54 protein-coding genes (2 of these 54 cut by a window edge) are annotated in these 57,305 nt (G+C 48.4%); 33 read left to right on the forward strand and 21 right to left on the reverse strand.

Going from position 1 to position 57,305, the window contains the following annotated elements:
* Positions 1–333 carry the end of an ester cyclase gene (locus ACO0KW_RS12950; protein ID WP_423053549.1) on the forward strand. The gene continues 636 nt to the left of window position 1, outside the view, so only the last 333 of its 969 coding nucleotides appear in the window; the start codon falls outside the window, past its left edge; it ends in the stop codon at positions 331–333.
* A 38-nt stretch (positions 334–371) separates the two neighbouring features.
* On the opposite strand, the gene ACO0KW_RS12955 is transcribed toward ACO0KW_RS12950, so the two are convergent.
* Positions 372–1,139, reverse strand: coding sequence for an HpcH/HpaI aldolase family protein (locus ACO0KW_RS12955; RefSeq protein WP_423053551.1), 768 nt, complete (start codon positions 1,137–1,139; stop codon positions 372–374).
* Positions 1,136–2,221 (reverse strand): LacI family DNA-binding transcriptional regulator, encoded by a 1,086-nt coding sequence (locus ACO0KW_RS12960; protein WP_423053553.1) that lies wholly within the window; start codon positions 2,219–2,221, stop codon positions 1,136–1,138. Before ACO0KW_RS12960 ends, ACO0KW_RS12955 begins: the two co-directional genes overlap by 4 nt.
* 319 nt (positions 2,222–2,540) lie before the next feature.
* Between ACO0KW_RS12960 and ACO0KW_RS12965 the strand changes: the two genes are divergently transcribed.
* The 4 genes from ACO0KW_RS12965 to ACO0KW_RS12980 all read left to right on the forward strand — a co-directional run bounded on the left by ACO0KW_RS12965 (position 2,541) and on the right by ACO0KW_RS12980 (position 8,940).
* Positions 2,541–5,231: a TonB-dependent receptor gene (locus ACO0KW_RS12965; RefSeq protein WP_423053555.1), complete on the forward strand. Its 2,691-nt coding sequence runs from the start codon at positions 2,541–2,543 to the stop codon at positions 5,229–5,231.
* A 20-nt stretch (positions 5,232–5,251) separates the two neighbouring features.
* Entirely contained in the window at positions 5,252–6,238 is a 987-nt protein-coding gene (locus tag ACO0KW_RS12970) for an ester cyclase (RefSeq protein ID WP_423053557.1), read from the forward strand.
* The gene (locus ACO0KW_RS12975) at positions 6,235–7,500 is read left to right on the forward strand and encodes an MFS transporter (RefSeq protein WP_423053558.1); all 1,266 of its coding nucleotides are present in this window, start codon (positions 6,235–6,237) and stop codon (positions 7,498–7,500) included. Before ACO0KW_RS12970 ends, ACO0KW_RS12975 begins: the two co-directional genes overlap by 4 nt.
* Positions 7,501–7,734: 234 nt before the next feature.
* Positions 7,735–8,940 (forward strand): multidrug effflux MFS transporter, encoded by a 1,206-nt coding sequence (locus tag ACO0KW_RS12980; protein ID WP_423053559.1) that lies wholly within the window; start codon positions 7,735–7,737, stop codon positions 8,938–8,940.
* A 317-nt stretch (positions 8,941–9,257) separates the two neighbouring features.
* On the opposite strand, the gene ACO0KW_RS12985 is transcribed toward ACO0KW_RS12980, so the two are convergent.
* Complete coding sequence (locus ACO0KW_RS12985; RefSeq protein WP_423053560.1) at positions 9,258–9,818, reverse strand: hypothetical protein; 561 nt, start codon at positions 9,816–9,818, stop codon at positions 9,258–9,260.
* Between the two features lie 98 nt (positions 9,819–9,916).
* Here ACO0KW_RS12985 and ACO0KW_RS12990 point away from each other — a divergent pair, with 98 nt between their 5' ends.
* Positions 9,917–10,882 carry a helix-turn-helix domain-containing protein gene (locus tag ACO0KW_RS12990; protein WP_423053562.1) on the forward strand — a complete coding sequence of 322 codons (966 nt, stop codon included), beginning with the start codon at positions 9,917–9,919 and terminating at the stop codon, positions 10,880–10,882.
* A 66-nt stretch (positions 10,883–10,948) separates the two neighbouring features.
* Here the strand turns inward: ACO0KW_RS12990 and ACO0KW_RS12995 are convergent, their stop codons facing one another.
* The 3 genes from ACO0KW_RS12995 to pcaC form a co-directional block, all read right to left on the reverse strand.
* Positions 10,949–11,479 (reverse strand): nuclear transport factor 2 family protein, encoded by a 531-nt coding sequence (locus tag ACO0KW_RS12995; protein ID WP_423053564.1) that lies wholly within the window; start codon positions 11,477–11,479, stop codon positions 10,949–10,951.
* Between the two features lie 270 nt (positions 11,480–11,749).
* Entirely contained in the window at positions 11,750–12,631 is an 882-nt protein-coding gene (locus tag ACO0KW_RS13000) for a LysR family transcriptional regulator (RefSeq protein WP_423053566.1), read from the reverse strand.
* Between the two features lie 295 nt (positions 12,632–12,926).
* A complete protein-coding gene (gene pcaC / locus ACO0KW_RS13005; protein WP_423053568.1) occupies positions 12,927–13,316 on the reverse strand; it encodes a 4-carboxymuconolactone decarboxylase in 390 nt (129 codons plus the stop codon).
* A gap of 825 nt (positions 13,317–14,141) precedes the next feature.
* On the opposite strand from pcaC, the gene ACO0KW_RS13010 reads away from it, so the two are divergent.
* The 5 genes from ACO0KW_RS13010 to ACO0KW_RS13030 all read left to right on the forward strand — a co-directional run bounded on the left by ACO0KW_RS13010 (position 14,142) and on the right by ACO0KW_RS13030 (position 21,429).
* On the forward strand, positions 14,142–14,540 hold the full coding sequence (locus ACO0KW_RS13010; RefSeq protein WP_423053570.1) for an SMI1/KNR4 family protein: 399 nt from the start codon (positions 14,142–14,144) through the stop codon (positions 14,538–14,540).
* 1,305 nt (positions 14,541–15,845) lie between these two features.
* The gene (gene nhaC, locus ACO0KW_RS13015) at positions 15,846–17,306 is read left to right on the forward strand and encodes a Na+/H+ antiporter NhaC (protein ID WP_423053571.1); all 1,461 of its coding nucleotides are present in this window, start codon (positions 15,846–15,848) and stop codon (positions 17,304–17,306) included.
* Positions 17,307–17,365: 59 nt separating this feature from the next.
* Positions 17,366–18,313, forward strand: coding sequence for an isoaspartyl peptidase/L-asparaginase family protein (locus ACO0KW_RS13020; protein WP_423053572.1), 948 nt, complete (start codon positions 17,366–17,368; stop codon positions 18,311–18,313).
* Positions 18,314–18,348: 35 nt separating this feature from the next.
* A complete protein-coding gene (locus ACO0KW_RS13025; RefSeq protein WP_423053573.1) occupies positions 18,349–20,382 on the forward strand; it encodes a hypothetical protein in 2,034 nt (677 codons plus the stop codon).
* 141 nt (positions 20,383–20,523) lie between these two features.
* Positions 20,524–21,429 carry a MurR/RpiR family transcriptional regulator gene (locus tag ACO0KW_RS13030; protein WP_423053574.1) on the forward strand — a complete coding sequence of 302 codons (906 nt, stop codon included), beginning with the start codon at positions 20,524–20,526 and terminating at the stop codon, positions 21,427–21,429.
* On the opposite strand, the gene ctlX is transcribed toward ACO0KW_RS13030, so the two are convergent.
* Positions 21,426–22,370, reverse strand: coding sequence for a citrulline utilization hydrolase CtlX (gene ctlX, locus ACO0KW_RS13035; protein ID WP_423054665.1), 945 nt, complete (start codon positions 22,368–22,370; stop codon positions 21,426–21,428). The two genes, ACO0KW_RS13030 and ctlX, sit on opposite strands and share 4 nt — an antisense overlap.
* Before the next feature lie 108 nt (positions 22,371–22,478).
* Positions 22,479–25,265, reverse strand: coding sequence for a TonB-dependent receptor (locus tag ACO0KW_RS13040; protein ID WP_423053576.1), 2,787 nt, complete (start codon positions 25,263–25,265; stop codon positions 22,479–22,481).
* Positions 25,266–26,084: 819 nt separating this feature from the next.
* On the opposite strand from ACO0KW_RS13040, the gene ACO0KW_RS13045 reads away from it, so the two are divergent.
* Positions 26,085–26,516, forward strand: coding sequence for a PilZ domain-containing protein (locus ACO0KW_RS13045; RefSeq protein ID WP_423053577.1), 432 nt, complete (start codon positions 26,085–26,087; stop codon positions 26,514–26,516).
* Between the two features lie 30 nt (positions 26,517–26,546).
* Positions 26,547–27,149 (forward strand): hypothetical protein, encoded by a 603-nt coding sequence (locus ACO0KW_RS13050; RefSeq protein ID WP_423053578.1) that lies wholly within the window; start codon positions 26,547–26,549, stop codon positions 27,147–27,149.
* A gap of 325 nt (positions 27,150–27,474) precedes the next feature.
* Here the strand turns inward: ACO0KW_RS13050 and map are convergent, their stop codons facing one another.
* Together map and ACO0KW_RS13060 are read right to left on the reverse strand one after the other, a co-directional pair.
* Complete coding sequence (map, locus tag ACO0KW_RS13055; protein ID WP_423054666.1) at positions 27,475–28,242, reverse strand: type I methionyl aminopeptidase; 768 nt, start codon at positions 28,240–28,242, stop codon at positions 27,475–27,477.
* Positions 28,243–28,250: 8 nt separating this feature from the next.
* Positions 28,251–28,463 carry a ParD-like family protein gene (locus ACO0KW_RS13060; RefSeq protein ID WP_423053580.1) on the reverse strand — a complete coding sequence of 71 codons (213 nt, stop codon included), beginning with the start codon at positions 28,461–28,463 and terminating at the stop codon, positions 28,251–28,253.
* A gap of 37 nt (positions 28,464–28,500) precedes the next feature.
* Here ACO0KW_RS13060 and ACO0KW_RS13065 point away from each other — a divergent pair, with 37 nt between their 5' ends.
* The 8 genes from ACO0KW_RS13065 (at position 28,501) to ACO0KW_RS13100 (ending at position 35,722) form a co-directional block, all read left to right on the forward strand.
* On the forward strand, positions 28,501–28,638 hold the full coding sequence (locus ACO0KW_RS13065) for a hypothetical protein (RefSeq protein WP_423053581.1): 138 nt from the start codon (positions 28,501–28,503) through the stop codon (positions 28,636–28,638).
* A gap of 126 nt (positions 28,639–28,764) precedes the next feature.
* Entirely contained in the window at positions 28,765–29,163 is a 399-nt protein-coding gene (locus tag ACO0KW_RS13070; protein ID WP_423053582.1) for a VOC family protein, read from the forward strand.
* Between the two features lie 152 nt (positions 29,164–29,315).
* A complete protein-coding gene (locus ACO0KW_RS13075) occupies positions 29,316–29,690 on the forward strand; it encodes a hypothetical protein (RefSeq protein ID WP_423053583.1) in 375 nt (124 codons plus the stop codon).
* 67 nt (positions 29,691–29,757) lie between these two features.
* Complete coding sequence (locus ACO0KW_RS13080) at positions 29,758–30,159, forward strand: hypothetical protein (RefSeq protein WP_423053584.1); 402 nt, start codon at positions 29,758–29,760, stop codon at positions 30,157–30,159.
* Between the two features lie 498 nt (positions 30,160–30,657).
* Positions 30,658–32,118 carry an efflux transporter outer membrane subunit gene (locus ACO0KW_RS13085; RefSeq protein WP_423053586.1) on the forward strand — a complete coding sequence of 487 codons (1,461 nt, stop codon included), beginning with the start codon at positions 30,658–30,660 and terminating at the stop codon, positions 32,116–32,118.
* Entirely contained in the window at positions 32,072–33,580 is a 1,509-nt protein-coding gene (locus ACO0KW_RS13090; protein WP_423053587.1) for an efflux RND transporter periplasmic adaptor subunit, read from the forward strand. Before ACO0KW_RS13085 ends, ACO0KW_RS13090 begins: the two co-directional genes overlap by 47 nt.
* Positions 33,577–34,323, forward strand: a complete 747-nt coding sequence (locus ACO0KW_RS13095) for an ABC transporter ATP-binding protein (RefSeq protein WP_423053588.1) — start codon at positions 33,577–33,579, stop codon at positions 34,321–34,323. The genes ACO0KW_RS13090 and ACO0KW_RS13095 overlap by 4 nt, the downstream gene beginning before the upstream one ends.
* Positions 34,324–34,507: 184 nt before the next feature.
* Positions 34,508–35,722, forward strand: coding sequence for an ABC transporter permease (locus ACO0KW_RS13100; RefSeq protein ID WP_423053590.1), 1,215 nt, complete (start codon positions 34,508–34,510; stop codon positions 35,720–35,722).
* Positions 35,723–35,811: 89 nt separating this feature from the next.
* Here the strand turns inward: ACO0KW_RS13100 and ACO0KW_RS13105 are convergent, their stop codons facing one another.
* The gene (locus tag ACO0KW_RS13105; RefSeq protein ID WP_423053591.1) at positions 35,812–36,852 is read right to left on the reverse strand and encodes a zinc-dependent alcohol dehydrogenase family protein; all 1,041 of its coding nucleotides are present in this window, start codon (positions 36,850–36,852) and stop codon (positions 35,812–35,814) included.
* A gap of 22 nt (positions 36,853–36,874) precedes the next feature.
* Between ACO0KW_RS13105 and ACO0KW_RS13110 the strand changes: the two genes are divergently transcribed.
* The 5 genes from ACO0KW_RS13110 to ACO0KW_RS13130 all read left to right on the forward strand — a co-directional run bounded on the left by ACO0KW_RS13110 (position 36,875) and on the right by ACO0KW_RS13130 (position 40,085).
* Positions 36,875–37,081 carry a hypothetical protein gene (locus tag ACO0KW_RS13110; protein ID WP_423053592.1) on the forward strand — a complete coding sequence of 69 codons (207 nt, stop codon included), beginning with the start codon at positions 36,875–36,877 and terminating at the stop codon, positions 37,079–37,081.
* Between the two features lie 225 nt (positions 37,082–37,306).
* Positions 37,307–38,053, forward strand: coding sequence for a hypothetical protein (locus ACO0KW_RS13115; protein ID WP_423053593.1), 747 nt, complete (start codon positions 37,307–37,309; stop codon positions 38,051–38,053).
* 88 nt (positions 38,054–38,141) lie between these two features.
* Positions 38,142–38,600 carry a DUF4085 family protein gene (locus tag ACO0KW_RS13120; protein ID WP_423053595.1) on the forward strand — a complete coding sequence of 153 codons (459 nt, stop codon included), beginning with the start codon at positions 38,142–38,144 and terminating at the stop codon, positions 38,598–38,600.
* A gap of 389 nt (positions 38,601–38,989) precedes the next feature.
* Positions 38,990–39,340 carry a hypothetical protein gene (locus ACO0KW_RS13125; RefSeq protein ID WP_423053597.1) on the forward strand — a complete coding sequence of 117 codons (351 nt, stop codon included), beginning with the start codon at positions 38,990–38,992 and terminating at the stop codon, positions 39,338–39,340.
* Between the two features lie 151 nt (positions 39,341–39,491).
* Complete coding sequence (locus tag ACO0KW_RS13130) at positions 39,492–40,085, forward strand: class I SAM-dependent methyltransferase (protein WP_423053598.1); 594 nt, start codon at positions 39,492–39,494, stop codon at positions 40,083–40,085.
* 5 nt (positions 40,086–40,090) lie between these two features.
* Here the strand turns inward: ACO0KW_RS13130 and ACO0KW_RS13135 are convergent, their stop codons facing one another.
* From ACO0KW_RS13135 to ACO0KW_RS13145, 3 genes are all read right to left on the reverse strand, one after another.
* A complete protein-coding gene (locus ACO0KW_RS13135) occupies positions 40,091–40,522 on the reverse strand; it encodes a hypothetical protein (RefSeq protein ID WP_423053599.1) in 432 nt (143 codons plus the stop codon).
* Positions 40,523–40,541: 19 nt separating this feature from the next.
* Positions 40,542–41,378, reverse strand: a complete 837-nt coding sequence (locus ACO0KW_RS13140; RefSeq protein WP_423053600.1) for an alpha/beta hydrolase family protein — start codon at positions 41,376–41,378, stop codon at positions 40,542–40,544.
* A 196-nt stretch (positions 41,379–41,574) separates the two neighbouring features.
* On the reverse strand, positions 41,575–42,339 hold the full coding sequence (locus ACO0KW_RS13145; protein ID WP_423053601.1) for a TetR/AcrR family transcriptional regulator C-terminal domain-containing protein: 765 nt from the start codon (positions 42,337–42,339) through the stop codon (positions 41,575–41,577).
* Between the two features lie 143 nt (positions 42,340–42,482).
* On the opposite strand from ACO0KW_RS13145, the gene ACO0KW_RS13150 reads away from it, so the two are divergent.
* Positions 42,483–43,112 (forward strand): Vat family streptogramin A O-acetyltransferase, encoded by a 630-nt coding sequence (locus ACO0KW_RS13150; RefSeq protein WP_423053603.1) that lies wholly within the window; start codon positions 42,483–42,485, stop codon positions 43,110–43,112.
* A gap of 39 nt (positions 43,113–43,151) precedes the next feature.
* On the forward strand, positions 43,152–44,816 hold the full coding sequence (locus ACO0KW_RS13155; RefSeq protein ID WP_423053604.1) for a hypothetical protein: 1,665 nt from the start codon (positions 43,152–43,154) through the stop codon (positions 44,814–44,816).
* A gap of 80 nt (positions 44,817–44,896) precedes the next feature.
* Here the strand turns inward: ACO0KW_RS13155 and ACO0KW_RS13160 are convergent, their stop codons facing one another.
* Positions 44,897–45,283 (reverse strand): hypothetical protein, encoded by a 387-nt coding sequence (locus tag ACO0KW_RS13160; RefSeq protein ID WP_423053605.1) that lies wholly within the window; start codon positions 45,281–45,283, stop codon positions 44,897–44,899.
* Between the two features lie 140 nt (positions 45,284–45,423).
* Between ACO0KW_RS13160 and ACO0KW_RS13165 the strand changes: the two genes are divergently transcribed.
* A complete protein-coding gene (locus ACO0KW_RS13165) occupies positions 45,424–46,392 on the forward strand; it encodes an NAD(P)-dependent alcohol dehydrogenase (protein ID WP_423053606.1) in 969 nt (322 codons plus the stop codon).
* 198 nt (positions 46,393–46,590) lie between these two features.
* Here the strand turns inward: ACO0KW_RS13165 and ACO0KW_RS13170 are convergent, their stop codons facing one another.
* The 3 genes from ACO0KW_RS13170 to ACO0KW_RS13180 all read right to left on the reverse strand — a co-directional run bounded on the left by ACO0KW_RS13170 (position 46,591) and on the right by ACO0KW_RS13180 (position 50,126).
* A complete protein-coding gene (locus ACO0KW_RS13170) occupies positions 46,591–48,213 on the reverse strand; it encodes a hypothetical protein (protein WP_423053607.1) in 1,623 nt (540 codons plus the stop codon).
* A gap of 140 nt (positions 48,214–48,353) precedes the next feature.
* Positions 48,354–49,382 (reverse strand): nucleoside hydrolase, encoded by a 1,029-nt coding sequence (locus ACO0KW_RS13175; RefSeq protein ID WP_423053608.1) that lies wholly within the window; start codon positions 49,380–49,382, stop codon positions 48,354–48,356.
* A 135-nt stretch (positions 49,383–49,517) separates the two neighbouring features.
* The gene (locus ACO0KW_RS13180) at positions 49,518–50,126 is read right to left on the reverse strand and encodes a hypothetical protein (protein ID WP_423053609.1); all 609 of its coding nucleotides are present in this window, start codon (positions 50,124–50,126) and stop codon (positions 49,518–49,520) included.
* A 319-nt stretch (positions 50,127–50,445) separates the two neighbouring features.
* Here ACO0KW_RS13180 and ACO0KW_RS13185 point away from each other — a divergent pair, with 319 nt between their 5' ends.
* Positions 50,446–50,952: a DUF4440 domain-containing protein gene (locus ACO0KW_RS13185; protein WP_423053611.1), complete on the forward strand. Its 507-nt coding sequence runs from the start codon at positions 50,446–50,448 to the stop codon at positions 50,950–50,952.
* A 204-nt stretch (positions 50,953–51,156) separates the two neighbouring features.
* On the opposite strand, the gene ACO0KW_RS13190 is transcribed toward ACO0KW_RS13185, so the two are convergent.
* Entirely contained in the window at positions 51,157–51,459 is a 303-nt protein-coding gene (locus tag ACO0KW_RS13190; protein WP_423053613.1) for a LysR family transcriptional regulator, read from the reverse strand.
* Between the two features lie 199 nt (positions 51,460–51,658).
* Here ACO0KW_RS13190 and ACO0KW_RS13195 point away from each other — a divergent pair, with 199 nt between their 5' ends.
* From ACO0KW_RS13195 to ACO0KW_RS13205, 3 genes are all read left to right on the forward strand, one after another.
* Entirely contained in the window at positions 51,659–52,204 is a 546-nt protein-coding gene (locus tag ACO0KW_RS13195; RefSeq protein WP_423053615.1) for a carboxymuconolactone decarboxylase family protein, read from the forward strand.
* Between the two features lie 124 nt (positions 52,205–52,328).
* On the forward strand, positions 52,329–52,682 hold the full coding sequence (locus ACO0KW_RS13200; protein WP_423053617.1) for a CZB domain-containing protein: 354 nt from the start codon (positions 52,329–52,331) through the stop codon (positions 52,680–52,682).
* Between the two features lie 37 nt (positions 52,683–52,719).
* A complete protein-coding gene (locus ACO0KW_RS13205) occupies positions 52,720–53,358 on the forward strand; it encodes a pyridoxamine 5'-phosphate oxidase family protein (RefSeq protein WP_423053619.1) in 639 nt (212 codons plus the stop codon).
* 67 nt (positions 53,359–53,425) lie between these two features.
* On the opposite strand, the gene ACO0KW_RS13210 is transcribed toward ACO0KW_RS13205, so the two are convergent.
* Positions 53,426–54,427 carry an HD domain-containing phosphohydrolase gene (locus ACO0KW_RS13210; protein ID WP_423053621.1) on the reverse strand — a complete coding sequence of 334 codons (1,002 nt, stop codon included), beginning with the start codon at positions 54,425–54,427 and terminating at the stop codon, positions 53,426–53,428.
* Positions 54,424–57,305, reverse strand: the 3' portion of a protein-coding gene (locus ACO0KW_RS13215) for a PAS domain S-box protein (protein ID WP_423053622.1). The gene runs 913 nt beyond the window's last position; 2,882 of the gene's 3,795 nt are visible here — the last part of the coding sequence; the start codon falls outside the window, past its right edge; the stop codon is at positions 54,424–54,426. The genes ACO0KW_RS13210 and ACO0KW_RS13215 overlap by 4 nt, the downstream gene beginning before the upstream one ends.

The following is a 57,305-nucleotide window of genomic DNA, read 5'->3' on the forward strand; positions in this document are numbered from 1 at the left end:
GATGCGGTTCATCAGCTTGGTCCTGGTGGGCAGGTGTGTTATGGGCAAGATGAGGTGCAACAGTTTTGGGGTGCCCTGTTCGGTGCGTTAAAGGTGGAGTCCTTCGAGGTTGAGCACCTCGCATTTCAGCAGGGCGATGGGCGTGCGGATCGTGTCGCGTTACGCTGGCGTGCCCGTGCGGTGCACAGCGGTGGAACCATGTTTGGTACGCCGTCTGGCAAGCCGTTGGAGATACTGGGGATTAATCACGTCGAATTTTTCCGTGGTCGTGTCCTGCGCGAATGGGTCTTGCTGGACGAAATCGCTTTGTGGATGCAGGTGCTGGCCCGATAAGCGCGGGCGCCGTAGGAGTGGCGCCGCGCGTTCCGCGTTCAGGGGTGCGGTGCGATCTTACTCATCAGGGCGCGCGCACCGTCCAACAGAAATTGCTGGTCTGATGCAAGTAGGAACAGGGTGGCTCCTTTGCGCTGCCAATCCATGCAGTCTTCACCGCCAGGCACGAACATACCAACCGCCTTGCCATGGCGGATCCCAGCCTCACAAATCCGTTCGACCGCGTCGACGACGATCGCGTCGGTCGGACTGTTAGCGCCCAGGGATAGGGTCAGGTCCATGCGTCCCACGAACAGGCAGTCAATCCCCTCGGTCGCGGCGATTGCGTCCAGGTGTGGCAGCGCATGCGCATCTTCGATCTGGGCGATGACGGTAGTGGTGGCGCCGCTGTCGTGTAGGTGTTGTGCCATTGACTTGGTGGTGTAATTTGCCGCTCGGCTCGAGCCCGCGTATCCGCGACCGGACGTACTGTAGTGGGAGTTGCGCACGATCGCAGCGGCCTGTTCACCCGATACAACGTGCGGCAGCACTAGTCCAGTAGCGCCCGAATCGAGCGCACTCAGGATTTCGCCGGCGCTATCGCTTTGAACTCTTACCAAGGAGGGCATCCTCGCTGCGCGTAATGCGGCCAGACAGCTGTCGAGCTCCATGCGGCCGAACGGCGCATGTTCTGCATCAATGCAGATGCAGTCTAGTGGCGACAGTCCGAGTACCTCGCAGACAATGGCGGAGGGGGTTTTTAAGAAAGTACCCATCATCAGCTCTCGCTGACGCAGGCGTTCGCGGAAAGTGCGAGTGGTCGTCATTTTTGCTCCTTTTTTGTTGCGGGCGGTACTGGATGATCCAAGCGCGAGGTGCCGCCCTCGATAAATTGCGCGCTGAAGACGCGTTTTTCTGGACTTGATGTATGGTTGTCGATCAGTGAAAGCAACATTTCGGCGGCAGCTTGCGCCATTTTCTGAACGGGTTGGCGCAGGGTTGTTAGGTTATGGCTCATCCAAGTTGAGGGCTCCACGCCATCAAACCCGGCCACAGAGAGCATTTTTGGCACGTCGATTCGAAACTCGTGACGCGCCGCGTCGATGCAACCGATGGCCATGATGTCGTTGCCGCAGATGATGGCATCTGGCGCGCTGGCGCGGTTCTTCATCAATTGGCGTAGGCCATTAACGCCGCTTTGGTAGTCGTAGTGTCCCATCACCACCTGCGGTTCACGTAGACCTAGTTCGAGCACGCGTTCGCGTGCGCCACGGGTGCGTTCCTGTCCGACCACTGAATCTGTCGGGCCGCTGATAATTGCAAAGCGTTGGTGGCCTGCGGCTGCCAAGCGCGATACCAAGATACGTGCGCCCTCGATCTGATCGCAGACGACGGCATCGACGCTTTTCTCGGCTAGGGTGCGGTTGTACAGTACTAGCGGAATGCCGTGCCGCTCGAATTCTGTCACATGTTCGAGTGATAGTCGGGTGGCAGCAATCACGCCGTCGACTTGGTATTGCCAAATCTGGGTGATGGTTTGGTCGATATCGCTCTCGTGAGGAACTGTAAATAAAAGGATGCGCATACCCTTGCTAACGAATTGCTTGCTCAGTTCCGACAGGACTTCAGGGTAATACAGATTAGTCAGGTTTGAGATCAAGACCGCGACCAAGTTTGATCGCCGCGTGATCAAGCTGCGCGCCAGCGCATTAGGAATGTAATCAAGCTCCTTGGTAGCCTTAAGTACCCGCGCTCGAGTTTCGGGCGAGACGCTGGCACCGGGTTTAAAGCAACGCGAGACCGCTGATTGCGAGACGCCCGCGAGCATAGCGACATCGTAGGAGGTGGCACTACGTTTTTTTTGTGGTGTAACTTCGGAGGTGACGGGTAGGTTCTTTTTGCTAGCCATTTTGCAGACCTTGGAGGTTAGTGTTGGGTTAGTATAGCCGAAAAATCTACCGGAAACAGCGTTAGTGTTGCATCCGACTGCAATCGGATCTCGCTAAAGGTCTTTATAGTGCAAATTTTCTTCATGTCACTTATTTTACACAAACAACGACAATTTTCTTAAATCTTATTGACTGCGAATGCAACGGTATTCTAATATCGCTTGTCAATGATGCGATCTTAATTGTTCACCAGTAGTAGAAGATTGCGGCACGATTCAATATGCATTCGAAGTACAAGCGTTGATATAGACACCTGAAAATCATACAAGGAGATAAGTAATGAAAACGTGGTCCCGCAAAACATTGGTAACACAATTGGCGCTCGCATTTGGCGCAGCGTACGGATTAGGCGGAGGAGTAGCTTTTGCGCAGGCGCTGCCTGCTACCGCGGTGGCGCAGGACGCCAGTGCGCAAGACGTGTCTACCGCAAAGGGGGAGTTGCAAAGTGTCGTCGTGACTGCTCAGCGCCGTCCGGAGAATAAGCAGTCTGTGCCGATTTCGGTGAGCGCACTCACCGCCGAGCAACTGGGTGACCGCAATATCACTGACCTGTCGCAAATGGAGGGCATGTCGCCTGGTTTTACTTTCGGCCGCTCTGGCACCGACGCACGTCCAGCGATGCGCGGCGTGCGTACCGAGAACGTTGCGGTCAATGGCGACACGACGATTGGTTATTTTGTCGACGGCATCTACAAGTCACGCGCCCAGCAAGCGCTGGCCAGCTTCGTCGATATCGAACGGGTCGAGATCCAGCGCGGTCCGCAGGGAACACTGTATGGCCGCAATACGTTCGGCGGCAACGTCTCGGTCATCACTGCCGCGCCAGTGCTCGATAAATTCCAGGCTGCTGGCAGCGTCCAACTGGGCTCGTTCAGCAAGCTGCGCCTCGAAGGCATGCTTAATTTCCCGATCAACGACATGCTGGCGGTGCGCGTCGCCGTCTCCAGCGACAAGGCCGATGGTTTCGTCAAAAACGACTTTAATCCTGCCGCAGACCTGTTCGACCAGGACCTGAAATACGGGCGGGTCGCCGTCAAATTCAAGCCGAACGACCGTTTCCAGGCGACGCTGCGCGTTGATTCCACTGACCAAGGCGGCAATGGCGGCTCGGCCTTCGGCTACAAGCAGGCAGGAACCTACCTTGACAAGGCAACTTGCCAGCAGCTGTTCAACGCCTCGCTGTACGTTTTCAATGTCCGTCCTGGCAATCGCGATGGCATCAATGACTGCACACGCAGCAGCGGTGCTGCCGCAGGCACAGGTACCAATGCAACTGGCAGCAGCGTCGACCTTGGCGTGCCGCTGTACAAGGCTGGCAACCCGTATCGCGTCGACACCGACTATCAGTCTTTCCTTAAACTCAAAGACAAGAGCGCCTCGTTCGACATGGCGTACCGCTTCGACGCGTTTAGCTTGAAATCGATTACCGGCTACGCCGATTTCGAGACCGAGCGCACGTCCGACTCCGACATGTCGGCTTCCACGATCGCGATCGACTACCAAAAGACCACTGCCAAGACCTTCTCGCAAGAAGTCCAGATTCTGTCGGAAGGCACAGGCCCGTTGCGCTATGTGGCTGGCTATTATTACTTCAAGGACAAGCTGCGCGGCACCTTTATCAGTCAGCAGCTACCGCGTACGATTCGCTCGGCTAGCCTGGCGGCGCCCCTCACACTGCCGCAGAACGGCGCCGGTTTCTACGACGATCCGTTCGCGGTAACAGAATCGAATGCGCTCTATGCGCAGTTCGCCTACCAAGCGACCGACCAGATGACCATTACCGTTGGCGCCCGCCGGACTGTCGACAAGAAGGATTTCCGCTTCGCCAACGCAAACTCGGTATTGCCGCGCAACGCCAGCGGCCAGCCCGATGCAACCCAGATCAGCTTTGCCACCCCGGCGGTGCCGAGCTCGGCCTATGGTGCGGCGGGCGTGTCGAACTGCGTGCCGGCGCGCGGCCCAGGCTTCTATTGCGACCCAGCTGATCCGTCAATCCTGCTCGGTGCGACCTATTCGCAAAAGGAGTTCGCTAAGTCGACCGGGCGCATAGCGCTTGACTACAAGCTAGCCAAGAACAATCTGCTGTACGCCTCGTATTCGACCGGCTTCCGTTCCGGCGGCTTTAATTCGGGCCAAGCACTTGAGAGTGTGCGTACTTTCCAGCCGGAAGAGGTCAATGCGATTGAAATTGGCTCGAAAAACCGTTTCCTCGGCAACAGCCTACAGCTAAACCTGGCGGCTTTCAGCAACAGTTACACCAATCTGCAGGAACAGCGCCAGGTACCGGTTGGCGCTACCACGATTTCTACAATTTTTAACGCAGCCAAAGCCAAGGCCAACGGTGTCGAGGCAGAATTAGAATGGATGGCGACCGACGATCTGCTGATCGGCGGTACGCTGTCGCTGCTCGATGCCAAGTACACTAGCTTCCCCGATGCCGCGCTGCCATTCGGCACCTCGATCCTGGTCACCGATGCCAGCGCCGCCGCCACCATCGTGAATGGCGTCACGATCGCCCCGGCCGGCCAGCGACGCGTATTCGCGCCGGGCTATAGCTGTGGTTTACTGAACGGAACCGGCGGCGTCGGCCAGCCTAGTGCCGCATTCGGCTGCGATCTGTCGGGCAAGCGGGTACCTTATTCACCGCGCTTTCAGGGTTCCTTGTATGCTTCGTATGATTACCTGCTGTCAATGGGCGGAAAGTTGACGCCAATGATCGTAGTGAGCTTTTCTGATGGTTTCTACGGCCAGCCGACCAACGCCAGCATCGAGAAGCAGGGCGCATACATCAAGGCTGACCTGAAGCTGAACTGGAAAATCAACAACAGCTGGAGCGCCCAGTTCTTCGTCGACAATGCGACCGACAAGACCACGCTGAACCGCTTCGTGTGGGGCGGCGGTGGCGCCTTGCAGGTGAGCGCCGCGCCACCGCGCACTTACGGCCTGCGGGTTAGCTACAAATCGTTCTGATTTTTACTGGGAAAAGTTGAATGAATACCTCGATACAGGAAGCAAAAGTTTGTTACGCCAGCGCGCTGGCAGGGCTAGCGAAGTTGCCGCCCGAACACTGGCCAGAAGCCTTGGGGGACATGTACCATGCCGACGTTGCCTGGCACGGTCCACATCCCATCAACTCTCACCAGGGTGCGGCCGCGGTGCTCGCTAATTTCTGGCGGCCGTTCCTGGCCGCGCTGCCCGACCTTGAGCGGCGCGACGATATCCTGCTTACCGGTGAGTTCAAAAACGGCGATTGGGTGGGGGCGACTGGGTATTACACGGGCACCTTCACTGCTGACTGGCTCGGCATTCCGGCCACCGGTAAGGTGCTTAACGTTCGCTTCGGGGAATTCAGCAGGATCGAGGATGGTAAGGTGCGCGAAGTGTACCTGATCCTCGATATCCTCGACGTGCTGCGCCAGGCTGGCCGCTGGCCGGCGCTGCTGCCGCGCAGTCCTGGTCCGGATGACCGGGTGCCGGGGCCAAGTAGCATGGATGGCGTGATGTTGGGTACGCCTTCGCCAGATGAGGGGCTGCGTAGCCTGAAGCTGGTCGAGGCCATGATTAAGGGTCTGATGGAGTACGATGGCAAGAGCTTGGAGAGCATGGCGCAGGAACGCTTCTGGCACCCGAGCATGATGTGGTACGGTCCATCCGGCATTGGCACCAGCCGCGGCCTGAAGGGCTTCCAAGATGTCCACCAGCGCACGTTTCTCACGGCTTTCCCTGACCGGATCGGCGGCGACCACAAGGCGCGCATCGGCGAAGGCGCCTATGTCGGTTCGACCGGCTGGCCGTCGGTGCGGGCGACCCACTGTGGCCCTTGGCTGGGGGCTCCCGCCACGCAGCAACGGATCAGTATGCGGGTAATGGATTTCTGGCGTCGCGAGGACGACTTGTTGCGCGAGAACTGGGTGTTCATCGACCAACTCGATTTGCTGTTGCAGATGGGCTGCGACGTGATGGACATGGTGCGATGAATAGCGCGGTGGCGGTGCGCGCGGAAGATCTTAGCGCGTCAAGGCGCTGGCTCATTTTCGCCGCCATCATGTCGGTGTACGTGTTCTATGCGTTTTGCTGGAATACCGAAAATTTCTTGCGCCCTTACATGGCGCAGTCGCTGGGGCTGAGCAAGGAACAGGTCGCCTCGTTCTACAGCCTGCAGGCGTTGGGGGCGTTGTTTGGCGCGATCATCGTGCCCAACTTCGCCGACCGCTACAGTCGCCGCAATACTTTTGCGTTGATCGCGGCCGGCTTCGGCATCGCGTCGATTTTTTCGCTTGGTGTGCACAGCTATCCGACTGCGCTAGCTCAACGCTTCGTCATGGGTTTTTTCATGGGAGGTGTGTTCGGATGCGCGGTCAGCTTGTATATCGGCCTGTTTGCGGCTACCTCGCGCGGCCTGATCGGCGGTATCGTCCAACTGGTCTATAACGGCGGCGACGCCGTTCTGTCTTGGTTCGGCCGCCATTATGCCGACCAGTGGCAGTCAGTGATGGTAGTTGGCGGCTGCGGTGCGCTCGCCGCCTCGCTTGCCGTATTTCTGCTGGTGCCCGCGGATCGCTCCTTGCGCTCTTGGGGCGGAGAGGATGCGCAAAACCTGAAAGCACCGCGTTTCGCGATCGTCGAGTTGTTCACCAACGGCTACTGGAAACTAACACTGCGCTTGGTGTTGTTGTGTGGGCTGAATTTTTTCGCCTTTCAAGCCTTTAACGGGTGGATCACCACATTTCTAAAGGAAGATCACGGCTTTTCGACCGACCTGGTGGGCAAGACCATGACGGCGATGCACCTTGGATCGATGCTTGGCGCGCTCATATGGGGCCTGCTGGGCGACCGTTTTGGACGCCGTTTCAACGCCCTCGGTTTCCTCCTTGCTGCCATTTTCATTGTCGTCTACTTAAACGCGCAGCCTAGCCCGATCATGTACGCCGGGGTGGGATTTGCATACGGCTTTAGCTTCGTCTCGATCTGCGTCTGGGGACCGTATTTTGCCGAGTTATATCCTGCGCATCTGCGCGCCACCGCAGCCTCGATCTTCAACTGGGGGCGAGTTATGTCGCTGTTCGGTGCGCTGCTGGCCGGGTCGATCGCGCAGAATCTCGGCCTGAAAACAATTATGTATATCGGCGCAGCTACATTCTTGGCCGGCGCGATGCTTTGGTGGAGCCTGCCAGAGACCTTAACGCGTGCAGAGGCTACTAGGAGCAAAGATGCTGATGCGTCAAAAAATTCTGGGTAGCCGGGGCATGCACCGGGTATGAATCGCGTATGAATCGTGCATCGGCGCCGTAAGAAGTTCACCATGAAAACCAGCGGCGTGCATGATAATTAATGCCAATTGCTTGATAAATTTTGTTGGAAAAATTTCAGCTGACAATGCCGTGCTTGGCACGAAGTTGCTAGAAAGCGAGATCCCCGACTAAAGCAATCGGGGAATGACAATGAAGTCTACGCTACTGTAGTGGAAAAATTGATGAGTAATGCACCCCAACGTTCGAATGCTGCACTGGCAATTTTACTTGCAGCGCTGGCGATGTTGGGGCCGTTCTCGATTGACACTTATTTACCAGCGTTTCCAGCGATACGATCAAGTTTGTCTGCCAGCGCAATCGAAGTCCAGCAAACGCTCACTGCTTACATGCTGTCGTTTGCTGCGATGACCCTATGGCATGGTGCGTTGTCTGATGCCTTTGGCCGCCGCAACGTTATCTTAGTCGCTCTTGCCGTGTTTGCCGTTGCTAGTTTTGGTTGTGCCTCGGCGCATAGTATTCATTATTTATGGGGGTTCCGAATTTTGCAAGGCGTCTCTGCTGGCGCCGGTTTGGTTATTGGTCGGGCAATTATTCGTGACCTTTATGAGGGCGCACCAGCTGAGCGCTTGTTGTCCTTGGTAACCATGATATTTTCAATCGCGCCAGCGATCGCCCCTATCCTTGGTGGCTGGGTCGTGACGTATTTTAATTGGCGCAGTATTTTCCTCCTTCTATTTATCTATTCTCTGATTTTATTATGGGCATGTTATAAGCGTTTGCCGGAGTCATTACCTGTCGAGCGGCGTCAGCCATTTAGTGCTGAATTTTTATGGAAGAGCTATCGAAGTGTTTTTAAATCACCCTTGTTTTATTTAAAGACAGGCACGGTTGCGTGTAATTTTGCCGGACTATTTTTATATGTTTCGGCTGCGCCTGCATTTATTACGCAACACCTCAAATTAGGACTCGATCAATTTGGCTGGCAATTTATTCCCTCAGTTGGTGGTATATTTTTAGGTGCATTGGCCGCAAATCGTCTGGCAGGAAAAATATCTGTCTGGAAGCAAGTGAACATTGGTTTTGTATTTCTTGGTGGCGCAGTATTGAGCAATGTCGTATTCCATTTATTTTTTGCAGCTAGGTTACCTTGGTCGGTCGTTCCTTTATTCTTCTACTGTTTTGGTATGTCAATGGTTGCGCCAGGAGCGACCTTGCTGGTGCTTGATCTGTTTCCGACTATTCGCGGCATCGTCGCCTCATGTCAGTCGGCATTGGTGACCTTGCTAGGAGCTTTAGTTGCAGGTGTCATTGCGCCCGCCTTGGATCATTCGGCGCTGGCTCTAGCGCTCGGCCAATTAGCTATTGCCTCGATCGGAATATCGTTGTGGTATATCGGCCGTGCGTACAGGCGCTCAACACAGACGTAAAAACAAAACGATTGTGAAACCGAAGGCTGAAATTTGATTTCTTTTCTCGTACAAAAAAATTTTCAGTGGTTCTGATGTCGCAAATGATATGGTTGAATAATCGATTTTGTGCGGTTATCAAGTTATTATTTTTTGCTAGTTACATGGCTGATTTACTGTGCAGAAAAGGTGGCAGATTTTGATGCAAATTCGTGGCACGTTTCGTGGCGATTTACCAGCTTACTTCATACAAATAGTTAATCGGATGAACTTGAAGGTGAAGCGCGACCGTAAAATACGGCCAACACCACACCATTATAGGATACGTGTTTTTCGATCTACCATTTCATGAATGGCGGAGCCGACAAAGGATGGCGAGCAAACCATCCGCCCGCTGCTTTCATTAGCATCTTGTGGAACCCGGCGTTGGGAAATTCTTGCTTTAAGCGCTTCATGAATGGAGATGGCACTCCTCCTAAAATCAATCCAAGTGAGAAGTCCGCAAGGTCGGCTCGTCTAAAGACTTCCAGCAAGGGAAACTTGTCTGCGATCGGCCCACGAATGGTTCGAATCTTGTGGTGGAGGTCAATGAGTAAACTGATCTCTTGTTCCCATTGTGTTAATTCATGAATCTTGAGGTACTGCACGGCTTCCCGTATGGAAGGCGGTAGATAGTCGACGGTGTGATCAGACCAGATTCCGATGTCGTGATGACAGGCTGCAATGATAAGTTTTTGTCGATCTTCATCGCTGCACGGTGCCAAAGCGAAGCAGCAATGCAGCATCCGATAAACGTGATTTTTGTAGCCTTGGTAGTCGGCACCAATTCTCTCCTGCCATGGTGTAAGAATTTGTTCGACAAGGGGAAGGGTTGGGTAGATGGTCAAATCGTTGCTCATAGAGATGCTCACTATTAATGTTGGTGCGTGCATTATTCTAGAAAAGGCATAGTATAGAAAGTGGCTTAAATTAACTATTTCAGTAATAATAGGCCATTATGAAAAATCACGAACCAACTCCGCTTTCCGTCGTCCTCATCGCCTTTGATCGAATCAGCCCATTCCATCTGGCCGTCCCTTGCGTGGTGTTTGGAGAAGCGCATCCCGGCTGTCCCAAGCTTAAATTCAAAGTGTGTGCTGCTGAGCCGGGCACATTGCGAACATCGACTGGATTTAGTATAACCATAGACTACGGCCTTGCGGCACTTCGGCGTGCGGACATCGTCATCGTACCTAGTTGGCGTGACCCGGCAGAGAAACCGCCAGCTCAGTTACTGAAGGCATTAAATGCGGCACATTCCGGAGGTGCAAAAATAGTTGGACTATGTCTCGGTGCCTACGTGCTTGCAGAGGCAGGCTTACTCGATGGACTGTCTGCGACGACGCACTGGGCTTATGCAACGGATTTTTCCAAGCGTTATCCTCAAATTAATCTCGATGCCAATGTGCTCTATGTTGAGGAAAATGGCATCGTGACTTCAGCTGGGACGGCCGCTGGAATTGACTGCTGCCTTTATTTGTTGCGCCAACAATATGGATCCGAAGTAGCCAATAGCGTTGCTCGTCGACTAGTGGTGCCGCCATATCGTCAAGGTGGCCAAGCACAGTACATCGAACAGCCTATTCCAGAATCACAGGCACATTCGCGTATCTCGGATTTGTTTGATTGGGTACGAGAAAACCTGCATGCGCCTCACACCGTCGATTCGGTGGCTGAACATGTCAATATGAGTCGAAGAACCTTTACGCGCCAGTTCAAGCTATTGGCTGGGACGAACTTTCTGTCTTGGCTGCAAGTTCAACGTTTGACCTACGTCCAGCGTCTATTGGAGTCGACGGATGCTTCAATTGAGGCGGTGGCAGAAAAGGCCGGCTATGGATCGCCAGAATCACTTCGATTGCACTTCAGGCGGCAATTTGGTCTCTCACCAACGGAATGGAGAAGGCAGTTTCGAGGCGAATAGCAGGCAACTTAAGCAGCCATTAAAATGGCTGCTTAAGCGATGTTTGCGTTATAAAAAATATCGACTTCAAAACATTCTGTTCGAGTTTGCTGATTTTTCAGGGATTGGCTGACCAACATCCCAATGCTCGACAATCTTTCCGCCCTGCACATGGAAGATGTCTACATAGGCTTGGCCACGCTCATTGAGGTCGGCTGGATTGTCTAAACAGTGGCTATGAATCACCACGAGATCTTTTTCTGCGATGGCACGTTTGATGACGTATTTCAAGGTGCCATTCTCGACGAACTTGGCGAAACCATTGATAAAGTTGTCGCGCCCATCTTTTCCTTCAGGGTTATGCTGTATATAAGTGGTTGGTGATATGAATTTCAATGCAGCCTTTGTCGGCATTCGCTGGGCAAAAGCCATATCGTAAAAATCGACAACGATCTTTTTGTTTGTGGCCGTGTCCGATGGGGCAGCATATGCCGATGACGCGATAGAGATTGTTAGCAAAGTTAAAAAGAAAAATTTCAGAGTAGTCGAAAAAGGTAAATGTAGCGCTGAAAGCGCGTTTAAGATGGCTGGTCTGGATTGGCAAGTGCCTGTTTCCACTTGGTGTGACGACGGCACAAGAATCTTGCATCGAGCATCGCAGACCAGCCGACAGTACCAGTATCAACATAATCTGTTTAGCAATAGCGGTACACCAAGAGGCGTGGCGAATACTATCATTGTCAACCACGCAAGGTAAACTTGGGGGGATCTATGCGACGAAACCGAAAGTCGGGGTCATCGCAGTGATGGATATAGCCAAAGGCGAGGTTCTTATACTGCGATGTTTGTTTGATCTGAAATCGAAGATGAAATGAACGGCAATGCTTACTACCTGATACTGAGGATTGTCTCAATAGCCCAATTGTGAAGAGGATTTTCCGCTACCCTCCGGTGCCATGCCGCCACTACACCGAAGGATTGTGGGTTTGCATCAAATTTGAGTGTTCTAAAATTTCCAAGGCGAGCCATCGTAGAAGGAATAAAGGCGATTACGTCATTTACAGACAGGAAGCTCTGTAAGAATGTGTAGCACGGCAATGTGGCAATGACGTTCCTCGTCACACCTTGCTGATTTAGAAAATGATCGACCGTATCGCTAAAATAAAAAGCACTATTGTTCATAGCGACATGAGGAAATTTTGACAGGTCACTGAGATTTTGTACTGCATCGGGTATTCTTGATTTTGCGTTGACGATGCACGAGTAGTAGTCCTCCTTGATCAATGTCTGGTTAAGCCTGTCATCAATAAAATCTTTGAAGCCAATTAAAATGTCGGCCTCCCCCGATGCCAGCATTTCTTCGTGGGTTCTTTGATCAAAGTCCAGGATTTTGAATTTTATATTTGGTGCAGATCTTACGGCGGCTTGCACAATGAGTGGTACATAAGAAAGCTGTGCGTATTCATTCGCTATGATGGTGAATGTCTTTTTGATGGATGCCAGGTCAAATGGAAGAGTTTCATAGACATTGTCGAACTCGTGTATGACACGCTCAAACCTTGAGCAAAGTTCGTAGGCAAAGTCGGTAGGTTTTAGGCCGTTGCTTTGACGCAAAAATAGCTCGTTTTTGAATTCTTCTCTTAATTTCTTCAAATACCCACTGACGGCTTGCTGTGTCAAACCGGTCTCGGACGCGACCTTGGAGACGTTTTTTTCTTTGACGAGTTTGACGAAAACTCTCATGTGCCTGATTTCTATCTTGTCCATCATAAATATTTGTATCTCTTACAGGTAATCTCTGTTTGTCATTGTATCACCCGCCTCCTAGAATCTCCTCTCTTTCAATCATTCGAGATAAATTTATGAAAACTGTCGTCGTAATCGGAGCACTTGGCATGATGGGACAAGCAGCACTTAGTGGGTTAACGAGGCACAAGGTAGTCACAGCGAGTCGATCGGGTACCGGTCGTGAAGATCTACGCTTTCTTTCGTTCCAAAGAGTTTGCGCACGGCCTCATTAATTAGCTGCCACTCCTGCGCAAGATAAGTCACGCAGGAGTGAATCTCAATCTATCTTTGAATCAATCTCGTTTAAAACATCAGAAGCAGCTCTAAATGCCTCGGCTACGGCAGGCACCCCGCAATAGATGGTGCCGTGTAATAGAATTTCCTGTAGCTCTTCTTTAGTGACGCCATTATTGAGCGCACCCCGAACGTGCCCTTTTAACTCATGCGTTTTACCTAACGCCGTAAGCATCGCGACAGTCACGATACTTCGAGTTTTTAGATCTAAACCATTGCGCTGCCAAACTGTACCCCAAGCTTCTCGAGTGATGAAATCTTGGAGGGGTTGGGTGAATTCTGTTGTGTTACTTAAGGCTTTATTTACAAACTCTTCACCCATTACTTTGGTACGTGTTTGCAATCCGTCTTTATACTGTTTGTCATTGGACATGGTTTTTCCTAGAAGATCTATTTCCGGCTGAATACAAAGTAAAATGATATTTAAGTTACAGAGATTAACAGCGATATTGTGAATTTGTAGTGACTGATAAATGCTAATTGAAATCTATTCCGCAACTAACGGAGAATGGACGAAAGATGTATTGACCTTGTTTTTTCCGACAATATGATAGAGCAAAGAGCATCAATCGCGGGGTTTTAGCGATTAATTTTTATTCACGACTTTAACCAAAGAAAAGATAAAAATAGTAGGTGAAATCGGATATTTGTTCACGACTTTATTTTCAATCTTTTCTAATTCCGTGCTTCCGAAAGCTGCGCAAAATTTAGCGCTTAGTTTACGACTTCATTAAGCGAGAATAACATTTGGAGTTGAAGATTCAAGCGGCGCAAATGGTTTCCTCTGTTATACCTGTTTTTAAGCAGGTATGTCCCTTCATCGAAATACAGGCAAAGTGTCTTCGAAGCTATGGCTATGTATTCATGCCAAAGACCCATTTCAAACCGAGAGAGGGCCTATACGTAGCACTCGGTCTACTGTTTGAAGGTAAGGAGCCGATCTCATACCTCATTCCATCTATAGTCTGGCTACAACCGAACAGCGTATTTGTAGAACGCAACTACGACGCACCCGGATTGAAGAGCAAACCGGAGTGGGGAATTAACCTGTCACAAAGGAACCTCCCTGAAATTGAGAAGTTCGCTATTGACAAAATGCTGGTCAGCATATGTTCGAAAGACTGACTCCTAAGTATTCGCTCAACCGGACACTACACAGCGGGACGGTTAGCTCAAACGTTATACAAAATAGGAAAATATGGCTTTCCCATTAGACGAACTATTTATCGAAAGAGCTGAAGAAGAACTTGGTGTTAAGTTTCCAGAATCATTTCGAAAGAAAATGATGAAACTGAATGGTGGTGGTGTCGAGGTATCGACAGATCACTATGAATTGCACCCGTTCTATGACACTTCGGATAAAAAAAGAATTAAAAGAACTTGCAACAGCATTGTGCATGAGACGAGGACAGCACGCGAATACTATAGGCTGCCCACCAATTTGATTGTCATTGGAAATAATGGTGGCGGTGATGTATTGGTGTATAAAATTGAGGACAGTGGGAACATTGATTCGACGGTATATTGGTTCGATCATGAAACCGAGGAATTGGTATTTGCAGCCAATGATTTTAGCGAACTAAAGCACAACGTATAAGAGTACGTTCGATCAAAGTTGCGAATGAAAAATTCGTTCTATTTGGAAGCTGTGTTCGTGTTCCGCTCATTTCAACGCCGGGAGGAGGCATGAGTCAAAGTAGCAATCATCGAGCGAAACTTTTGGTAGATCTACCTGTCGATCGCTACCGCTTGCTTTCTCGAAAAGGCAGAGTGCCACTCGCTGGAGATGAAGTGGTCTTGGATCAGGGTTTTACTTCTCCTGAAGGGTTACCGATGGTGTTAGCGTATTTCCCTTCGATTGGTAAAGCTAGTGATTACCGAGCAGAAGTTTATGAATCAGAGCTTGGTCCGGATCTCGTGCAATGGGCTCTGAGGAGTGGGTTCAGTAGATGAAAGTAGCGGATAAGTATCCGTATGAGCTAAGTTTGGTTTTACTCTGTTCCGCCGCTAGCAGCCGATCTCACTAGGAATGCTGTCATTGTGATTTGCAAAATACGCAAATTGCGCTAAGTTGATTTTGTACTCATCAAGCAAACTGATACACGTCAGCATGGATCCGAGTGAGTGAAATTTGAATTTTAGATTGTTAACGAAATGGAGTAACGACGTATGAGGCCAACTTTCCTGACAACTCTCGCGATCCGATTCTATCCATTTCGCTGGGCATTGCTCGCAGCCGCATTGACTGGTATAGCTGCTGTTTGGGTAGCAATCTTCATGTTTGTTATGCCTGGAAAATTGCCACTTCATACTCTTACGGGTGTCTCCATGCCGCCTGTCTTCATTACGTGGGCTGCACTCTGCTGTGCATTTTGGTTTCACCCAACGCATGGGCTTCTTCGATCTGATGCAAAGTTGATTGAGAAATTGCCTGCGCCTGTGGTGTCGTGCGTGCGTTGGTATGCCGCGATTTTCCTCTGCTTTTTTGTAGTCGTAAGTGTGCTTTTTCCTGTCTGGATGCTGACTTCTTTTTGAGCTACTTCGCAATTAGTAGCATCAGCGTATTTGGAAGAATGTGGTTCTCACACCAGCGACGAACAAACAAAGTGAAACCCTATGTTGGGCTTCACTTTGTTCAGCCGCAACCTACGTGCGGATTCTTCTAATTCACTGCCCCCTATCCAGCAACTGCAAAGCTGCTTAAATACTTTTCCCAAGCGATACAAATTCTAAGGGTCGATTACCTAGTTCCTTCTGTGAGCTGTCCAATTTACTCAAAACAAAAGCGCTAAAAAAATCACTTTATAAAAATTCCTGTTCAAAAATCGGCTTGTGTGAAATAATTCGTTCATAAAAATGATCAAAGTAGTGATCGAATGAATTTCACAAAAGGAGATAACGCATGCAAACCAAGGAATCGGGTGACAACCAAGTCAAACAGCCCATCTCATTTTTTTGGAGTGCTGCGCCCTTTGCGATCATTATTCTTTTGCTCGGAGTGGGCGCAGGGATCTATCACCTCAACGTATCTGTACTATTACTCCTTAGTGCAGCCATAACAGGCTGCATTGCGCTCGCACACGGTCTCAGCTGGAAAGACATGGAAGCGGGGATCGTCGAGAAATTGGCGACTTCGATGCCGGCTTCTTTGATCTTGACCTCGGTCGGTGCATTGATCGGTGCATGGATGTTTTCGGGGACGATTCCGATGATGATCTACTACGGTATCAAGGTCATACACCCGGACTATATTGTTGTTTCGTCCTTCGTAATCGCGGCCATCGTTTCGACCGTCACAGGGACCTCTTGGGGCTCTGTTGGTACCATAGGCGTCGCCTTAATTGGTATTGCCTTCAATCTCGGTGCGCCGTTGCCGATGACCGCAGGGGCGATTGTTGCTGGTGCTTATTTTGGTGACAAAATGTCGCCGTTATCGGATTCGACCAATTTGGCATCTTTAGTCACTGGGGCGAATCTTTATGAGCACATTCGTCATTTGCTATACACGACCTTGCCTATCTTTTTTCTGTCCATCGTACTTTATAGCGTGATGGGGCGTGTCTCGCAAAGCGCTGTGTACGTGACTCCCGCCAAGGTGCAAGAGAATCTGAATGCACTCGAAAACATCTACCAATTTGGTGCTATGAGTTTCGTTTTGTTGATACCGGCCTTGATCGTGATCGTCGGCTCGATACGAAAAATGCCGACCGTTCCTATCATGTTGTTTTCCGCTGCGGTGGCATTTATGATTGGTTTGTTCGTACAAGGATTTGCATTCAATGATGGCGTCAACGCCTTAGTCAACGGATTTGATATGCGCATGGTGTCAGCAAAAATAGCCCAAGTTGGTTTGACCTTACAAGACATCCCCGCAGACATTAATCGACTCTTGGCACGTGGTGGCATGATGTCGATGATGAATACCATGTTGATCGTGTTCTGCGCTTTCGGTTTTGCGGGTATCGCTTCCAAAGCAGGGATGCTAGAAACCATACTGCGAGCTATCACGAACAAGGTCAGCTTAAATCGCGGACCATTGATACTTTCTACTGTAGTGTCTTGCATCATCATCGCGTTCACGACAGGCGCTTCATACCTCAGCCTGATTATTCCTGCAGAAATGTTTAGCGCCGCGTATCGCAAGGCTGGATTACATGCCGTCAATTTGAGTCGAACCATAGAAGACGCTGGCACCGTTGTTGTACCTATCATTCCTTGGTCGATGGCGGGCATCTACATGTCAACCCAATTAGGCGTATCCGTGATCGAGTACGCACCCTACGCATTCCTTTGCTATGGCTGCTTCATTTTGGCGGTGATCTATGGATTTACGGGCATAGGTATTCGGAAGATAGACGACTAAAAGGATTAGTGAGATTTCACACACTTTTCCAAACGGACATTCATTTATAGAGGTAGACAATGACATACACTTTAGCCATACACGGTGGGGCTGGCGTGATACAAACAGGTGGTGATGAACAACCATATCATCAAGGACTACGACAAGCACTCGAAGTGGGACAAGTGATTTTGAAAGAGGGCGGTACGGCGATTGACGCAGTGGTGGCAGCAGTCGAGACATTGGAAAATCATCCTTTATTCAACGCGGGACATGGTGCGGTTTTTACGGCTGATGAATCTCACGAGCTAGATGCCGGTGCGATGGACGGCAGTGATCTGAGCGCGGGTGCAGTCGCAGGTGCTCGTCACATTAAAAATCCAGTACGTGCCGCACATGCGCTCTTGAAAGACCAGCGTTATGTGTTGTTGTGTGGCGCAGGCGCGGATCAATTCGCGCTTGAAGCGGGTTTGCCACAAGTGAGCAATAACTATTTTTCGACTTTGCATCGTCTGCAACAGCTACAAACCCTACGTGCTAGCGACCCGAGTCAAGTCGCTTTAGATCATTCGGTAGCGACTATAGGGACTAGCAAAGCAGACAACGAAAAGAAGTTTGGCACAGTGGGCGCGGTAGCGCTCGATCAGCACGGGCATTTAGCTGCAGCCACTTCAACAGGGGGCATGACGAATAAACGTCCTGGTCGAATTGGTGACACGCCTTTGATCGGTGCTGGCGTCTATGCTAACGATGCCAGTTGTGCGGTGTCAGCTACCGGAACGGGGGAGCACTTTATCCGTGCTTGCGTCGGGCACGATATTCACGCCCGCATGGTGTATGGAAAACAAAGCTTATCGCAAGCCGCTAACGCTACTGTATTTGAAAATCTGAGCGCACTTGGTGGCGAAGGTGGCTGTATCACAGTGGGTCGCGATGGCAGCATTGCTATGCCATTTAATTCTCGTGGGATGTACCGAGGTTGGGTGACACAGGATGGCGAGATAGAGACGCGAATTTTTTCTGATTAATTCCTCGGCAGAGGTGACACAAGAAAAGGCTGCACATGTTTAGTTCTCATTTTCTAAGCAAATACCTTAACCCGCATTTCGTACGTTCTAGTGCGATTGGTGGTTTTACTCTTTGCGTGTTGTCGCTAAGTGCTTGCAGTACGAATCAAGAATCAAAACAAGCAGCGCCATCGAGTAATCAAAATGTGACGCAGACTAACTATGGCGATGTCAGTAATGTGATCATTGGTGGCGGCATGCGCAGTTGCTCTAGTATGGGCTCTAAAGAGTTTTTGAAAGAAGCGAACAGTCGTTATTGTTTGCAAGGGTGGTCGAGGATACTTCAAGAAGACATGGCCTTTGCAGGTCTAAAGATTAGCGACATCTCGTTTGAATCAGCCATCACGCATCCCGCATTTAGCTATCGTATCGATGCCAGCAGTATAGAAAAAATACGCGCCTTGCCCGATCCATTGATGGCAAAACAGGTCAAAGACAAAGTCATCGCAAAACTGATCCAAATCCGGGATGCAAGACCTGAAACAGTCTTATCTGGTTTGAGCTGGAAAGCCTTGATTGACCTACTAGCGTCACAGGATATATCGCCAGTGATCCAGCTTAAAAATGAACTCTCAACTTTGGCACAATCAGCTCTGCGTCACAGCTTGGTAGAACCTTTAAAATCAAAGACCGAGCAACGCCTTGTCCAAGCGCGTAGCGTTAAATTTTTGAGCGATAGAAGTAGTGCATCGATCTATCAAACCTTCCTCGCAGCGACGCAACGAAAAGCCGATCAGAAACAGCCCGGTAGCAAGCCGAGAATAGGCATCGTCACTGCCTCTGCAGAAAATCCATTCAATGACAGAGATATCAGTTATTACGCATTCAAATCTTTAGGGGCGGACGTCGTCTGGTTGCCAATCGAAGGTGGTTTGCGACAGGCAATCGATCAGCAACTTTGCGACTTTGCACCGATCTTTTATGCTGACTATGCCAACCGTGGCTCTTTGCGTGACTATTCACACATGGATATGCTCTATCCAGATTTAGCCGCACAACAAATCGCGTTTTGTAAAAATAATGCGAGTGTCTTAAATCAAGAGCTAATGAAGCTCGATGGTATTTTTTTCACAGGAGGCAACCAGACTCGTCATTTGGAAAGTTTCGTCACCAGAAAATCGATGGATAGCGCGCAATCAAGCGATGCCGCCTCGGAACAACTTCGACTATTGCAGAAGCAATATGCTGAGGGGCGCTTAGTTGTGGCTGGCAGCAGTGCTGGTGACGCTGTGCAATCAGGGGGGCTATGGCAAGGTCGTACCATCCCTATGATCGGCGGTGGTGATAGCGTGAAAGTGTTACGTCACGGCTATAGACAAATTGATGGGCCAGAGCCGGAGGAAGCCAGTGCTAAGGGCAGCTTTGCCAAAAATGGCGGTCTAGGTTTCTTCCGATTTGGCGTACTTGATTCGCATTTTTCTCAACGTGCTCGTGAGGCAAGACTAGTGCGATTGGTCGCTGATAGCGGTATCGATTATGGTTTTGGTGTTGATGAAAATACGGCGCTGGTCGTACACGCTAGCGCTGCAGATGGATCACATCACATGCGTGTGGTTGGCGCTGGCGGTGTGTTTGTGGTGGATGCGCGGCAGGCAAAATTGCAATCTGAAAAGCTGGCCGCATTCAAGATTGAGAACATCATGATTCATTATCTGAATCAAGGCGATAGTCTCATCATGACCCAAGCTGGCGATTTACAGATTCAACTGGCAAACGATAGCAAAATTAGTAGTCAGATTTCGATGAATAAAGCGATCACCGCAGAGCGCGTACAAAATTCCGGTAGCTTGCGTTTCGTAAAGCTCATTCAAAAAATGGGCGAAGAGGGCGCTCAAAAAGCCATCGGTTTTACAGGTCTTGAACAAAACCAAAAAGCATCTGACCTAACTGATTTTGCGCTGACAGTAAGTCGCGTGCAAGAGACTGAATTGCGAATCAACACCCAGGGAAATCTAAGTTATGCTCGATTGAGGCTGGACATCGCACCAACCTCAATCAATGGTGCAGTGATAGAAAATAATCTTCGATAAGCAATTAAAGTGGCTAAGGGAAGGGCTTGTGAATTACACGAGCCTGGACTTGCTTGCTAGCTTGCATCTAGCCTTGTAAAACGGCACAATATGCCTCTGCGTCGTTCCCTATTTGCACTCTCAAAAGAAAGCATATCGACCATGTCGATTCAAAAAAAAACCAGCAAAGCAAAAGTAAGCAGCCCTTCCAAGGACAATGCAACACATCCATTTGACCGCATTCGCGAAGGTGCACGTGATGCCTCACCAGCACTCACCGTGGTTGCGCAATGGATGTTGCGCCACACAGCACAAGCGGCAACATTAAGCATAGAAGACGTTGCAGAGGCATGTGGTAGTTCCCCAGCCAGTGTTAATCGCATGGCGCGTGCAGCGGGCTATGCTGGTTTTGCGGATCTGAAATCGCAACTCGCCTTGGTCATGCGAGCAACGATAGACCCTATCGAAAAATTGCGCGATGAGAAAGGAAAAAACATTCTAGGCTCAACCGCGCAGTATGTCGAAATGGGCAAAGCAAATTTAGAAAAATTAAATCACGAAAATAGTGCAGCCGACATCGTCGAGGCCGCCAAATTGCTGTCTACGAAAGGACGTATCTACGTCTTAGGTTTTGGTTTGACCAGCCATGTCTGTGGCTGGTTTGCAGATGCATTAACGCCTTTCAGTCATGCTGTGTCGGCCTTAAGCGTGAGTGGTGGCACAGAACAAAGCGCGAGTCGTATGAGCACGATAGGTAAGGGCGATGTGTTGGTTGCGATGAGCTTGCCTCGCTATTCTCGCGATACCGTTCATCTCGCCAAATTTGCTCGTGATCGTGGTGCCGCCGTCATTGCCATCGTTGATTCTCATGCCGCACCTTTAGCCAACGAAGCGGATTTGCGACTATTTGTTTCAGCCGCGCATCCGGTTCTGCCGTCTAGTTATGTCGCTTTGCAATTGCTCTGTGAAGGCCTGGTCGCTGAAGTAATGCGACGTAATCCTGCTGCCGTGTCGATGGCAGCAGAATTGACAGAATCCGTCTCCTTCCAATTGGGCTCCACGATCTAATTGCGTGCTGAAAGATGTATGCCAGCGAGCATACATCGCACCGAACCGCCAGCCAGCTCGATAGTCGGTATCGCGATTGGCAATATCTGTGCGGATTTTTCGATGATAGCTCTTTGTTCGGGAAGTAGGCTGGCCGCTGCTCTCGCTGACATTGCTAATACCCTTGTTGTCTGTTCCGGCGCTTTGGTATTGAGCTCTAATGCATTGCCACCGAATTCATTAATCTGCGCTTCGGTCAACGCAATCACTTCTCTGCCAGTTTGCTGCAAGCGATGCACCATTTCATCGCGACGCAATGCATCCGGAATCATATCCAATGCGACTAAGGCAAACTCGGTGGCGATACACATGATGACATTGGTGTGGTACACAGGGCGGCCATGCATATCGGTGGAGTGAAACGCCATAGGCTCAAAATTAAAGTGCGTGCAAAAACGTTCCAGCGCTACGGGATTAGCACGATTAGAGCGTGCCGTATAAGCGACGCGATCAATATGATCGAGTACCATCGCGCCAGTACCTTCCAAGAATATGCCATCATATTCGAGACCAGAATAATCGATCACATCTTGCACGCGATACTGCGATTTGAGCATGTCAATCACATCGGTACGACGTTCGCGCCGACGATTTGGTGAGTACATAGGGTACAGAGCAATATGGCCACCAGCATGTGTTGAAAACCAGTTGTTCGGAAACACTGAATCTGGCGTTTCGTTTTCACTAAAATCGTCAAATACACGCACCTTCACGCCAGCTGCTTCCAACATGCTTGCAGCCGTAGTGACTTCATCTCTGGCACGGATTGCGATCTCTTGCGCGGATCGAGTTTGATCTACACTTTGAAAACTATTATCTGCCGCAGTTTGTGGATTAGGGCAAAAATGATGGGGACGGATCATGACAACGGCATTGGGTGCCTGTATCGATTTCATGCAAATATCTCTCTATAAAAAAATTAAACATTCTTGCATCGACACTACAACAAAAAAAGAGAACGCAAGCATGCGCTCTCTTTTTTTATCACGCTTCTCAGGTGTGTTGAAGTGTTACTTGAAGGTGTAGGTCATACTGGCATAGACATAACGTCCGGTCGCATCGACGCTTTGATCAAAACCACGGAAGTAGCCGGTTTGATTCGATACGTTTGGTGCCTTGTTAAATAAATTGATGACACCGACATTTAAACGTACTTTATCGAAACCTGTATAGCCGACAAATAAGTCATAGGTACTATACGCAGCCACATCCTTCGCCGCGTAGCCGGGCGTACCGACTGGTTTCACAACTGCTGCACCAGGTGTCGGTGTGATGATATAAGCCAATGCATCTTGGTATTTGGATTGGAATTTATTCGTCACGCCGAGATTCCATTTAGCGATACTCCAATCAAATGACAATTGATGTTTCCAGCGTGGTGTTGGATAGAGATTCGCATAAATGCCGAGGTTGTTCATCATCGGACCATCCTTCACCAATTGCTCTTCTGTTTTAGTCAAGTAGGTTCCACTCAAGCTTGTTCGCAATTGGCCAAACTCGTCCAGATTCAAGCGATGGCTTACGCCCAGATCGAAACCAGCGACGTTACGTTTACCTTGGTTATCCATAGGTAAGAGTATGTTTTCGATCTGACCCGGCATGTTTGGAAATGCAGGGTCAGTCGGAAAACGCGTGGTGTATTTAGTGAGATAAGCAAAGTTGGATGCAATTAAGGTTTCACTCAAAGCAGAAATAACGTCTTCTTTTTTGATGTTCCAATAATCCACAGACACAGTAACACCGTAGCCAGGTGCGACCACGGCACCCAGCGCAAATTGCTTAGACGTTTCCGGTTTAAGGAAAGGATTCCCGCCTAATAAAATAGGGATGGGACCTGGCTTGCAACCTGGACCGACATTGTTCACACAGCGCAGTGGATCGGTATAAAAATTCGAGGTCGAGGCATTGCTCGGTGAAGCACTCACGTCTGCTAATGACGGTGCGCGGAAACCAGTACCCGCGGAGGCGCGGACGACGACTTCTTTTATTGGCTGCCAGCGAATTGACAACTTTGGATTGGTGCTACTGCCAATATTGCCACTGTCATAGGAATCATAACGAACAGCTAAATCCGCTTCAAGAGTCTTGGTGATAGGAACATGCACCTCAGAATACAAGGCTTTCACTTCACGCGAAGTCACCGTGTCTGGCGACGAGGTAATATTATTGAGCAGGCCAGACTTGGCTTCCGCAGACTGCGTGTCAGATAATTTCTCGCGACGTAATTCAAACCCAACGGCGACAGCGACTTGTCCGGCTGGCAGTTGAAATAGTTCCTTAGACGCACTACCGCCAACGCTATCCGAGGTTGCTCGGCCTGTTCGTCCAGCGACTTTTTTTGCCTGTGTGTCTTCCATCAACTTCATCACTTCTGGCGTATTTTCTCCCCACAAATTCACCACGCCCGAAGTAATCAAAGGGCCGAGTTTGCTACCGTAGACGAAACCGTTGTTGTATTGCTCGGTTGTATTCGATACCGAGTGATTCCACGCTAGGCTGTAATCCCAACCAGCGATTTCACCTTCTGAGCCAATTACGAAACGTTCTTGCGATGTATCCTGAACGCGTTCTCGTTGACCAAGAGGTAAGAGACGAACCGAGACAAAAACATTTTTATCCGTGGGTGTTTTGGTGACGACACCCGTTTTTGCATCGACATAAGTTTTTGGGAAAAAAGGACCGTCTTTAGGATAGAACAAAGCAGTCCGCGGACCGTTTGCAGTCAGTCGATACGAGGTAAAAGTGGCAGGAGAGATGCGATAGTATGCCTCGTTCTTAGAATAAGCTGCTTCAGCGAATAATCGATGATTTGGCGTAATCGCGAAAACAGCGCGCGCAAAGGAGTTAAGCTTAGTCGATTCTGGAATCAAATCGGCCGTTGCCTGATAGTCGAATTGGCAGAAACCATCAAACAGCACGCTGTACGGTGGCGTACATTTACCATCGTTTGTCGTGGCGCTACCATAGACCGGACTAGCCGACGTGGTTGGAAAAAGGTTGGCAGGCCAACTTGTGGTGGACGGTCCACTTGTGCCGAGCTCTGGATGTAATGCCGTCTTTGACCACTCTCTTTGTACCGCACGAAGTTGTGCTGTTTTTTGGATTTGGACAGAGCCAAACACGTTAAACCTATCTGTCTCAATATTGCCAAGACCAGCGGAAGCACTCACTTGCTTGCGATTGCCGCCACCTTCTTCATAGCCACCAGCACGAGCTGAAATTTGCGCGCCTTGATAATCTTTACGCGTAATGAAATTGATGACACCACCCACTGCATCAGCACCATAGGTCGCGGACGCACCATCTTTTAAAATTTCCACACGTTCTAATGCTGCCATCGGGATAGAACTCAAATCCACACCTTGACCGCCAAACGCATAGTTCGCCATGCGTCGACCATTCAGTAACACCAAAGTAGACGATACACCTAAGCCTCTCAAGTTTGCACCTGAAAAACCACTGTTCTTTTGGGTATCCGTGTTTTGTGATTTCTCTTCGATGCTGCCGACGTTGGCAGAGATCTGTGCCATCAATTGCTCAGCAGTGGTTGCGCCCGTTTTTTCGATGGCTTCGCGCGTGATGATTTGTACCGGCAAGGAAGTTTCGAGCGCAAGGCGCTTAATTGAGGTTCCAGTCACTTCCACTCTTTGCGTCTTGGTCGCCTCTTCTGGCGGTGTACTTGTTTGTGCAAACGCTGGCAGCGTGCAGCTCATCATTGTTGCCAGGCCTAAAGCTATACGCACTGATTTTGCCATTGGGCGCATAGCCATGCTTTGTAAGTCATTTTGCTTTTTCATTGCTTTCATCTCCTGTTTTATTGAAATCACATCACCCCGCCAAAGCTCTTCAAGCTAAGCGAGTACCTCGTTCTCATATTCCGCTTCAAAATTTTTAGGCAAAAAGATCCCCCGCTGACGGCTAGGTCAGAAATTTTCATCGCAAGTTGTGGGAATCGTTTTTTTTTGCTGCTGAAACCCGCTTGAATCAAATCCGATCCTGATTTTGCGAAATGCTTGTCAGGATTTTTAATGAATCAATTATTTCATATATTCATATTTTTGAATAGTTATTTTCAGAGACTTGAAAATCTCGATGGTTTTGTGGTTTTTATGTCTGTGCTTGTTATGTAAAAAACCTTCGCATTCGATTCAAATCGCGTGACTGTCATGCCGGACTTGATTCCAATCCGGGCCGGAATAATTTTCTTGACCGTTTTAGTTTGGCACTCCCTTCTCCCGCAATCGGGAGAAGGGCTGGGGATGAGGGACGCTCAGATTCGGATGACGTTTTTCAATGCACAAACATCTAAAATTTTGTCGTGTTTTGTGACAGTCAAATACGGTGCTGTCGCCGAACTACCCTCACCCTAACCCTCTCCCGCAAGCGGGAGAGGGGATATTTACGCCCACCACTCACTTAGGGTTTGGGGAGGTAGAACTATCAGATATAAACTTCAGGTCAGAAGCAGATCTGATTGTAGCCGTGCTTCCACAAAGTAATTAGCTCGTCACAAATATTCAATATCGTGCTCCGTCAGCAGGATTGCTGCAATCGGCTTGTTTGCTTATGTATTGCCGGTGCGATTAGTTGCGATTAAATACAAGTGAGGAAACATAATGAACAATGAAATTGAAAATCGTAAATTTGAACGTACTCAATTTTTCTTGGTGCAGAAAGAAAAAGATTTTTTGCCGGTCTGGGTATTTAAGCCAGAAGATAATCCTAGCGGTATCGCGGGCGTGTTAGTTGATGTGAGTGAAGGTGGCCTGCAAATCCTCACTCAAAAAGTGGAGTCAGTCACAGGGCAGCGATTTGAGATGTCCCTAATTAATCAGATTGGTGGCGACGAGACTCGATTGCCACCAGGTACGATTGATTTGGTGTGGAGTAATGATGTTGGTAGTACTTACACAAAGTGTGGATTTACTTTTAGCTCTTACTCGGGTGACGAAATCGCTCTGTTGATTGCACATAACAGCGATGAAGGAGACAAATTTATGCGATGTATTTTGAGAGAATCGTCTATCGCTAATCCTACTTTGGTATGATGAGAAGACCTCTTCTCAACTAGGATAAACATGCTCTCATGGCGTTGGTTCTTTGTCGCATTGATCGTGGTTGGTGCTTGGTATCAATTTCAACAACGTGCACAAAAACCTATACACCATTCGAACGGTGTTTTGGTACAGCGCGACCCTGTGCAAAACATGCTTGATCATGGTGAGGTTTGGCAGAAAGATCATTATACAATTAAGGCTTTAGCAGACTTCGATATAGAGGCACGTGTATTGTCCAAAGAATTGTATTCTAGCGGACGCGAGGCCGATCTTTCTACTGTGGATTTAGCTCTTGGTTGGGGATCTATGTCTGATTCTGAGGTTTTGTCTGCCTTGCGCATTTCTCAGGGCAATCGATTCTATTCTTATCGCTGGGAAAACGAAGCACCGCTTCCGCCGGCAGAGATCGCGAGACATAGCGCTAATATGCATATGATTCCGGCGAATGCCCAGATTGAAAGAACATTGAAAGAGGTTAGGATCGGTCAAATCATTCGATTGCGCGGAAAGCTGGTCGCTGTGAGTGCACCTGATGGTTGGCGTTGGCAGTCTTCACTGACCCGTGATGATACCGGCGCTGGCGCTTGCGAGTTATTCAGAGTTGAGAGCGCGGAGATGCGTTGAGTGGTCTTTTTGCGATTTCTGTATAGACAAAAAATTAAACGGAAAATTTACGTCTGCAAGCCAATTAGCGAGACATCAAAAAGTGACTTCATCACGCCGATTGTTGCGTATGTCTTCATGCGTGCTTAATCAAATTGCCAAGTTAACCTCGACATCTTTTTCTCATACACGATCGAACTTCGTATCACTCTTTGTTCGCGTCGTTTCGCAAATGCCCATGCCGCCGCTCGCATTTATCATGGCAGGTTGTGCGAGTTAGTTGCTCGCACGCACTGTGAATGATTCACGACACCAGATTGGTAGTGGATTCTTTGCATTGCTTAATTCAACTCAAAGCGCGTTCATCCTCACGCAAAGTCAAAACCCGCACACCATCACTTGTCACTGCCACTGTATGTTCAAACTGCGCAGACAGTTTGCCATCAACCGTGACGACCGACCAGCCGTCATCTTCAGTGTGTACCGCATTCCCGCCTTGATTGATCATAGGCTCGATGGTGAATACCATGCCTTCGCGCAAAAGTAATCCAGTCCGTGGTTTGCCCCAATGCAGAACCTCTGGTGCTTCATGCATTTCGCGGCCTATGCCGTGACCACAATATTCGCGCACTACCGAGTAACCGTTTTTACGTGCATGGTTTTCTATCGCAAAACCGATATCACCAAGGCGTGCACCCGGACGCACGGCTTTGATACCTTTCCACAGGGCTTCATACGTCACTTGTACTAAACGTTGTGCTGCTTTGGAGACTTCACCGATGAGATAAGTCTTGCTGGAATCTGCGATGTAACCATGCTTCTCTAAGGTGATATCGAAATTCACGATATCGCCATTTTGCAAAATGTCGGCAGACGAGGGCACGCCGTGGCACACGACTTTGTTACGCGATGAATTTAAGGCATACGCATAACCGTACTGGCCCTTACTCGCAGGGCGCGCCTGCAATTCGTGCACGATGTAATGGTCGACTAGATCGTTGACCTGCATGGTCGACATGCCGATTAAATTCAATTGATCGAGGTGACTAAAAACCCGCGCCAATAACTTGCCGGATTCCGCCATCAAAGCGATTTCTTCCGGTTGCTTGATGATGGTATTGCTCATGTCGCTGCAACCCTGAGTGCCTTGGTCTCGACGCCTGCGGCTTGCATCTCTTGCGCAATGATCTGATTAAAACTCATGGTCGGATTCATCTCGCACAGCATCCCAATCTTGATCCAAAAAGCCGCTTGCGCATTGATCGAACGACAGCCCACTGCGCTCGCCTTGCGCATTTGATCGTGCAATTCGTCGTCGATATTGACGATACCCATAGAATTCCCTCAAAGTTACAGACTATATGAAACGTATATGAAGTATATATTTAATTGGCAGCAAAGCGCAAGTACCTATCCTCGAATGGATTCATCGGAATGGTCAAATGGCGTCGGCATCTTGCCACAAAGTGGCGCTAATAAAGAGAGTAAAAATGTCGCCGCGCGTAGATAAAAACCTTATCCATTTGTTTTTCATTGATAGAATGGGAATCAAGCTAGGAGAGAGGAATTTGTTCTCGCTTCCTTTGTCTGAGCCCCGTTACGCATCGTCCTTAGTCACGATAGTTAGGAGAAACACATGAGCAAACAGATTTACCTTAACCTCCCAGTTGCCGACCTCCCAAAATCGATAGCCTTTTTTAAGGCACTTGGATTTGAAAACAATCCGCAGTTTTCTAGCGATAGTGGTGCCTGCGTCATTATCAGCGACACGATTTTTGTCATGTTGTGTACACGGGAAAGATTTCGGGACTTCACACCAAAAGCGATTTGCGATACCAGCACAACGGTGGAAATGCTGATCAATCTCTGCTGTGAGAGTCGTGATGAAGTCGATAGTCTTGTAGCCAAGGCGCTTGCTGCGGGTGGTACGACTTATGATCAAGCAGAGGATCTAGGCTTTATGTATTCGCATAGTTTCGTCGATCCTGACGGCCATGGTTGGGGACTCTTCCATATCGCTGGCACGCCAAGTTAGACATCACTTATCCGATTCCACGACGACGCTGAACCGTAGGCTGTTGGGAAGTTAGGTAGCTACCATCTATGAAATTTTTTCTAAAATTTTTTTTACTCTTTATTTCGTCTTTGTCTTTCGCATCGTTTCCACTTACAGCGTCCCTTAGGGAGATGGCAAGTGCAGCCGATCACATCTTTATTGGTTCAGTGATTAATGTAGAAATGATCGATAGCGAGGGGCGACAAATTGACGATTTGAATGTAATGACTGGACCTGGATCAAAAAATCTAATCCGACTACAAGTTAAAGTGGAAAAAGTACTCGTATCAAGCGGTAAAAACGTTCCAAATACACTTTATATTCCTTTAGATCCATTCTTACATTTCAGTTTAGGACAGATAAAGGAAGCTGAATCGCACCATTCAAATAGCCGTTTGTTTTTTTTGAAAGGCGCGGAATTTTTACCAATTAAGACAGGTGTATTCGCCCGCAATCTTTCAGATAAGAAAGAGGCAATACGAATTTATAGGGCTACGCATAAGTAATTTTTTAGAATTTATTTTGCAGCTTCTCGACTTTATGACGTACAGCGAAGCATAATTGGAGGTATAAATGAGTGTCGCCTATTACATAGTGCCAGAACGTGAAATTGAAGGCTTTGATCATTTTGTGAATGGCAAAGCACTCGGACATGCCGATGAAGACACCTTGAATCATTTATGTGAGGAACTCAGCGTGCAGTCTATTCTGTCCTTCATTAGTCAAGATCCTGAAGAACTTGCAGACTTCATGGAAGACGAAGGTATCGAGATGCCGGCAGAGTTGCCCGAGACTCGGTGGTTCGATGCGACAGTGGGTCTTGCAACTGTGCGTGCATTGGCTGTACATCTTGAAAACAATCCTGATGCATTGAAAGATGCCAGCAATTTGGTCGAAGATCTGCGTGAATATGAAAATGTGCTTGAGCGTTTTGAGCAAGAAAAAGTGCGTTGGTATTTAGGCTTGGATTTTTAAAATCGCGTGAAAGGTCCTAATATTCGCCATTAGATTGTCCGGGAATCCGCATGAGCCTAAGTTTAAATTTGAAATGGCGCATCTAAAATTTCAAGCAATATGCACAATCAACTTGTCTGCCTAACTGAAAATCTGGAGCGCGTTAGTGTCTGTGGATTTTCGTTCTAATTGTCGACATCACAGGTAGAAAATGCCGCAACGTTTTTTTGACACGAGCTGTCATCAATGTGGATGCGATTTAAATAGCCCATAAGTTCTTTTCTTCTCCCGCTGAGACAATTGCGTAACCACTTTCGATGACACACCGCAGTGGTTTGTGTACGCCAGAACACAGACCAAAATTCTTCCCAACGTGCATAGTCTCCTTTGAATCTCGAATCAGCGATTGCATAGGCAATTGAAAAAGCGATTAGATAAGCGATCGCACAATCTTGATCGAATAACTTCTAAAAGGAAGCTTGTGTATATCCTCGTGGCATTCTTGAGTCTGGCGAAGGCATGAGCGCTCACTACCATAGTCGCGGGGGCATAGCGTCGCGTGCTGCGCCAGGAACTTTCACTGCTATCTTGACTGCTGGCCTGAGCTTGCTGATTTTATCTGGTTGTACATCCTTAATGAGCAAGAACCCCGGACTTGAACTCGAAGCCGCACAGCGGATTATTCCTTCAGTGTGGTCCAGATCGATTGCGAGTGATTATTCGCTCGCGAGACCGAGTACTTTGCCCGCGGATTGGTGGCTGGGATTTCAAGATCCATTGATGAGTACTTTGATCGTGCAAGCGATGGAGAATAATACTAGTGTTTTGATTGCGCAAGCGAGTCTGCGTCAATCGCGGGCTTTGCGTGACGTGGCTGCTGCTGCGTTGTTACCAGTCGTCGCCGGATCGGCAATGGCGAAACATTCGATTGTTGGTGGCAAAAGTAGCGGCAATCAATTTGCGCTTGGTTTTGATGCCAATTGGGAGTTGGATATTTTTGGTGTTAATCGTCATGCCCTGACCGTGAGCGAAGCGAGTCTTGCCGCAAGTAGTGCTAGCTTGGCGGATGTGAAAACCTCCATCGCAGCCGAAGTGGCGCTCGATTATATTTTGCTGCGCGGATCGCAAAGCAGATTATTCATCGCTAGAGAAAATTTGACGAGTCAACGCGCAACCTTAGAAATCACCGATTGGCGTCAGCAGGCGGGTCTGGTCAGTGCTCTACAAGTCGAGCAAGCAAAGACAATTGTCGCGCAGACCACCGCGCAGTTAGCGGCGCTGCAAACCAGCATTGTGCAAACCTGTCATGCAATTGCCGTACTGATAGGGCAGTCACCAGCGTCCTTGGTGAATACGCTTGCATCGGAAGCGCCTGTGCCACGACCGATGCAGACGATCGTACTGAGCATTCCTGCGGAGACTCTGCGCCAACGTCCAGATGTTCGTGTCGCCGAGGAGCAAGTGCGAGCTGCAATTGCCCGTGTGTCGCAGGCTGACGCAATGCGTATGCCTAGCTTTAATATTGGCGGCTCCTTCGGCTTAAGCGCCATGTCGCTCAGTGCACTTGGTAACAGCAGCGCGATAGTCAGCAGTTTACTGGCGGGTGTCTCGTTGCCCATCTTCAACGGCGGCGCTTTGCGTGCGCAAGTTCAGGCACAAGAAGCGGCACTTGATCAGGCGAACGCTGTCTATCACGCCAATATCTTGATCGCCCTGAGTGAGACTGAAAATGCTTTAGTCGCCTTACACAATGATCGTCAGCGCTTGTTCGCGATGCAGCAGGCAGCCGACGCCGCGAGTCAGGCCGCACAGCTTGCGCGTCAACTTTTTGGTGCCGGTTTAGTCGATTTCCAAGTGGTGAATGAAACTCAGCGAACACAGTTCAGTACACAGGACAATGTCGCGGTCGCAAATACAGATCTCAGCGCCGACCATGTGCGTCTATACAAAGCGTTGGGCGGTGGTTGGCGTTCTAACTGATGAAATGGATGCAGCCGGTTTGGCTGGGTCAGCAGTATTCAAGGCATTCGTGATGAAACAACAAGGAAACAATAAGGAAACGACAGCGATGAGTAAGGTGAATTCGACGGGAAATGAACAAACCAGTGACACGGGTGAGGTCGGTGTTCCGGAGCATAAAAGTGCGGACGTCGAAATTGCAAGTCTACTGGGTGAGCCTGAGGCCCGTGTTTGGTACCGCAGATCGTCGATCTGGATAGGTTTGGTGTTGGCATTGTTGCTGGGTGCCGGTATTTGGTATTGGTTGGTGCAGAAAGCGGCTAACGATTTGCCTGTTTATACAACGCAGACTGTCGGGCGTGGCAATCTCACCGTGACAGTCACAGCGAATGGCACGCTACAGCCAACCCGGTCTATTAATATTGGTAGTGAATTGTCAGGCTCAGTATTGAAAGTGCATGTCGATGTAAATGATTATGTGAAAAAAGGGCAGGTGCTGGTCGAGCTCGATGCGGCGAAGTTACGTGATCAAATCTTACGGTCGAACGCCGCGCTGGCGGCAGCGCAGGCAAAGGTCTTGCAAACCGCTGCCACGGTGAAAGAGTCCAACGCCATGTTGGCAAGACTAGAGAGTGTCGCGCGTTTGTCTGGCGGCAAGGTCCCAGCACAGACAGAGCTTGATTCCGGGCGTGCGACGCGCGACCGAGCGATCGCTGATGAGCACAGCGCGCTGGCGAATGTGCAAGATGCCAAAGCCGCCTCATCAACGGATCAAATTACTTTATCCAAGTCTTCCATCCGCGCTCCTGCCGACGGCGTGGTGCTTACCCGGAATGTTGATCCCGGCAACGCAGTGGCAGCATCCTTGCAAGCCGTGACGCTTTTTACCATCGCAGAAGATTTGGCTAAACTACGTTTGTGGGTGTATGTGGATGAGGCCGACGTTGGCGCAGTCAAGTTGGGTCAGGAAGCGCTTTTTACAGTCAGTGCCTATCCTTCCCGCCAATTCCCCGCGCACATTACACGGATAGGCCGTGGCTCCACCATTACCGACAATGTCGTGACTTACCTTACCTATCTGGATGTCAATAATCAAGACTTGAGCCTGCGCCCCGGTATGACAGCCACGGCAATGATTACTGCAACGAAAAGAACGGATGTCTTGCTGGTGCCAAATGCTGCACTCCGCTTCACGCCCGGCACGCAAAAGAATGCGGCACAGGGGAAGAGCATGGCCTCTGGTTTGTTGCCCCGCATGCCAGGGAATAACACGCGCCGCCCTGCGGCGACTAGTGCAAGTACGGCCTTGGCAAAGCAAGTTTGGATAGAGTCAACAGACACTCGTAGTGGCGCAACGGGAACCGCCGTCGCGGTTGCTGTGATCCTTGGTATTAGCGACGGACGTATGACAGAAATCGTTGGCGGCGACTTGCGCGTGGGAATGCGGGTTATTACGGGTCAAAAATCAACGGTGCAGCCATGAGCTTACCCGTTCCGCTCATCAGTTTGCGTGGGGTGACCAAAGTCTACGGCAGTGGGCAGAATCAACTGCTGGCGTTAAAAGGAATTGATCTCGATATTCAACAAGGAGAATTTGTTGCCATCATGGGACCGAGTGGTTCAGGGAAATCAACAGTGATGAATATACTTGGCTGCTTAGATACGCCTAGCCAAGGTCAATACTTATTCAAAGGCGCGCACGTCGAATCGCTGACGCGGGATCAACGCGCTCGATTGCGCCGCCAATATTTGGGTTTTGTCTTTCAAGGATTTAACTTGTTGGCACGCACTTCTGCACAAGAGAATGTCGAGCTGCCTTTGTTGTATCGCGGCGATGATATCAGTGTGCGTCGTGAGGCTGCCGCAATGGCGCTGAAATCGGTGGGACTCGCAGGTTGGGAGCGTCACACTCCCTCAGAATTATCTGGTGGACAGCAACAGCGTGTCGCCATCGCCCGCGCCATCGTCACCGCACCGGCGGTGGTCTTGGCCGATGAACCGACCGGCAATTTAGATACTCGACGCAGTCATGAAATTATGGGATTGCTGCTGGCTTTGAATCGCGATCATGGCATTACCGTGTTGATGGTGACGCATGAACCAGATATGGCAGCGTATGCACATCGACTAGTGCATTTTGTGGATGGCGGTATCGCGCAAGATCGCGTGAATCCCCACCCTATTACTAGTGAACAGGGTGTGATTCCAACCGCCACGGAAAACTAGAATGCTGCGTAGGGGATTGGTTCAAAAACATTGGTAGTTTGCCTGATGCAGCTCAATGGAAAAACCGCGTTGGTCTTACCAAGCACGCGCAATAAGCTTCGGTCAACCAGCGTCGAAAACAAGATCACCTTGATGAGCATGATTCATTTCTGTTGCTGTGCCACTTACTGTAAGAAAGTAGCTGATGTTATATAGCGTCTTTATGCTCGCAATTCATTCAGTCCAGCGCAATATTCTGCGCTCGTTTCTGACTATCCTTGGCATTGTGATTGGTGTCAGTGCAGTGATTACGATGGTCACGTTGGGGAATGGCGCGACGCAAGCGATTAAAACGCAAATTTCGAGCTTGGGAACCAATCTACTAATGGTACGACCCGGTCAACGAAGTTTTGGTGGTGGCGGCGGTGGCGGTGTACCACAATTTACCGAGGCCGATGCCGCGGCGATTGCAGCGCAGATCGGTGGCGTCGCGGTCGCCGCGCCACAAGGGAGCGCGAGTGTAACGGTCGTCGCGAACGGACGTAACTGGGCGACTGGTGTCACTGGCAGCAGCAATGATTGGTTCATTACTGGCAATTGGAAGTTAGCCAGTGGACGCGTATTTGATGCCGATGAACTCGGCGCAGGATCGGCGGTGTGTGTGATCGGCGAAACAGTGAGGCGTGAACTCTTCGGCGGCGCGGCAGGGCAACTGGGACTCGGTGAGCAACTGCGGGTGAAACAATTTTCTTGTGAAGTGATTGGAATCCTCGCATCCAAAGGACAAGGCGGAATGGGGGATCAGGACGATGTAGTGGTGGTTCCTCTGCATACCTTGCAACGACGCGTCACCGGCAGTCGCAAAGTCAATACTTTACTAGTTTCCATGGGAGATGGCGTCGACAGCGCCCCACTGAAAGCCAGCTTGCGTCAGTTACTGCGTGAACGTAGAAAGTTATCCGAAAATGACGACGATAATTTTAATATTTTTGACACGCAGCAATTGGCGGAAACCTTATCCAGCACAACACAAGTCCTCACAACCTTACTAGGTGCTGTCGCCGCAGTCAGTCTCTTAGTGGGCGGCATAGGCATTATGAATATCATGTTGGTCAGTGTCACCGAACGCACCCGCGAAATTGGCTTGCGCCTTGCAGTCGGTGCATTGGAAAGAGAAGTGCTGCTGCAATTTCTGATTGAGGCTGTTGTCTTGTCTGCGCTCGGTGGCGTAGTGGGCATTCTCATCGCCACCTTGGCGTCGTTTGGATTGGCTAGCGTAATGGGTGTGCCATATGAATTTGATCCTGTTATTAACCTGATTTCTTTGTTATTCTCGGCAGCGATTGGTATGGTATTCGGTTATTTTCCCGCGCGTCGCGCTGCGCAATTAGATCCTATCGAGGCGCTGAGGCACGAGTAAGAAAATGGCACCACATTGCACCGGAAATGTAAGTGGATAATACACGGTCCGATTTGACCAGCGGCACTCTGGCCGCCAGTCACCTTCGCTTAGTCTGTCTCGATGATCACCTTGAGCGCATGTGTGTCTGCAGCATGGGCAAAAGTTTCGTAGGCGTCGAGAATCTGGTCTAGCTTAAAATGGTGGGTAATTAAACGTTGCGGTTCTATCTTGTTCGCTTCCAGAGATTTTAGAAGCATGGGTGTGCTGACGGTATCAACTAATCGTGTCGTGATCGTGATGTTCTTATCCCAGAGATTTTCTAAATGAAGATCCACTTTCGTTCCATGTACGCCGATATTCGCAATGGTGCCACCCGCGCCTATGATTTTTTCACAAAGCTCAAAGCTCGCGGGTATGCCTACAGCCTCAATTGCCGTATCCACGCCGCGACCTTTGGTGTACGCCATGACTGCCTCGGTGGCCTTGCCGTCCGAGCTATTGAAGCATGCACTTGCACCAAACTGCTTAGCGATGTCTAAGCGATTCTGATTGAGATCGATCATGATGATTTCGGCGGGAGAGTAAAATTGGGAGGTCAATAGTGCAGCAAGTCCTATGGGGCCCGCGCCGACTATGGCGACCGTGCTGCCGGGCTGTACTTTGCCGTTCAAGACGCCGCATTCAAAGCCGGTCGGCAAGATATCACTGAGCATGACCAGCGCTTCTTCATCGGCACCAACAGGGATTGGGTACAGACTATTATCCGCATAAGGAATGCGCACAAATTCGGCTTGCGTGCCATCGATTGTGTTGCCGAGTATCCACCCACCCGTCGTACAATGCGAGAACATGAGTTTACGACAGTACTCACATTTGCCACAGGCGCTAATGCAGGAAATTAAAACGTGGTCACCCGCTTTAAAAGTACTGACCGCGCTTCCTACTTCGACAATGACACCGACACCTTCATGTCCCAAAATGCGACCAGGTTCACAACTAGGCACGTCCCCCTTTAAGATGTGTAAATCGGTTCCGCAAATCGTTGTTTTACTGATTTTTACGATGGCGTCGCCGGGATGGAGGATCACGGGTTGAGGACGCTGCGCTAACGATTTCTTGCCTGGGCCTTGGTAAATAAATGCTTTCATGAGACACTTTCTGCGAGGTTAAATGCGCCGCATCAATGGTGAATTTGAGGTTTCTAATTCTGAACTCCTCAAACTCCTGATCTTTCAGATTGATAGAGAACGGCGGTATGTTGCAGAGCCCATGATTCACGCAGGCGGAACTCCAATCAGTGCGTTAGAACACTTTATTGACAAAGAATTGCCGCTGAAGCTCATTTCAATTTGTCGTTGTGGCGACATCATGCGGTAAGCTTGCTCAGGTCTTGGTGAATATGCGTTTAAACACGTGGAGCTCGTGAAGTGGCGAAGGCTAGACACCTTGTAAGAAGATACGATAGACGTAGGGGGAAATTTCCATCAAGAGTCAATTCATATCGCTGGCTGCCTGCCTGCGATTTTCAGGATGACGCTAAATGGAGAGCGTAACAGATCGAAATCTGGTGAACTTATTACGACAATTTGAAGTTACAAATTTATGCTGCGTTTAATTAATAAAATCGTCTATGCGATTGGTGTGCTAACTCTACTAATGGTGGTGTATGCGAGCCTATTTTTCGCATTTTCTCACTATGTTATTTATCCTTATGAACGTGAAAATTTTTTCCAACAGCATGTTTCAAGACCAGTCTATAACATCATCTTTTACCCATTACGATGGTTCGTAGCGAATGGTTCTTCATTTAATGCTCAGCAGTTAAAAGTACATCATGGTCGACTCAAGTTAGCAGAGATGGACGAAGAGGATCAAGAAATGCGCTCTGCGGAAATTGAGACATTTGATGGAGCTGAAATTCATATTGGTTTTACAGGAAGTCCACCTGCGTTGACATTATTTGATGAAGTGAAGCCAGAACAATTCGTAAAAATGAACTTCGGCGTAGCTTTGTCAAAGTCGAGTGATAGCTTTATCAACCGTTTGATTGATATTGAAGTTATTGAATTGATCGAAGATCCGCGAATTAAATTTGAGAAAATTTCCGAGGAAGAAGATGCGAAAATACATCAGTTATTTAATGAGTTGAACGGAAAATCTAAGGAGTGCACAGACAAATTTGTTCAGAATTATCAGGCGCTTGTATTGAAACATTGTTTGCAGGCAGGTTATGCGGAAGACATCGGTGGAGGTTGCTACCATATCGTTGGACGTACATTGCATACTGGTGTATTTAAGGAAGCACTTAAAGTTTGCGAAGTAAAAAAATATGAGATGTTGAAAGGTTGAAACGAAGAATACTAAACCATTGGTCAATCGTAAGTTTTATTACTTGCCGTGTTTTTACATTTATTTGGTCTTAAAAGACGGAGTGTTGATGAAATATTTTACAAAAGACTGGTGGGAAAGTGGCTGCGAAAATGCGCAGCAATTGTTTGTAAAATACGACGCTTACCTCGCATCTATAAAAGATCAACTCCCAAAAAGATTAGTTCAATTCAATGAATTTCATACTCTGCACGATGCTGAAATAAAGCGCGTCACGTTTTCGCAAGCGGACGCTAAATTGAATTTGGAATTTCTTGGTTGGGATAGTGCATTTCAATTTCCTGTCCGGTATCAGCTGCAGTTTCTTAGTGTTTCACGATTTGAACAAGTTTTCCCGCAAGTAGACTATGTTGAGCAAGAACTTGGCGATCTTGGTTATTGGGAGTATGAAAAAATGTCTGAAGGAATTGAGATGCGTATGTTGTTTGTGTCGGGTGCGCAGTTTATTGTTTTGTTTTCGGGGTTTGAGTTTTCTTGGGAACAGATTGATGGGAAACAAGGTGATTGAAGTTGTTGATTGTGGACGAACGATGAATTTCGATGTGTTGAAACGAGGCATTGGTCCTCTAATCGGCCATAATTTCAAGTCGCCGCACTACAAATTTTGGCCTTGGGAGGAAAGAAATTTTTGACGTTATTTTTCTTTTTACATCCATTATTTATACGTGGTTTAGAGCTGGTCAGGTAGCATTTATGAAGACATTCAAATACTTCATCATTTTTGGAATTTTATCGGTATCAGCTAATAGTCAAGCAAACGTTGACCACATTATTTCAATAAAAAAGGATGGAACTTTAGAGGGGGAGAATGTATTTTCCGTATAAGATACTATTCGATGCCTAACTTGGAATCAATAAAGTATCCATTGTTGTAGATAACTTGGAGTTAGTCATTTCATGAAATCGCGCCATAAGCTGTTCTGTATCTTTTGTGCTTTAGGACTTGTTGCGTGCACAAAAAAAATCGAAGCAACTACTATCGTTCAAATTTCTGTTAGCCCAACTAATTACGTTGTACGGTCGATAAAGTATCGACCTGATTCTAGGTTGGAGAAATCAGAGGAGGTCACTTATCAGACAAATTTGGAACTTAAAAATGCGCTTAAAGATTTTGATGATTCAACAAATATGATGTTGATTCCGACTCAAGACGCGCAGCAAAAACGAATTGATGAAGTGTTGGAAATAGTCAAAAATTCTGGCTTTAATGGGAAAGTCGGGATGGTAGGAAATGAGGTTTTTAATTAATTTTTTTATAAGCGCAGTGATTTTTATTTTCAATTCTCCGGCCGGAGTAATCTAGTGAGTCCGTGGGAGTGTGATTTAAATCTTATGGTGGCTTGTGGCTACCTATTAACTTTCCTAAACCTAAATTTCTCTAAAAATTCCATTCCACAAAATGCCAACAGACTCCGCCACAGCCTACGAAACGCATGCTCAAGCATTTATGCGAGCTCGTGACACATCCACGATAGGCGTGGATGTGATTAAGGCCTGGTGCAGCAACTTACCCAAGAAGGCAAAAGTCATAGAGCTCGCTTGTGGTGCCGGTTATCCGGTGACCCGTGTATTGACTGAGGCTGATTTGCAGGTTTGGGCGATAGATAGTTCTTCCACCTTATTGGCTGAATTCGCCAAGCGTTTCCCAGATGTACCTGCCCAATGTGCGAAGGTGCAGGATAGTGATTTTTTTGGCTTGCAATTTGATGCGGTGATTGCGGTGGGTTTGATATTTTTGCTGAGTGAGGCTGAGCAAATAGCCCTAATTCATCGCGTTGGAAAGCTGCTTGTTCCGGGAGGACGATTTTTATTTACGGCTCCTGTTGCTGCATGTAACTGGGTTGATTTGACGACCGGCATTCCGTCCCAATCGCTAGGGCGTTCGGCTTACGAAACTGATCTACATGCTGCGGGTTTGCGCTTATCGACTGAACTGGTCGATGCAGGTGAAAACTATTATTATGATGCGGTGCGGATAGGCGACATAGCTTGAAGAAGTTACAGTCCGAATGATGGACCTGATCGCGTCTGCACATTTATCTCATAGAATAAATGCGCAAACGGTATAAGTAGCGGTAATCCAAGTAAGAAGCCGGATGGCTTTCCGGCTACCGCCATGATGATACTGATCAGTGCTACAGCTGCACCTAGCATAGAGAGTCGACCATACATGCGCGGCGCATTTTGCAGTGCAGCCTTGCCATCGCGCCAGAAGCGTATGCATAGTACCCATGTCGCTACGATGGCGATTGCGGATGCGAAAAACATCAATCCAAGTACGATAAATCCGAACTGTATCGGCACGCTGAAGCTCAACATGGCAACGAAAGGTGTGCAGGCTATGCTGATCAGACTTATCGGCGTCAGGATCAGTATCATCTCAATCAGCATAAACTGCTGGCTTCTACTTTTCACTTGCTGGTCTGTCATAGTTGTTGCTAGATTCTCGTTATTTCAACGTTTGCACAAAGTGATCGATAATCATTTGCTTGATTTCAGGCGCTGACTCGCGACTAAAGCCGTGACCGGTTGGGTAAGATTTGTGCACCACTTGGTAGCGGAAATTTTTCTGTTTTAAGTAGTCGACGATGTCATTGGTCATCGCTGTGCATGGCCAAATTTGATCATTTGTTGCGGAAATCATGAGGATGGGGCCATTGATTTTTTCAAAGGTGAACATGGCTTTGCGTACTTGCTCTTGGTCGGCTAATGCTTTGTGAAAGCGTTCGAGTTGCGTGGCGTTTTCGATCTCAGGTAAGCTCATGGACGGAATGTCCTTGCCCTGATATGTCCACGCCGATCGTGCAGAAGTCATACCGCCCCATGCGACTTTGCTCGGCGTCGTGATCACGACTGATTTAATGCGCGAATCCAAAATCGCCAATAAGAAACCTGCTTCCGCACCACGCGAACCGCTGACAACGCCGATTTTTGTGGCATCAAGTTGCGCTTCCGTTTCTGCATAATTGATCGCATCGATAAAATATTCCATAGGAATTTGATCTAGCGTGGGCGGTAGTGAAGGAGCCATTTTGAAGTAGACTACGCCAATCACAGCGATACCATTCTTCGCCATCATTTCACCATTGGCATCGGCATGCGCCCAACTTGGATCTGAGCCACCAAAGGCGATTACCACCGGTACTTTCGCGCTGGTTTTAGGTAGGTAAAGTTTGGCAACGAGATTTTTGTATGCGATTTTTTTTACTTCGAATTCAAAATTTTGTGCTTGCGCGATTCCGCAGACGAGTGAGAGTGAACAAAGTAGCGTGATCAGTTTTTTCATGCGGATGCTTCTTTTAAAGGTAGAGATTATTTCATCATCCGCATTCGATTGCGGGTCACGTGATGTGTTGCGCCAATTTTTTTACTTACACTGTAAGTTTATAATCTTACCTTAATTCTTGTGTCCTTACTATTTTCTCTTGATTTCTTTGGGAAGAGCCGTACTCTGCGCGCGGCCTCATCGTTCAAGAATAATATTAGCGTGGACGTTTTGCGCTGTTACCTGTGTTTTTGGGACGGCTACTTTTCGATGTGCCTTTAGTGACAGTCCGACGCGCCTTATTTTCTGATTTCAAAATATTCTCTATGCCATCTAATAGCAGATTGAGTCCGAATTCAAAGTGGTGTTTGCCATCGTACAAACCTTCTGCGACTGTTTGTACTAGATTGTAAGAGTGTGGGTAGATGTCTTGCGGCAGCATGGGTAGGAATTGCGCGGCAGCTTTCGCATACTCTCCTTCTGCAGTCGGATAAAGTAATTTCTGTAGCGTGAAGCCATACAGGTGACCATCAATTGCATTGCGCACCTGATCCGCCATTTGCGGGCTGAAACCGGCATCGCAATAACAACCCTGAATCGCATCGAAATGTGACATTTTGGCAGCGCCAACAGCAGGGCGGGAAACTAGTAGCATGCTCGCCCACGGGTAGGCCATGAGCACTTCATGTGACGACAGCGTTGCTGTGCAAATCTCTTGTCGCCAAGTGCCGTTGGTGTTGGGTATGTACATCTCCGCAACCACGGCATCGACCATGCCATCGAGCAAGTCTTCCTTGTTCTTCACATGGTTGTACAAAGACATGGCTTCTACACCCAGCGCTTCGGCGAGCTTGCGCATCGATAGCGTCTCGATGCCGATTTGTCCTGCTAGCTCGATCGCGGCATGAATCACGGCTTCACGTGAAAGCCGGATTCGTTCTGGCCTTGCCTTGGGGTTTGTCTTTGTTTTCTTGGTTGGCAAAGTAAATCTCCTTGACTTACTTACAGTGTAAGTCACATAATCTTGGGATGAATTTTAGTATACGTGATCCTGAGTCAATTGGGATGCTGATCAACTCAGCGTCTCGGCTCTTGCAAGTACCATATTTGTGAGGTTATCAAATCATGCATGGCCCAAATCCGCAAGAAAAACATCCTATGCCTGGTTTCAAGCAGGTATGTTATTTAAAAAATGTCATCAAGAACCCGAATATCATTGTTGGTGACTACACCTATTATGATGATCCTGAACAGACTGAAAATTTTGAAGATTCGGTGTTGTATCACTTTCCTTTTGTCGGTGACAAATTAATCATCGGTAAATTTTGTGCGATCGCACGTGGCGTTCAGTTTATTATGAATGGTGCGAATCATAAGATGTCGGGTATCTCTACCTATCCGTTTCAGATTTTTGGTGGTGGGTGGGAAGCCGTGACACCAGCAGCAGGAGAGCTGCCATTTAAAGGTGATACCGTTATTGAGAACGATGTCTGGATCGGCTATGACGCGTTGGTAATGCCAGGTGTGCGTATCGGCAATGGCGCGATAGTGTCGTCGCGCTCAGTGGTGGTAAGCGATGTGCCGCCGTATGCAATCGTTGGAGGTAATCCTGCGCGGGTATTGAAGTATCGATTTGACGAAACTGAAATAGCGCGGCTACAAGAACTTGCTTGGTGGGATTGGTCAGTAGAAAAGATCACAGAGAATTTGAAAAATATTGTATCAAACGATATTCAGGCGCTTGCGCAATCCTGATATCTGTCAGCCACAACCCTCAGGTCACCGGGAAATATTATGTATCTGCGTAAGCATAAAAGCGGCACCTTACATTTACTTTTTAGCGTGTTATTCGCCACTTTGTTCAGTATGGCCGCTCCAAAAGTGTTGGCGCAAGTCGACATCAAGTTACGCTTTGAGGCAGGACAAGGCCTGACGGTCGAATATCATCTGCCGCCGAATTGCCCGCAGCTCAAGTTTGAAAAAGATGGTCCGAGTGCAGCGCAGATACGGGCGAACTGGAAACCAGTGAATGACTGTTTCGTGCTGGACGGCGACTACCTGAAGGCACGCGAGCCTCGCGCTGCTAGCTGTCAGCTTGCCACTTTCAGCGTACCCGCTAACACCAATAAAGTCAGCGGTTATCCTGCTGCATTTCCTATGGGCGATAGTTTGTATGCACACACTAGCAATTATCAGGTCGATACGCGCTGTGGTGATATTAGTTATGAAATGATCGCGCCTAATTTGGCTTTTGAAGGTCAGCAGATTAGCACGATGGCGCGTATCTCGCCGTCCACTGATATCAGTTTTCCTGTACTATTTTCGCCTAAGTCCTTAGTTGTAGAACAGGGTGTGCTTAGCTATATCGATCCAAGACTGTCGCCGCTGAACGTTGAGCGCATCCGAGAAGTTTCGCAAAAAACGATCGCCTATTTAAAAGGCGCAATGCCCAAAGCGCGCTTCATGATGCCTATCATTGCCGCCGCTAAAGTAAAACATCCGGGCGATATCGGCTTCGATGGGGATGCGGGAAACGTGCTGCGCCTGAGCCTGTTTAACTGGCCAGATCAAGTCACGCCAGGCACCAATACCTCGATTACCAAATTTGTTGCTCATGAATTTAGTCATCGCTTTCAAAAGAGAGACGAAGTCGATATTTATCCGATCAGTCGTGTGATTCACGAGGGAGGCGGGGAATACTTGCGTTGGTATACATCACTACAAATGGGCTGGATGAATCAAGACGAGGCTGCAAATGATCTCAGTGATGCGTTAAATCGTTGTCTGTTAGGAACAGAAGATAAGGCATGGCAAACTTTATCCGCGCGCTACGTGGGGACGCGCCAATTGGAATATCGCTGTGGCTTAGCGGCGTATGTATTTGGGCTGGCTGCCCGCCAAAATATGGCATCCGCGATGGATAACTTTGCTGAATTTTATGCAGCTATACAAAGCGGCGAGCGTCCTGATTTTTATGATGCGCTCGAATGTGGCAATAAAGTTGATTGTCACCCGCAATGGCTGCCGCAGTTATTTGCGAGCCGCACCTCGATGGCTGAGGTCTGGCACGCTTTTTTTACTGCGACAAAATTAGCCCATCTAACCTCACCTACTCAAAGTCAATGTGATGTCATGATGAAGAAAGCCTTCGGAATCCTGATGCAGGATGATTGTGGTGAGAGCAGTGTTTTTGAAGCGAGCGATGGTTTGATTGTCGATGATTTGAAAGCGTGCAAGCGGCTTAGGAAAGACATGAAAATTGTAGGCGTTGAGGGGCATAAAATTTTCGGCAATGCGAAGAGCCTAACAGCCTACCTTGATGCCTGTCGCGTGCGCGGAAAAGTGACTTTGCAATTGGCAACAGGCGCTGATGTAGAACTTGAATGCAAAACACCCTATGTTCCCCACAAATATTTTTACGCGGTCGACATGAAAAAAGTATTGCAGCGACTGAATTAAACAGGGATGCGTTGAAGCACATTAAAGATTAATAGTGAGAGTCTGCAATCAAGCTTCTTCGTTAACATTAGTGTTGATAGTTAATAATGGAACTCACTACTGATGCGCGGCCAATCCGAATTTTTTGATGCATTCAGATACTCTGCCTCGGTCAGATGTTCAATACTGGGGCTCTCTGCAATTTGTGATTTCTCAAACGTTTGTTTGTGCACTAGAAAATACGAGACGGTACTACTCGCATGAACTCGATGGCGCACAACAATCAGTTTTTGGTTGGCGCCTATACCTGTAATATCTGGATCAATGAGAGTCATTATCTGCCCATGTGCGTTGCGATAGGTCAGCGATAATTCAGGCGTATCGATCCAACGCACTTGATAATTTCCGTCGCTCCATTCTGTTCGTGAATCACAAGATGTCAGCACGGTCAGGAAAATCAATTTGAGGGCAATACGAAATTTTTGCACGGTATCTCTTTTAATATGGTGTGTTGCTGATATAGATTGTTGTGATAAATATTAACTTGCGTGCAGCGTGTAGTGTAAATTTGTTTCACGCTATTTGCGAGGGTAAATTTAGATATGCGTTGCTCAGAAGAGAGGTAATTATGAAAGCGAGCATTTGTCCTCGTTATGGTTTGCCATCCGAATTGCAATTAGTTGATTTGCCAATGCCAGTTCCGACCGAGGATGACATCGTGGTGAAGGTCAATGCTAGTACGGTCAATCGTACCGACTGCGCGATCCTCAGTGCAACGCCCATTATCATGCGTTTATTTACGGGTATTTTAAGACCCAAAAACCTGGTGCCAGGAACTGAGTTTTCTGGTGTCGTTGTTGAAGCTGGCGCCGCAGTGACAAAATATAAGGCAGGTGATCGGGTGTTTGGATTCAACGATCTAGGTTTAAGCGCACATGCTGAATACTTGGCGATAAATACCGGTGCGGCAATTGCACAAATCCCCGAGAACTTAACTTATACGCAGGCAGCAGCGAGTATCGAAGGCGCGCATTACGCTTTCAACTACATCAATAAGGTGAACGTAGAGCAGGGCAGCAGGGTGTTAATCAATGGCGCCAGCGGGGCAATAGGCTCTGCCTTGTTACAGTTTTGTGTGGCCTTGGGTGCGGAGGTGATCGCGGTTAGTGAGAGCAAACACCGTGAACTCTTACTGACGCTGGGAGCAAGCAGTGTGATTGATTACACAGAAACTGATTTCACCAAAGACGCGGGTCATTACGATTTTGTTTTTGATGTGGTGGGTAGTAGTTCTTATTTTGAATGCCGCTCTTTGCTTGCAAACAATGGCATTTATATTTCTTCTGAGCTAGGTCGTTTTTGCCAGAATCTTTATCTGCCCTTGTTGACCAAATTCTGGAGCCGGAAAAAAGTGATCTTTCCGATCCCTGCCGCGATACAGGAAAGTTTACACTACCTTCAACAGCAAATAGAAGAAGAGAAATATATTCCGGTGTTAGATACAATTTACTCACTCGATCAAGTGGCTGAAGCCTATGCATATGTGATGCAAGGGAAAAAACGCGGGAATGTTGTCGTGCAAATTGGTGAGCAATAATGGTGGTCGAAGTTCTTTGGCGATGTACTGCAGCATGAACAATAAAAAAATCTATCTTCAAAAATATGGCTACTTTGATAGCCAGAAATATTCTTGGTGCGCATTTGACTTTTTGTGTATCAGGATTGAATGAGAGACACCATCATGCATGGCGTCTCTCATTGATCTAGGCATCTCTAACTATGTGTAAACTTCAGATTACTGAGCGCGGCGCAAGGCTTTAACAAACTTGCGGTTTTGCGCTGGCGTTTGTGCGGCTTGATCTGCTTGCCATTGCATCCACTGCTTTAGTGACATCGATAGCTGCAAAGAGTAGTCGAGTGAGATCCAGGCTTTTTGCGCAGTATTTGGATATGCTGGTATGCCTTCGCCCATCACGTTTTTGCCGCTAGGGGTAGTCATGTTGAAGGCGGTACTCGCCATAACGTTGGCGAAATAGATCGCGTCCATTTCCGAAAATGTCACACCATTGTTTTCTGTGGCAACTGCACCGCTACGATCCAGACCTTGCGTCTTTAAACCATTTACTAACGCGACTGATTGCTTAGTCATGCCAGAGAATTGCGCCAACAATGGTGGCGTCGTGAACGTGGAATCAGGAACGGATGCAGTGCCATGGCAAGAGATGCAAGAGCTATTCGCATTGTCGGCAGGGCCGTTCAAGCGATGGTTCGAACCCAAATGTCCCATGCGTTGCACGGTGCCTGTGCCGCCGAAGGAATTTAATTCATCGACAACATCCCAAAAAATAACTTCTTCTTTGAAGCCATTTTTGCGTGGATCTTTTGGATAATTGTAGGCCAATTGACCTGGCGGCGGTGTATCGTTACCCCACATCAAACCGAGCAAGCTGACGCGCTGCCATTGATCTTTGACGGATGCTTTGCGGCGACCGTCGGCGACAAATGTCCCATACACCCAACCTGTCGCTTTAGCGCGGCTATCGGCAATCGAAATATCAAATTGCATTAATTTGACATCGTTCCATTTAGCGTAATTGCGAGGGCAAAGTTGTGATTGTTCTGCCATGGTGGCATTGTCGGGCGTGGCACAGAAACTTGGGTCAGAAATATTCGCATTCCAACGCGGCATATTCGCTAAGACGGGTAATTGATCAAGCGTTGCAGTATTGAATAAAGGTTTAGCGATAACCGAGCCTTCATCGAAATGGATGTTCGCGGTCGGTACTTTAGCAGTGCCATCCTTTTGCCATACTTTGCCTAAAGTGTACGCTGCGGTCGAGTTATAAATGGCGACTGCCCACATCGTCGTGGCGGCGGTACCCGTACCCGATTTGATGGAGAAGGTCACTGGCGCTTCACGTGTCAGACCGTGAATAAATTCACGACCACTCAGTGGATCGTAGGTTTGAAACGCAATGTGGTACCAAGGGCGTACCGGATTTTCGCACACATCAAAATCCGTTTGTGCTGGTTGATTAACGTTACCTGACAGCGCGTAGTTATACACCAACCATGCGTATTCTTTGGCTAGTTGCGCTTTTTTATCTTGGCTAGTCGCAGGATCAAACATGGCATCAAATTTCGCGGCACGCCAAGGTTGATTCGCTTTGTCATCGACGGGTTGACGTGGATAGTCATCCGATAATTTAAACACAGGGCCAGAATACGCGCCTGTTGGGGCATTGCTGATGTCCTGGCCTTGCCACATGCCGTTGAATTTCGGCGCGATGTCCTGCCAATAGCTAGGATAAGTGCCGCTGCAAGTATTGACGGGTTTGTGGACGGATGTGTTGGCGGCGAAAGCCAGACCGGATAGGCTGGCCAGCCCAAGTATGCTGACTTGAATGAGACGTTTCATAATTCGTAGACTCCCTTTTTGTTTAGTTGATTTGCTTGCTTATAAAGAAGTAAGTACGAAGACGCGGCTTCGTATTCGCTTCGTATTCGCTTCGATTCGTGTGTAGTCGATTTCGTACTTACTTAGTTCTCACTTCGATTTCATTTGGTGTCTGGAAGCGGTAAGCGCAGCACACGCAAAAATTCTGCGTAGACTGCATCTTTGGCTGCGGCCACCGCGACCTCAATCGGTGTCCCGTTTGACGGATCGACTACGAGACTCGCGGATTGATCGTCTTCCTCGTCGAGTTCTTGCCAAACCATGAGCTTGTAAATATCGGTCGTGACTAAAGACGGGTCCGTGATGGTGCAAGCTGCAAGCGGGTCCCAGAATGAAAGATAAGTGCCGATTCCCGCTGCATTGGATGGGTAGGCAAGTACTGCGCTCAAGAATTGTGCCTGCGGTGTATCGATGGCTTTCAGGTCATCGACAAAGGATTGATCAAGCGGCACGTCATTCGTTGCATTGAGAGCGATCAGGCGAATTGGTACGCCAAATTCAAACATCGTTTGCGCACCGAGCGGATCGACAAAGATGTTCCATTCGGCGACGGTGTTGCGGTAAATAATATTGTCACCCAAGGTTGGTTCTATGTTGCCCATCGCGCCGGGAGAAATATAACGCGGTAGCAAATTGCCGCCCATCATGACAATTTGTTCTAACCCAGACAGGATTTTTTGTTTGAGTATTGCATCGCTTTGCGCACTCAAAAATAGGTTACCAAAATTGGTGCCGCCGCCGATTGAAAGGAGCGTGACCTTGTCTTCATTGTGTAAGAAAAAATCACATAGCCAGGTTTGTGCATCATGAATCTGTGGCGTCGGATTAGTCGCTGGGAACTCCGCTGCATAGTGATCATCTGCACCAGTGCGTACATCCGCTGGAAACACATTGCTATAACGCATCGGCGCTTTCGCTCCGCGTAGCACGGGCAAGGATAGGGCGTCTTTGCCAAACAATGTGAGCAAGTTGGCGACGTTGGCGACGCCTTTGTTCAGATGCGCGGCACCACAACCTGTGACCGAAATAGCGATAACTTCCACGGCGGGATTTTGCATCAGGTAAACGATCGCCATGTAATCGTCAAAATCGACATCGGTATCGATGATGACTTTTGTACGTTGTTTCATAGTTGTCCTTTTTTTGTAGAAACGAGGGCGCAGCAACGCCAACAGCCGATATCACATCTGGCTGCGTGCAGTGCTGTCTGGTGCTGCGATCTATAGAGCCCTAAATCGATAGATCAAGGACTAAGCTGACTTGTCTTAAGGCCACAAGTAGCAATAGGTTTGGTTGTTCGTCAGATTGACGTTTTTATCGTTGTAGATAAAACCGTTCTGAAACGTGCTGGAAAATCCGCTTTGCGCGCAATTGGTATGTACCCAGTCAAAGCCAGAATTGGCGATGCCTTCATTTTCTGAATACGGTACTTTGGCGGGATTCCCGCTGCATAAATAGAGTGTTCCGCCACCGACTATGCCTTTCGCATATGAAGCGGGAACCGTGTATTGATTTTTGTTGTAATCATTCGCAAACACATTATCAATTGCAACGTCATATACGTTGCCGTCGATTGTTGACGTGATTTCTATATGTGTATGCGAGAGCGGAATACCTTTGAGTTTTTTTCCAGATTTGTAGTTTGTGACCTGTGGGTAGTCACTATTGGCTGGCGTGTTTACCGTGCCGGTTTGAAAATAACCGCCCGCTGCCTGGCACATTTGTTGATACTTTTGCGCGTTGGACGAGAGTGCTTTAGTTGATGTTGTTGCTGCAGACGTTTGTGCAGTGGCATACTGGCTGGTACCAATCAGGCCCAGCAAATTGGAGGAGACTAACAAGCCTGCCAATACGAAGTTGGATGCATTGCGCATAATAAATTCCTTTCACGGTGAAGTTGAAATAGTAAGTGTTTGTATTTCCCAAATAGCAAAGTCTGTGCCAGTCAGTTTTTCCACAAAAGACCGATCGAATACCTTTAATTGTGGGTAGATACTGGGCATACTGTAAATAAATATACTTATTTACATGTATTGAAGGGGATCGAATTCCTATTTACTCGTCATTTACCTGTAAGCTAAGATGCCTTGCAGGCGGAGGATAAGAATGGCGGGATCGTCTGTGAGGCTGGCGCATCTCAGTTGGTAAGACTATCAAGCTCGCTACCCAAACTAAAATGAAAAGGAATACCGAATGCGTTCATTGACTAAGCTAGGTTGCACACTCTTGTTCACTGCACTGATGGGCAGCGCACCGGCGATCGCGGCGGAAAAAAATGTCGACTGGCGTGGACAAATAGCGGAGATGGATAAAAGTTATTGGGAAGCCTTTAATCGAGCCGACCCTGTTGGCATGAATCGCTTATTGACAAAAGATGTTGAGTTTTATCATGACCGCGGCGGAAGTTTGATTGGTAAAGCTGCGCTCTCCCGTGTGAACAATGAGATGCGCACATCGAAAGATCGCATACGACGGGAGTTAATACCCGACACAATGAAATTATTTCCGTTACACCGTGGTAACAAAATTTACGGTGCGATTATGACTGGCGAACACCAGTTCTATATAAGCTCACCCGACAAGTCAGAAAAACTTGCTGGCAAGGCCTACTTTAATCATTTGCTCTTGCTTAAAAATGGAAGTTGGCACATCGCACGCATTTATAGTTACGAACATGTCGATGCAGACGGTAAAAATTAATCTAGCACATCGCTGCTTGAGAGCCGGCTGAGTGCGGTGAAGGTAATCAGGCGTTTTTGCTGGGGTGTTTGTGAACGCACTACAGAAGTATTTTTCCTTGGCCCATTTATCGAGATAGATAACGATCCCTATTGAGGGTGCGATCTTGTTGCGGGCGCTCACTTCAGGGTAAGGATTCAGATAGTCGGTAACCACCGGCGTCACTTATTCGCTGCTAAATAACACTGGTGCGGTGATGTTGATACGACCGTGCGGCGCCGTGTGCATACCGCTGACGGATTCATCTGCCTCGACTAATTCTGCCAGTATGCGCCGACAGTCTTGCACATAGCCCTCATCCGCTTCAGTCAATTTTACCGTGCGCGTAGTACGGGCTAGCAGGCGCAATCCTAATGCGGTTTCTAGTTCATTCATTGCGCGCATCTCCGCAGGTGATGACAGATTGAGTTTGTGCGCAGCTGCAGCAAAGCCTTGGGTGTCGACCACAGCGACCAATACGCTAATCAAATTTATCCATGAACTTATTTTAATCTCTATTAATTTATATGCATTGTTCCGATTAATGGAATGGTGAATTGAGTTCAGCGGTGATTCTCTAAGTTTGAATAAATAAATATAGTACAGACATTCGCCAAACCTAATGAAGAAACGCAAGCAACAAGGCGAAGTCCCATTTAATCGACTTATTTTTTTTAAGGAAGTCACCATGTCCCGTATCACTATTCCCGCTGCTGAAAACACGTTCGAAGCTGCAAAGCCTTTGCTCGACGCCGTCCAAAAGCAATTAGGTATTGTGCCAAATCTGATGAAGCTATTAGGGCAAAGTCCTGCAGCGCTGGAAGGGTATTTATCACTTAATGGTGCACTTGCGAAAGCATCACTGAACGTCGCTCTGCGGGAGCGGATTGCGCTTACGATTGCTGAATTCAACGGCTGCGATTATTGCTTGTCAGCGCATGATTATCTTGGACGTAATGTGGCCCGTATCCACGATACAGAGATCGCGGCAGCACGCGATGCACGTTCGGAAGATGCGCGTACTGAAGCGGCATTGCAATTTGCTTTGCGTGTTGCACAGACACGAGGTCAGGTCAGTGATGCTGAGCTGGCAAGTTTGCGATTGGCAGGTTTTGATCAAGCGGCCGTGCTCGAAATCGTGGTGACAGTGGCGTTGAATATTCTAACCAATTACGTCAATAATGTTGCCCATACAGATATCGATTTCCCTTTGGTACAAGCGAAGGCTGCATAATTTTTTTCGTTTATATAAAGTTCGTTAGCCTGGTCTGTGGCGGTAGTATTTCTACCTAAGATAATCCACCACTTTGGACACCACGCAGGTTAGCGCAAATTGCCCGTATTCCTTAGGAGCTCACATGAATCTCGATAATGCTGTTGAAACCCACGCACAGTGGAAAACCAAACTCCGTACTGCCATTGCCAAGCATGAACAACTCGACTTGAACACTTTATCCCGAGACGACTGTTGTGAATTAGGACAGTGGTTGCATGGCGCAGGCAGGGCCAGTTATGGACGTTTGCCAGCACATGGCGATTGTGTACACAAGCATGTCGTATTTCATCGTGAAGTCGCCAAGATTGCGAAGGCCGTGAATGCGCAGCAGTTTGAATTAGCAGAAAGTATGCTCAATGCTGGCACAACCTACACGCACGCTTCAAGTGCGCTCAGTGTATCTTTTTTGCGCCTACGTAAAGAAGCCGGTATTTAACGCGGCATTGCCTCATCCACTAACAAGTTTTCGCAAAATGACAAAGCTTACCTATACCAGTGACGTGGCGTTCACCTCCAGCGTAAAGGCTCTACAAGCACGTAAAGGCTCGCGTCACGCCTATGCACGCATGGAGCAGAACGGTTCGTGGGAGTCGACCGTCACTGCCCAGCTGCGCGATTTTATCGCATTGCAGACGAGTTTTTATATGGCGACAGTGAATGCCGATGGCCAACCTTACATACAGCATCGCGGTGGCCCTGCGGGCTTCTTGCGCGTGTTGGACGAACATCGTTTGGCATTTGTCGATTTCAGCGGCAATAAGCAATTTATCTCACAAGGAAATCTCACTGAAAACCCCAAAGTCCATTTATTCTTGATGGATTACGCGCATCGTCAGCGCATTAAAATTTGGGGTGACGCTTTGGTGATTGAAGATGATCCCGTATTGCTCGCTAGCTTGGTGCCTGAGAATTATCCTGTTAAGTCTGAGCAAGTCATTGTGATTCGCGTCAGTGCTTGGGATGCAAATTGCCCGCAACATATTCCGGTGCGTTTCGATGCAGTTCAAGTCAAAAAGGCCTTGGCCGAAAAAGATCAGGAGATTGAAAGACTCAAGCGGAAATTAGCGAATCTTCGAATCAAAATAATGGATCAACTGCCCGGCGAAGCGTAAAACTTCATTCGGAAAAAAGTTCATTGGTTTTGGCTAGGTGCAATGGTTCAGCGTGTTGTTATGTCATTCATGTCACCGTATCTTCTGCATACAAACGCATAATTTCTAACACCGCAGGTAATTGTGCGATAAACAAATCGACTAGTTCAGGATCAAAATGTTTGCCTTTTTCTTTCTGTAAAAGATCGACTGCTTCGTCGACCGTCCAGGCCTTTTTGTAAGGACGTACTGAGGTCAGTGCATCAAACACATCAGCGATTGCCACAATACGTGCTTCAACCGGTATGGCATCTCCTACAATTTGGTGCGGATATCCGCTGCCGTCATATTTTTCGTGATGGTGCAGGGCGATGGTGCGTGCTATTTGCAATAAAGGCGAGTCGTGTTCGCCCAAAATTTCTGCGCCCATCAATACATGCTTTTGCATGAGTGACCATTCTTCTTGATCTAGCTTTCCCGGCTTTAATAGCACCGAATCAGGTGTACCAATTTTTCCTATGTCGTGCATCGGTGCTGCATTAAATAATTCCTCTGCATATATTTTGCTAAAGCCAGCAGCTAGTGCAAGAATGCGGGCATAGTGGCTCATGCGGATGACGTGCAAACCAGTTTCGTTGTCGCGGTATTCGGCGGCACGTCCCAGACATTGAATGATCTGTAGTCGGGTTTTTTGCAATTCGTCCACACCCACCAGCGACAGATGTGTTTTAACGCGTGCCCGCACGATCGCTGGACTGATCGGTTTGGTGATGTAATCTACCGCACCTGCATCAAAGCCAGCAGACTCATCACTCGCGTCGCTCAGAGCTGTGACGAATATCACCGGAATGGCCTTCGTTTGCGGGGTGTTCTTGAGCAGTTTGCAAGTGTCGAGGCCGGTTAAACCAGGCATCATCACATCGAGCAAAATCAAGTTCGGTAATTCATCTTGCGCCAGCCGCAACGCTTTTTCGCCATCAAGCGCAAACAGCAGACGATAATCTTCATGCAGCACCTGCCGCAGGATTTGCAGATTGGTCGGGGCGTCATCGACAATCAGAATTTTGGGACGTTCGTCGATTTGTTTCATTGGGCGTTTCCTTGTTGACGATAGTGATGTTGTAAGTCTTCAACCATTTTTCTGGCCACGTCGAAGTCGAATGAATTGACGACTTGATCGAGCGCTTTGAAATCAGCCGCAGGCAAGAGATCGGCCAGATTGGCCAGCACTGTTTCAGCTAGCTCGCCATGTGCCAGAGCGTCGCCTAGGTCTTGAAGTAGCGGTAGTACGCGTGAAGCTTCTACTGGTTTTTCTGCTTCACTTAGAGCCATGTTGGCTGGTTCGATTTCCCCTAGGGTTTCAGTGACATTAACGAGCTCGTCGGCGAGTTTATCCAATTGTGACGGGAGTTCAGTCAGTTCGCCACTACTAAGGATATTTTCGATAGAACTGCTGAGGTTGCTGACTCGCGATAGAGCGAGGTTGCCGGCAGCACCTTTTAGCTTATGGATATCCTCCGCCAATTCTTCGGGCTTATCGAATAAGTTGCGCATCCGCGGAACTGCATCTCGAAACCCGCTGAGGAACTGACGTATCGCCTCACGGTGACGTTGTTCGCTGCCCCATAAAATTTGTCCCCGCCCCCAGTCAATCACAGAACCATTGAGTTGGTAGGCAGCGCTATTGCGGCTGGTGTTCGCCGTATCAATTTTGACGTCGATATTGAGTAAGCGTGCGATTTCTTGTGTCAGGCGCAGTAGGTCGATAGGTTTGTGTGCAAAACCATCCATTCCGGCCAGCTTTGCCGCCTTGACGTCGGCTTCTAATACACTAGCGGAGAACGCGATAATCGGTGTTGGCGCAAGTTTTTTTTGCTCCTCTAGTAGACGGATCATTTGACTCGCTTCCAGCCCATTCATGACGGGCATTTGCACGTCCATTAAGATAATATCGAATTGGCCATCGGTGAAAATTTTGACCGCTTCCGCGCCATTGCGCGCCGTGTTGAGAGTATGCCCAAGCCGACCGAGCATGAGCTCCAATAGTTCCAGATTCTGCGGCACGTCATCGACCGCCAAAATGCGTAACGGCGGCAGCGCGATGACTGTTTGTTCATCGCTTGTGAACATGGCATTACCTATTGGAAGCGGTATTTCAACATGAAATTGACTACCTACACCCACTTCACTTTCAACCCAAATCTGGCCATTCATCAGTTCGATTAATTGACGCGCAATGGTGGTTCCGAGGCCGGTACCGCCAAAACGCCTGCTCATCGATGCATCAGCCTGTGCGAACGGATCGAAGATGTGGCTCAGGCGATCCGCCGCGATGCCAATCCCCGTATCTTGCACAATCAAATGTACTTGATCGAGTTGCATGCTCAGACGTAAAACAACTTGCCCTTTCTCGGTAAACTTGATCGCATTGCCGATCAGGTTTAAGAGTATTTGTTGAATCCTTAGAGCATCCCCCTGAAAATATTCTGGTGCGGATTCTGGATAGTCGAGAATCAATGGCAGCGATTTAGCCTGCGCATTAATGCGCAAAGTGGCAAGCACTTGCATGCAGACTTCGCGCAATGAGAAATCGCGCACTTCTAATTCGACCGCGCCATGCTCGAGCTTGGCAGTGTCGAGGATATCGTTCAATAAAGTCAGTAGGGAGCGCGCAGAATTTCGTACTGTGTTTAGATGGCGGCGTTGTCTGTCGCTGACTGGCTCACTGAGCAACACATCAGTGAATCCAAGTATCGCATTCATCGGCGTGCGAATCTCGTGACTCATATTCGCGAGGAAAGTATTTTTGGCTGCCGCTGCGTTTTCTGCTTTGGCTTTTGCATCGCGCAAATCTTGTTCCATTGCGTGGCGTTCTGATAGGTCGCTGGCAAACTTAATAATCTTATACGGCTGTCCATCGGGATCAAAAATGGGATTGTAGCTGCCATGTATCCAGATTTCTTTGCCCTGCTTGCCGAAGCGATGAAATTCGCCTGAGGTATACACGCCCTGGCGCAAAGTTTTCCAGAATTCCAGATAGCCAGTGGAGTTTGCTTCTTCGGGGGCACACAACAAAGAATGATGATGACCGACCAATTCTTCGAGACGATATCCAGTGATATTCAAAAACGTCGGATTGGCATGCATGATGGTGCCATTGAGATCAAATTCCACCACTGCTAATGATCGGCCAAGCGCATCAACTACCCCTTTAAACTCAGCATTGCGGCGCTTGCTATCGGTGATGTCAATGATCACACCATCAATCCACTTGATAGCGCCATCAGCACCCCGCACTCCACTGGCGCTCTCAGAAACCCAATGCTCTTTCCCTGACCGATCGATAATCCGATATTCAACTGTATAAGCTTGCTCTGCATTGAGCACTTCGGTGATTTTGCTCGCCATCCAGAGGCTATCTTCGGGATGCAATAGTTGGGCAAACGTCTTTTTGCCCGACGTGAACTCATCCGGTGACCAACCTGTGAGTCGCTCGACCGCATGACTGATAAATAATATATTCCAATCTGCGCCAAAGCGACAACGAAAAGCGATGCCCGGTAAGTTGCTGATGAGCGATCGGTATTGTTGCTCACTGTTGCGCAAAGCTTCTTCCATTTGCTTGCGCTCGCTGATATCGGTGATGAAACCAACAAACAAGGTTTCATTTCGTATCGCAGCTTCCCCGAGCGCTAGTCGTAGTGGAAAGGTAGTGCCATCTTTACGTAGACCGATGACTTCGCGCCCAGATCCGATAATTTTGGCTTCGCCACTTCGTAAATAATTGTGTAGATAGCCATCATGTTCACTGCGTTGGGGTTCTGGCATCAGCGTTCGGATGTTCTGCCCAATGACGTCATTCGCATCCCAGCCAAAGATCGTCTCCGCTGCGCTATTAAATGCACGAATAATTCCTTTACTATCGATCGTAATGATGCCATCGACCGCGGTCTCGACGATCGTGCGCA

The organism is Undibacterium sp. Ji22W, assembly GCF_049340305.1.
In the GTDB taxonomy this organism is placed as follows: domain Bacteria; phylum Pseudomonadota; class Gammaproteobacteria; order Burkholderiales; family Burkholderiaceae_D; genus Undibacterium.

Excerpts from the sequence above, each read along its gene's own strand:
- ACO0KW_RS12955 (WP_423053551.1), bottom strand. The coding sequence starts at position 1,139 with ATGACGACCACTCGCACTTTCCGCGAACGCCTGCGTCAGCGAGAGCTG.
- ACO0KW_RS12960 (WP_423053553.1), bottom strand. The coding sequence starts at position 2,221 with ATGGCTAGCAAAAAGAACCTACCCGTCACCTCCGAAGTTACACCACAA.
- ACO0KW_RS12965 (WP_423053555.1), top strand. The coding sequence starts at position 2,541 with ATGAAAACGTGGTCCCGCAAAACATTGGTAACACAATTGGCGCTCGCA.
- ACO0KW_RS12970 (WP_423053557.1), top strand. The coding sequence starts at position 5,252 with ATGAATACCTCGATACAGGAAGCAAAAGTTTGTTACGCCAGCGCGCTG.
- ACO0KW_RS12975 (WP_423053558.1), top strand. The coding sequence starts at position 6,235 with ATGAATAGCGCGGTGGCGGTGCGCGCGGAAGATCTTAGCGCGTCAAGG.
- ACO0KW_RS12980 (WP_423053559.1), top strand. The coding sequence starts at position 7,735 with ATGAGTAATGCACCCCAACGTTCGAATGCTGCACTGGCAATTTTACTT.
- ACO0KW_RS12985 (WP_423053560.1), bottom strand. The coding sequence starts at position 9,818 with ATGAGCAACGATTTGACCATCTACCCAACCCTTCCCCTTGTCGAACAA.
- ACO0KW_RS12990 (WP_423053562.1), top strand. The coding sequence starts at position 9,917 with ATGAAAAATCACGAACCAACTCCGCTTTCCGTCGTCCTCATCGCCTTT.
- ACO0KW_RS13000 (WP_423053566.1), bottom strand. The coding sequence starts at position 12,631 with ATGATGGACAAGATAGAAATCAGGCACATGAGAGTTTTCGTCAAACTC.
- pcaC (WP_423053568.1), bottom strand. The coding sequence starts at position 13,316 with ATGTCCAATGACAAACAGTATAAAGACGGATTGCAAACACGTACCAAA.
- ACO0KW_RS13010 (WP_423053570.1), top strand. The coding sequence starts at position 14,142 with ATGGCTTTCCCATTAGACGAACTATTTATCGAAAGAGCTGAAGAAGAA.
- nhaC (WP_423053571.1), top strand. The coding sequence starts at position 15,846 with ATGCAAACCAAGGAATCGGGTGACAACCAAGTCAAACAGCCCATCTCA.
- ACO0KW_RS13020 (WP_423053572.1), top strand. The coding sequence starts at position 17,366 with ATGACATACACTTTAGCCATACACGGTGGGGCTGGCGTGATACAAACA.
- ACO0KW_RS13025 (WP_423053573.1), top strand. The coding sequence starts at position 18,349 with ATGTTTAGTTCTCATTTTCTAAGCAAATACCTTAACCCGCATTTCGTA.
- ACO0KW_RS13030 (WP_423053574.1), top strand. The coding sequence starts at position 20,524 with ATGTCGATTCAAAAAAAAACCAGCAAAGCAAAAGTAAGCAGCCCTTCC.
- ACO0KW_RS13040 (WP_423053576.1), bottom strand. The coding sequence starts at position 25,265 with ATGAAAAAGCAAAATGACTTACAAAGCATGGCTATGCGCCCAATGGCA.
- ACO0KW_RS13045 (WP_423053577.1), top strand. The coding sequence starts at position 26,085 with ATGAACAATGAAATTGAAAATCGTAAATTTGAACGTACTCAATTTTTC.
- ACO0KW_RS13050 (WP_423053578.1), top strand. The coding sequence starts at position 26,547 with ATGCTCTCATGGCGTTGGTTCTTTGTCGCATTGATCGTGGTTGGTGCT.
- ACO0KW_RS13060 (WP_423053580.1), bottom strand. The coding sequence starts at position 28,463 with ATGGGTATCGTCAATATCGACGACGAATTGCACGATCAAATGCGCAAG.
- ACO0KW_RS13065 (WP_423053581.1), top strand. The coding sequence starts at position 28,501 with ATGAAGTATATATTTAATTGGCAGCAAAGCGCAAGTACCTATCCTCGA.
- ACO0KW_RS13070 (WP_423053582.1), top strand. The coding sequence starts at position 28,765 with ATGAGCAAACAGATTTACCTTAACCTCCCAGTTGCCGACCTCCCAAAA.
- ACO0KW_RS13075 (WP_423053583.1), top strand. The coding sequence starts at position 29,316 with ATGGCAAGTGCAGCCGATCACATCTTTATTGGTTCAGTGATTAATGTA.
- ACO0KW_RS13080 (WP_423053584.1), top strand. The coding sequence starts at position 29,758 with ATGAGTGTCGCCTATTACATAGTGCCAGAACGTGAAATTGAAGGCTTT.
- ACO0KW_RS13085 (WP_423053586.1), top strand. The coding sequence starts at position 30,658 with ATGAGCGCTCACTACCATAGTCGCGGGGGCATAGCGTCGCGTGCTGCG.
- ACO0KW_RS13090 (WP_423053587.1), top strand. The coding sequence starts at position 32,072 with ATGTGCGTCTATACAAAGCGTTGGGCGGTGGTTGGCGTTCTAACTGAT.
- ACO0KW_RS13095 (WP_423053588.1), top strand. The coding sequence starts at position 33,577 with ATGAGCTTACCCGTTCCGCTCATCAGTTTGCGTGGGGTGACCAAAGTC.
- ACO0KW_RS13100 (WP_423053590.1), top strand. The coding sequence starts at position 34,508 with ATGTTATATAGCGTCTTTATGCTCGCAATTCATTCAGTCCAGCGCAAT.
- ACO0KW_RS13105 (WP_423053591.1), bottom strand. The coding sequence starts at position 36,852 with ATGAAAGCATTTATTTACCAAGGCCCAGGCAAGAAATCGTTAGCGCAG.
- ACO0KW_RS13110 (WP_423053592.1), top strand. The coding sequence starts at position 36,875 with ATGCGCCGCATCAATGGTGAATTTGAGGTTTCTAATTCTGAACTCCTC.
- ACO0KW_RS13115 (WP_423053593.1), top strand. The coding sequence starts at position 37,307 with ATGCTGCGTTTAATTAATAAAATCGTCTATGCGATTGGTGTGCTAACT.
- ACO0KW_RS13120 (WP_423053595.1), top strand. The coding sequence starts at position 38,142 with ATGAAATATTTTACAAAAGACTGGTGGGAAAGTGGCTGCGAAAATGCG.
- ACO0KW_RS13125 (WP_423053597.1), top strand. The coding sequence starts at position 38,990 with ATGAAATCGCGCCATAAGCTGTTCTGTATCTTTTGTGCTTTAGGACTT.
- ACO0KW_RS13130 (WP_423053598.1), top strand. The coding sequence starts at position 39,492 with ATGCCAACAGACTCCGCCACAGCCTACGAAACGCATGCTCAAGCATTT.
- ACO0KW_RS13135 (WP_423053599.1), bottom strand. The coding sequence starts at position 40,522 with ATGACAGACCAGCAAGTGAAAAGTAGAAGCCAGCAGTTTATGCTGATT.
- ACO0KW_RS13140 (WP_423053600.1), bottom strand. The coding sequence starts at position 41,378 with ATGAAAAAACTGATCACGCTACTTTGTTCACTCTCACTCGTCTGCGGA.
- ACO0KW_RS13150 (WP_423053603.1), top strand. The coding sequence starts at position 42,483 with ATGCATGGCCCAAATCCGCAAGAAAAACATCCTATGCCTGGTTTCAAG.
- ACO0KW_RS13155 (WP_423053604.1), top strand. The coding sequence starts at position 43,152 with ATGTATCTGCGTAAGCATAAAAGCGGCACCTTACATTTACTTTTTAGC.
- ACO0KW_RS13165 (WP_423053606.1), top strand. The coding sequence starts at position 45,424 with ATGAAAGCGAGCATTTGTCCTCGTTATGGTTTGCCATCCGAATTGCAA.
- ACO0KW_RS13170 (WP_423053607.1), bottom strand. The coding sequence starts at position 48,213 with ATGAAACGTCTCATTCAAGTCAGCATACTTGGGCTGGCCAGCCTATCC.
- ACO0KW_RS13175 (WP_423053608.1), bottom strand. The coding sequence starts at position 49,382 with ATGAAACAACGTACAAAAGTCATCATCGATACCGATGTCGATTTTGAC.
- ACO0KW_RS13180 (WP_423053609.1), bottom strand. The coding sequence starts at position 50,126 with ATGCGCAATGCATCCAACTTCGTATTGGCAGGCTTGTTAGTCTCCTCC.
- ACO0KW_RS13185 (WP_423053611.1), top strand. The coding sequence starts at position 50,446 with ATGCGTTCATTGACTAAGCTAGGTTGCACACTCTTGTTCACTGCACTG.
- ACO0KW_RS13195 (WP_423053615.1), top strand. The coding sequence starts at position 51,659 with ATGTCCCGTATCACTATTCCCGCTGCTGAAAACACGTTCGAAGCTGCA.
- ACO0KW_RS13200 (WP_423053617.1), top strand. The coding sequence starts at position 52,329 with ATGAATCTCGATAATGCTGTTGAAACCCACGCACAGTGGAAAACCAAA.
- ACO0KW_RS13205 (WP_423053619.1), top strand. The coding sequence starts at position 52,720 with ATGACAAAGCTTACCTATACCAGTGACGTGGCGTTCACCTCCAGCGTA.
- ACO0KW_RS13210 (WP_423053621.1), bottom strand. The coding sequence starts at position 54,427 with ATGAAACAAATCGACGAACGTCCCAAAATTCTGATTGTCGATGACGCC.